Origin of the sequence: Haemophilus sp. HMSC061E01, from assembly GCF_001810345.1 — a bacterium.
Lineage (GTDB): Bacteria > Pseudomonadota > Gammaproteobacteria > Enterobacterales > Pasteurellaceae > Haemophilus_D.
Genome location: NZ_KV800998.1, coordinates 57,672 through 115,342, shown reverse-complemented (window position 1 = coordinate 115,342; position 57,671 = coordinate 57,672). Strand labels below are relative to the sequence as shown.

The window sequence follows — 57,671 nt, the reverse complement described above, 5'->3', positions numbered from 1 at the left end:
TAATCCCAAAAGGAGTATGACCAATGATTAACGCTTTTGCCATTAACGATTCCCGCTTGCTTCGTATTGATGACGAACCAGCCGATCTCAGCTCTGCCATTTGGTTAGATTTGCTGGAGCCGACAGGGGAAGAACGTGAAATGTTGCAAGAAGGCTTAGGACAAAGTCTCGCCTCATTCCTCGAATTGGAAGACATCGAAGCATCTGCACGTTTCTTTGAAGACGAAGACGGCTTACACTTGCACTCATTCTTTTATTGTGAAGATGAAGAAAACTACGCCGACCTCGCAAGCGTGGCATTTACTATTCGTGATGGTCGCCTATTTACCCTGCGTGATCGCGAATTGCCGGCATTCCGTTTATATCGTATGCGTTCTCGTAGCCAGCGCTTATTCGAATGTAATGCGTATGAAGTCTTACTCGACTTATTTGAAACCAAAATTGAGCAATTAGCGGATGTTATCGAAAACGTTTATGCAGATTTGGAAAAATTAAGTCGCGTGATTTTAAATGGCACGCAAGATGAAGCTTTCAATGAAGCCTTAAATACCCTAACAGAACAAGAAGATACCAGTTCTAAAGTGCGTTTGTGTTTGATGGATACACAACGTGCATTGGGTTTCTTGGTGCGTAAAACTCGCTTACCGCCAAATCAGTTAGAACAAGCACGAGAAATCTTACGAGATATCGAATCCTTGCAACCGCATAATGAATCATTGTTCCAAAAAGTAAACTTTTTAATGCAGGCGGCAATGGGTTATATTAATATCGAGCAGAATAAAATCATGAAATTCTTCTCGGTGGTGTCGGTGATGTTCCTACCGGCAACACTTGTGGCATCTACTTACGGGATGAACTTTGAATTTATGCCAGAGATCCATTTTAAATATGGTTACCCAATGGCTATTGGATTAATGATTGGTGCGGCGCTTACGCCTTATATCTATTTTAAACGGAAAGGTTGGTTATAATGGAAATTTCCCAAACTGCATTATTTTTAGGATCGATTATCGATCTGTATTGTTTAGTATTAATTTTACGCGTATGGCTCCCCTTAGCAAACGTGGATTATTACAATCCTATTTCTCAATTTACACTGAAATTTACCCAACCAGTTGTTGCACCATTACGTAAAGTTTTTCCTGTGGTGAAAAAAGTGGAAACGGCGGCACTGTTTTTAGTCTTCTTGCTTTGCGGACTAAAATCGATTCTCTTTGGCGGATTAAATCTCAGTTTCTTCTTACTATTGGGCATATTAGGACTAATTAAAAATATCGGTGTGGCAATTTTCTATGTGTTAATCGCCGGTGCAATTTTAAGTTGGTTTAATCGTGGCAATAACCCTGCATTCTACGCGTTATATCAACTTACTGAGCCATTATTGAAACCAATTAAACGTATTTTACCAACTGTGGGCATGATTGATTTTTCACCGATGGTTATCGCCATTGTTCTATTATTTTTGAATAATCTTTTTTACGACTACTTCCAGGTTTTATGGGCAATCGCCGCTTAAAGTGCGGTCAAAAATAATGTTATTTTTCGGGCTGGATTTTCCAGCCCTTATTGTAAATGTGGTAAGTGAATTTAGTTATGTCAGCAATCGAACAAACACCTGAAGGACTGCGTCTTAAAATCATTCTGCAACCCAAAGCCAGTAAAGATCAAATCGTGGGATTACATGATGATGAGCTCAAGATTACGATTACAGCTCCACCTGTTGATGGTCAAGCCAATGCTCACTTGCTGAAATTTTTGAGTAAAGCATTCAAAGTACCTAAAAGCTCAATAGTTCTTGAAAAAGGTGAATTAAACCGACATAAACAATGTTTGGATTCCTTCGCCTAAATTAATTCCATCTGAAATTCAAAATCTCTTATAAAATCAGCAAAAAAATCACCGCACTTTCTACCAATTTTTCCCGTTTTACGCTATCCTATACCACATTTTATAAAGCAAAATATGCCGCAAAGTGCGGTCAAAATTTAAGGTGATTTTCTATGCAACAACATTACCGTCCTGATTTGATTGAACCTGCCGTTCAACAATATTGGGCTGAAAATAAAGTCTTCAAAGCAATCAAAGATACGTCTAAAGAAAAATATTACTGTCTTTCAATGTTCCCTTACCCATCTGGTCGTTTACACATGGGCCATGTGCGTAACTACACCATCGGTGATGTGGTTTCTCGTTATCAACGTATGAACGGTAAAAATGTTTTACAACCGATTGGTTGGGATGCATTCGGTTTGCCAGCTGAAGGTGCTGCGATTAAAAACAAAACTGCACCCGCAAAATGGACTTACGAAAATATTGAATACATGAAAAAACAGCTCAAAATGTTGGGCTTTGGTTATGACTGGGATCGCGAAATTGCGACTTGCCGTCCAGAATACTACAAATGGGAACAATGGTTCTTCACCGAGCTTTATAAAAAAGGCTTAGTTTACAAAAAAACCTCAACCGTAAACTGGTGTCCAAACGATGAAACCGTATTGGCTAACGAACAGGTGCACGAAGGTTGCTGCTGGCGTTGTGACACTCCGGTTGAACAAAAAGAAATCCCACAATGGTTTATTAAAATTACTGATTATGCAGAACAATTATTAGGTGGATTAGATCAACTGCCACAATGGCCAGACATGGTAAAAACCATGCAACGTAACTGGATTGGCCGTTCTGAAGGGGTGGAAATTACGTTTGATGTGGCGGATACCGCAGAAAAAGTTTCAGTTTATACCACCCGTCCAGATACTTTCTATGGTGTGAGCTATTTAGGTATCGCGGCAGCGCACCCATTAGCAGAATTAGCGGCAGAAAAAAATCCTCAATTGGCTGAATTCATCCGTGAAGCGAAAAATGCCAAAGTGGCCGAAGCAGACCTTGCCACTATGGAGAAAAAAGGGATGGCAACTGGCTTATTCGCTATTCATCCATTAACTGGTGAAAAATTACCAATTTGGGTCGCGAACTTTGTGTTAATGCACTACGGTACTGGCGCAGTAATGGCGGTTCCAGCACACGACCAACGCGACTTTGAATTTGCTCAAAAATACAATTTGCCAATTAAACAGGTAATCGCACCGCTTGCAGATGAAGAAATTGATTTAACCAAACAAGCTTTCGTTGAACACGGTAAATTAGTGAACTCTGCTGAGTTTGATGGTTTGGATTTTGATGCTGCATTCAACGGTATTGCGGACAAATTAGAAAAATTAGGCGTAGGTAAACGCCAAGTTAATTATCGTTTACGTGACTGGGGCGTTTCCCGTCAACGTTATTGGGGTGCACCAATTCCAATGCTCACCTTAGCAAACGGTGAAACCGTACCGGCACCAATCGAAGATTTACCGATTATTCTGCCGGAAGATGTGGTCATGGATGGTGTGAAAAGCCCAATTAAAGCGGATCCAAACTGGGCAAAAACCACCTTCAACGGTGAACCTGCATTAAAAGAAACCGATACCTTTGATACCTTTATGGAATCGTCTTGGTACTACGCGCGTTACACCTCACCAAGCTATGCTGAAGGCATGTTGGATAAAGAGGAAGCGAATTACTGGTTACCGGTGGATCAATATATCGGTGGTATCGAGCACGCCACAATGCACTTGCTCTACTTCCGTTTCTTCCACAAATTATTGCGTGATGCAGGTTTCGTAACGAGCGATGAGCCAGCTCAAAAATTATTATGCCAAGGCATGGTATTAGCGGATGCGTTCTACTACACCAGCCCGACTAACGAGCGTATTTGGGTAAGCCCAACGCAAGTCACTCTTGAGCGTGATGAAAAAGGTCGTATCATCAAAGCCACCGATCCGGAAGGCCGTGAATTGGTGCATACCGGTATGACCAAAATGTCGAAATCCAAAAACAATGGTATCGACCCACAAGAGATGGTGGAAAAATACGGTGCAGATACTGTGCGTCTATTCATGATGTTCGCTTCTCCTGCAGAAATGACGCTTGAATGGCAAGAATCCGGCGTAGAAGGGGCAAAACGTTTCTTAGGTCGTGTATGGAATTTGGTGTATGAATACAGTCAAAATCCTGCAAAAACCGCTTTAGATGTGACCACACTTTCTGCAGACCAAAAAGCGCTTCGCCGTGATGTGCATAAAACGATCGCCAAAGTAAGCGATGATATTGGTCGCCGTCAGACTTTCAATACCGCTATCGCGGCAGTAATGGAGTTAATGAATAAATTAACCCGTGCGCCATTAGAAAGTGAACAAGATCGTGCTGTGATGGCAGAAGCATTAAGCGCAGTCGTGCGTATGCTTTATCCAATCACACCCCATATCTGCTTTGAATTATGGAAAGCCTTAGGCAACGAAAGTAACATTGATCATGCCGAATGGGTGAAAGCTGACGAAGCAGCGATGGTCGAAGATGAAAAACTTATCGTGGTTCAAGTCAACGGTAAAGTTCGTGGTAAAGTCACCGTTGCAGCTGATGCGGATGAAGAAACCGTGAAAACGGTTGCATTTGCAGATGAAAATGTGAAGAAATTTACTGACAATACACAAATCGTGAAAGTGATTTATGTACCTGGTAAATTGTTAAATGTGGTGGTTAAACCGCAATAATCCATAAAATAACCGCATTTTATTCCAAGAATTGCATAAACGGTTCTTAAATAAAATAAAGTGCGGTGAATTTTACAGGTAATTTTTATGATGAAATCAATCAAAACGATCTGCTTTGTTGGGGCAACAGCCTTGTTAACTGCTTGTGGTTGGCACTTCGATAATGGTGCAGCTGTTCCTGCGGAATTAAAAACAATGGCCCTTGAAAGTAGCGATCCATACAGTGAAATGTCTATGGCAATGCGTAAGCAACTGCTTAGCAACAACGTAAACCTTGTTCCTGCAAAACAAGGTGTGCCAGTGTTGCGTTTAAATAAACAGACTTCAAGCGACAAAGTCGCATCAGTCTTTAAACAAGGTCGAGAAGCAGAAAAAGTATTGACCCTTGATGTTGAAGCAAGTGTACGCTTGGCTAACGGAGAAACCTACCCAATCTCTGCAAAAATCAACCGCACTTTCTTTGATAACTCGCGTGCTGCATTAGCAAAATCAGCTGAGCGTGATGTGATTTGGAATGATATGCGCGAACAAGCGGCTCGCCAATTAATTAATAAAATGGCTGCCTTGCAACATCAAGTTCAAGGAAAATAATGAACCGCATTTTTCCTGAGCAACTGGCCTCTAACCTGAACAGCCATTTAGCGAAAGTCTATTTTTTGGTTGGGACAGATCCCCTGTTGCTCAGTGAAAGTGAAGATCTCATTCATCAAGCCGCCCTTCTTCAAGGTTTTGATGAAAAAAATCAAATCACCATAGATACTAATACTGACTGGTCTGCATTAATTGAGGCCAGCCAATCTATGGGGCTCTTTTTTAATAAGCAAATTTTCATTCTCAATTTACCCGAAAATCTGACCGCACTTTTGCCAAAAAACCTTCAGCAATTTATCAGTGGATTAAATGAAGATAGCTTGCTTGTCCTCACCTTGCCTAAATTGTCTAAAGCAGCCGAAAAACAAGAGTGGTTTATTCAGGCGAATCAATTTGAGCCACAAGCTGTTATCGTGAACTGCCAAACACCGAACTCAGAACAACTTTCTCGTTGGGTGAAGCATCGTACAAAAAATATGGGATTATCAGCTGATGAGGAAGCCGTTCAACTGCTTTGTTATAGCTATGAAAATAATCTACTGGCATTGAAACAAGCATTACAGCTTTTAGATTTGCTTTATCCTGATCACAAACTCACGTATAACCGCGTTAAATTAGTCGTAGAGCAATCTTCTGTCTTTACCCCTTTCCAATGGATTGATGCGTTATTATCAGGCAAGGCAAATCGCTCAAAGCGGATTTTGCGTGGTTTACAAGCTGAAGATGTGCAACCTGTTATTTTGTTGCGTACTTTACAGCGTGAACTACTCACGTTGCTAGAATTAACAAAACCACAACTACGCAATCCCTCTCTTAACACGAGTTTGCCTACACAGACACTCAAAGCGGATTTTGACCGTCTCAAAATTTGGCAGAGTCGTCGTCCTCTTTATACAGCGGCAATACAGCGACTCACCTATCAAAAACTCTTTGAAATTTTGCAAGAGTTGGCAGATATTGAGCGCACAACCAAGCAAGAATATGGTCAAGACGTGTGGGTAAAATTAGCAGACTTATCGGTTAAATTTTGCTTATAAAAAAATCTCGGCGTTAACCGAGATTTTTTATTATTGCGCAATTTTTAAATCTTGATACAGATAATTTCGATAGCTATTCACTAAATCCATATCCTTTGCATCTTCGAGCTTACCTTGGCTTAACTGACGCATAGCGATATTTGCTCGCATAAAGTCATCTTTCGGTGATAAACCTGCCACATCAAGTAATACGCCACCAACAAAGGCTAAATCTAAGAAATCTTGCTGTTGAACAAAGTCAGTTTTACGATTAGTTCTAACCACAAATTGAGTCACATAATCTGGATTTACAAAATTACCTTTTTTCGGTGGAAGCTGATTATCAAAAGCGACTTGGTGATCACCAAAATAACCGAATACATAAGGTGTTTCTCGTGCTTTTAAATAATCATTCAAGCCTTCGATTGCCTCATTAAGGCTAGCAATGCGATCAATATAATCATTTAAGCAAGAAATCGCTTTTCCCCCTAAACGCTTACTCGCCAAATTAAAATGATTTGGCATGTTCGTGTTGTAAGGGCCATGCTCTTTCATGGTTAGCACATAGACAAACATGGGCTGTTTCACATTTTCCAATGATGGATGCTGTTTCTGCAGAATCAGTTTGGTGTAATACATCATCTCTTCACTGCTAATATGCCAAAGATTTTTGCTGATTGATGCGGGATAGCCTAAATCTTGTGGTTGTAACATCAAGTCAAAACCAAAGTGCTCATAGGCAGGTTTTGCGTTGTAGTTACCTTTCGTAAAAGGCGATAATGCCACACAAAAATAGCCTTGCTCACGAAGATTTTTAATAAAACCCGTCTGTAAGTGTGGCACAACCGAATAAAACACCCCACTTGCTAAAGCACCAAAATCGGTTGAAGGCACCCCTGCAAGGAAAGCAAATTCAGATTTCCACGTTGCGCCACCCAGCGTATGTACACGCAATGGACTTACAAATGCGGTATCTTCCTGCTTATTAAACATTGAAAATGGCGGGATGGTTTCTGCATCAAAATCAAATTGATGGGGATTCAAGGTTGATTCTTGTAAACACACCACAATGTCAGGCTTTTCTGCACTTTCAGTTTTGCTCTCTGCCTTTTCACTTAAAAGTGCGGTCAGTTTTTCTTTAAATTTTTGGCTATCGCCTTCAAATTCTGGCACTTTAAAGAATACGCCACGACAAGACATTGGCAGGTTTAAGAAAACATCTCGACCATCATCTGGCAATGAATCTAGCCAGACTTTTGTCGCATCCGGATCTTTAGAATAATACCACATTAAACCAAAGCTTGTTGCTGCGAGTATTGCTGCAAATACGCGAAATCCAACAGATGCAGTTTCAACATCTGACCAGCCAAAGATAGCATACCCCAACAGACCTAATAGCCCCAACACGCCGAAAATGGCCCCTTTATAATGTAAGAGGGTTTCCCAATTTCGCCAGTCTGTTACAAGCCAAAAATCTGAAATGAGTAAAGGTTGTTTGTAGTAATGAATTTTCATTCGATGGAATAGCATCAACACCACAAAAAGTACGGACGCAAAATTCAATCCGCGTTGCCATTGACCGGTTATCGCAAACATTGAACTAAACAATAAGACGAATAATGCAATCGCAAAAAAATATGTCCAACGATAATGCGAATTGACGATAAAAATCACCGTCGCAATAAAAAATAAACTCAGAAAAATACTTGGAATCATAATAAATAAATTTGATTAAATGTTATTTAGCACTCTCAGCCACTAAACGCTGAATCAGCTTTAAATTGGCTGGGGGGAATTGCCCTGCATCAAGCTCACTTTGTTCAAGCCAAAAACCTTCCTGACCTTCTCGACCAAACGGCTCGCCAATCCATTCTGTGACCAAATAAAAACTAAAATCTAAAATTTTGGTTGGATATTCAAATTGAAAACGTTCGTACAGCTCAGCATTTAAAATATGAATGCCAATCTCTTCTTCCAATTCTCTTTTTAAGGCTTCTTCAGGGGTTTCACCTGCATCAACTTTGCCGCCAGGAAACTCTAATGCTTGCGCAAAATCTTGCCCTTCTAAGCGCTGGGTCAAATATAGCTGCCCAAATTCATTACGAATAATCCCTGCCGCAACTTGAATGATAGGCTTACTCATCGTTCTTCCTTATCTCAAAATTAGAAAGAGCGGTCATTTTTAGCGGTGTTTTAAACACGCAAAAATTTAACCGCTCTTTTCCTTAGCTAAGCATATCGAGCTTTACTGCCGTGACAATGCTTGTATTTTTTACCTGACCCACAAGGACAAGGCTCATTACGCCCAATATGACGATCAGAATAGTCCTCGCTTTGAGCTTGCTCTGTATTTTCATCTACAGCTTGATGTGTTAATGCTTCACGTTCAGCCATTTCCTGACGTGCACGTTCCGCTTCTTCAATCTCTTCCTGCGTACGTACTTTCACGCGAGTAAGTGTCGTAATCACATGGTGTTTTAAAGAATCCAACATTTCAGTAAACATACGGAAAGATTCTTTTTTGTACTCTTGTTTTGGATCTTTTTGTGCATAACCACGTAAATGGATACCTTGACGCAAATAGTCCATTGCCGCCAAGTGCTCTTTCCAAAGTTCATCAAGAGTTTGTAACATCACGCCTTTTTCGAAATGACGCATGGTTTCTTCACCTGCAAGCGCTTCTTTCGCTTTGTATTCATCTTCGGCTTCTTGAATAATGCGCTCACGCAAGTTTTCTTCGTGAAGATTGTTATTTTCTTCTAACCAATGTTCAATTGGTAACTCCAGGCCAAACTCTTGCGCTAAACGCTCTTCTAAGCCTTTAATATCCCATTGTTCTTCCAACGATTGTGGTGGAATATATTGGTCAATCACATCGTTAAATACATCGCTGCGGATAGCTTTGATAGTCTCTGAAATATCATCGTTATCGAGCAAGTAATTACGTTGTTCGTAAATCGCATGACGTTGATCATTAGCCACATCATCATATTCAAGCAAGTTTTTACGACCATCAAAATGGAAAGCTTCCACTTTCGCTTGTGCCGACGCGATCACTTTAGCAAGAAGCTTAGACTCCATCGCTTCACCTGGTTGGGTGAAGGCTTTACGCATCATATTTAATTTACCTTCATTCAGATAAATACGCATTAAGCCATCTTCCAAAGAAAGGTAGAAACGTGAAGAACCTGGGTCACCTTGACGACCTGAACGACCACGCAACTGGTTATCAATACGGCGTGATTCGTGACGTTCTGTCCCGATAATGTGTAAACCACCGGCTTGCATCACGATCTCGTGATTTTTCTCCCACTCAGCTTTAAGTGCCTCAATTTGCTCTGGAGTTGGGTTCTCTAATTTTGCAGCTTTTGCTTTCCAGTTACCACCGAGGATAATATCGGTACCACGACCCGCCATGTTGGTTGCAATGGTTACTGCACCTGGCGCCCCTGCTTCCGCAACAATTTCCGCTTCTTGTGCGTGGAATTTCGCATTCAATACGTTGTGTTTGATGCCTGCTTTATCTAACGCTTGAGAAAGCATTTCAGATTTTTCAACGGATACGGTACCGACAAGAACCGGTTGATTGCGAGCGACACAGTCTTTAATATCTTCAATAATTGCATTGAATTTGTATTCTTCATTTTCAAACATGACGTCCGTACGATCATCACGAATCATTGGACGATTGGTTGGGATAACGACAGTTTCCAAACCATAAATTTGTTGGAATTCAAAGGCTTCGGTATCTGCTGTACCTGTCATACCCGCTAATTTGTCATAAAGACGGAAGTAGTTTTGGTAAGAAATCGACGCAACAGTTTGGTTTTCGCTCTTAATCTCCACCCCTTCTTTTGCTTCGATTGCTTGGTGTAAACCATCAGACCAACGACGCCCCGCCATAGTACGGCCAGTATGTTCATCGACGATCACGATCTCGCCATCTTTCACGATATAGTCTACATCGCGCTCAAATAAGGTGTTCGCACGTAATGCCGCCATGACATGGTGTAACAATACAATACGTGCAGGCGAATAAAGTGAATCACCTTCTGGCATTAAACCTTGTTCAATTAACCAATTTTCAACTTTTTCTTGACCACGTTCAGTCAAATACGCTTGTTTGGTTTTAAGATCTAAAGTGTAATCGCCTTCACCGGTATATTCTTCCGTATCTTCTTTTTCTTGCTTAATTAAATTCGGAATTAATTTATTTACCGCAATATAAAGCTCAGAACTGTCTTCTGCTTGACCTGAAATAATCAATGGTGTACGCGCTTCATCGATTAAAATTGAGTCCACTTCATCCACTAAGGCATAGCCTAAATGACGTTGGAAACGCTCTTCTTTAGAATGCGCTAAGTTATCACGAAGGTAATCAAAACCTAATTCGCTGTTTGTCGCGTACGTAATATCTGCCGCATAAGCTTCACGTTTTGCTTCAGGCGGTAAACCAGGGATATTCACTCCAACAGTCATACCTAAGAATTCAAATAATGGGCGGTTAGTTTCCGCGTCACGACGTGCTAAGTAATCATTCACGGTTACAACGTGTACACCTTTACCTTCCAACGCCATCAAATAACAAGGCAAGGTTGCGGTTAAGGTTTTACCTTCACCCGTACGCATCTCTGCGATACAACGGTTTGTTAGCACCATACCACCGATTAATTGCACATCGAAATGGCGCATACCGAGTACACGTTTACCCGCTTCACGCACGGTAGCAAACGCTTCAGGTAAAAGTTGTTGTAAAGTTTCACCATTAGCTAAACGACTACGGAATTCTTCTGTTTTTGCTCTTAATTCATCATCACTTAATGCTTCAAAAGCGGGCTCCATTTTGTTGATTTTCGCAACTTGTTTTCTTAATCTGCGTAAAATACGTTCGTTACGGCTGCCAAAAATTTTTGTTAAAAAACTCATAATTTCTCTTTCAAATAAAAATAAAAAGGATCATCCGATTAAAAAATCGGCTCGTTCAAATATAAAGGAAAATTAAATGATAGCTGGACCGGCGCGAATAGGAGCAAAAACAGGAAACTCTGCCGCGATAAAGTGCGGTTGAATTTTTTCGTGTTTTTGATTGGAATGGGTTTTGTGATTTGTTGGCTGAGGTTGAACCTGCAATGCTTGACGAATTTCACGCACTGCAATCAACATATGTTGTTCAGATGATGTTTGGTAATTTTCGCCACTCATATTTGATGAAGGCGGCGCCTCCAATCCCTGAGCAACAGGTAAAGCAAAAATCGCAATCATGCTTAACAGCAACTGCGACCAGAAATTTGTTTTACCTTTGTTTGATTTCATCATCTTATTGTCTCTGACAAAATTTGTGTGTATTGTATCGGAAATTCAACGTAAAGTCATTATTGGGGTATTTTTGTGGAAAACAAGCATGAGCGTTATCAAAAAGCCATGAATATTATTGATGTGCTGGAAGGATCTCAATTTGCCAAAATCATGCAGAAAGGGTTAATGTTGAATGAACTGAACCAAAACATCAGCCGCCTTTTCCCACAAGAATTCAAAGGGCTCTTTCGGTTAGGTTCCATCACAGATGGGAAACTCTTTGTTGAAGTCAAAAGTGCAGTCGTTCGCCAAGGGATTTTATTTCGCCAAAGCGAATTACTCGCCGCAATTCAACCGACTTATCCCGAAGTAAAAGGCTTTGAGATTAAAATCAATCCCGAACTAACCTACTAAACTAACCTTTAAAGATAGCGATTAATTCTTTTACTTTAACTCGTTTTTCTGAGGATTGACTGATCGAGCGCTGTACTTTAACGCGTTTAAATTTTGCCCCTTTATAAATCTCACGCGTAAATTTCGTATCGTGGTTAGAAATCACAACAGAAATTTGCTTTTCTTTTTGCGCTTTTTTGGCGCATTCTGCTAAATTCTTTTGATGTTCAAGGCCAAAAGCATTCCCTGCATATCCAGTAAAATTAGTATCTTGCGGAAGCGGTGCATAAGGCGGATCACAATAGATCACGCTGTGTTTATCCGCTAATTCAAAGGTCTGTTGAAAATCAGCGCATAAAAAGACCGCACTTTGTGCTTTATGGGCGAAATAGCGCAATTCATCTTCAGGGAAATAATGGGTTTTATAAGCGCCAAAGGGCACATTAAACTCATTTTTACTGTTATAACGGCACAATCCATTAAATCCAAAACGGTTCAAATAAAGGAACAACACGGAGCGATCGAAAGGATCAGTTGATTGATTAAAAGCATCTCGTTGTGCGTAATAATACTCGGCTGTATTCGCATTTTCAGCGAAGAAAATTGGCTTACAAGCCTCAATATAGGCATCCACATTTTCTTTGACGATATTAAACAAGTTAATTAAATCAGGATTAATATCCGCCAAAATATAACGTTCAAAATGGGAATTTAAAAAAACAGCGCCCGCGCCAACAAAGGGTTCAATCAAACACTGTTTTCTTTTTGGGAAGACTCGGTTGAGATCGTCCGTTAAACGAAATTTACCGCCCGCCCATTTTAAAAACGGGCGGTGTTTAATTCGAGGTTTCGTTTTGTTATTTTTTGGACGCAACATGAGAGCAATGACAGTTAGTCATGTTGTGTGCAACGCTCAATCGCGTTTAGCACAAGAGATTTGTCAGTATCAGTTGCCACGTAAGCTTGTCCAAGCGCTTTTAACAACACAAGACGCAACTTGCCCGCCAGTACTTTTTTATCTCGCATCATATGCGGTAAATAATCTTCTGGCTGCATGGTATCAGGCGAGACGGTCGGTAAATTAGCGCGCGCTAAGAGTTTTTCTAAACGTGCAACATCTTCAAAAGAAAGATCGCCTAATTGTTCAGATAATACCGCTGCCATCATACTTCCAGCCGCAACGGCTTCACCGTGTAACCAGTTTCCGTAGCCTAAATGTGTTTCAATTGCATGACCAAAAGTATGACCGAGATTTAATAATGCACGATCACCTTTTTCAGTTTCATCGCGCGCGACAACATCGGCTTTGATTTGGCAGCAACGCGCAATACAATGCTGCAGTGAATGTTGATTTAACGCGACTAATTCATCAATATGTGCTTCAAGCCATTCAAAAAAGGCATAATCTAAAATAGCCCCATATTTAATGACTTCCGCCAGTCCCGCATTCACTTCACGTTTTGGCAAAGTATTGAGTGTAAGGGTATCAATGATCACCGTAGAAGGTTGATAAAACGCCCCAATCATATTTTTGCCTAACTCATGATTAACGGCAGTTTTGCCACCAACAGAAGAATCCACTTGGGCTAATAATGTGGTAGGAATTTGAATAAAACGCACACCACGCTGATAGCTTGCTGCTGCAAAACCTGCCACATCACCAATCACACCACCACCTAATGCAATAATGGTGGTATCTCGCCCATGATTATGCTTTAAAAGTGCGGTAAAAATGAGGTTTAAAGACTCTAACGTTTTATATTTTTCGCCATCAGGCAATAATACCGATTCAACCTGACAACCTATTTTTTCTAACGTTTCTGTAACGGGCTCAAGATAATATTGTGCGACGGTTGGATTAGTCACAATCATCACTTTATTCCCTTTCTTCAGCGGATAGCAGCTTTCATCTTTAAGCAACCCTTCGCCAATATAAATAGGATAACGACGTTCTTTTAATTCAACATTTACGCACAACATTTTAAATCCTTAGAGTGAACCGTTTAAGCCGTTTAGATTATCAATTAAATCAACAATTTGATTAACCATTACTTTGGCATTTTGCTCATCTGTTGGTAAGGTGATATCAGCAATTTCTTCGTATAACGGATTGCGTACTTTGGCTAAATCTTCCAACACTTGGCGTGGATCATCTGTCCCTTGTAATAAAGGACGTTTTTTATCACGTTGCGTACGTTGATATTGTTTATCTACTGAGGTTTCTAAATAAATCACAATACCACGAGCAGAAAGATAATTACGATTCTCTTTTGACATCACTGCTCCCCCACCAGTGGAGAGCACAACGCCTTGTAATTGGGTTAATTCATTGATAATGCGCTCTTCACGCTTACGAAAACCTTCTTCGCCTTCTAAATCAAAAATCCAGCTAATGTCCGCGCCCGCACGTTCCTCAATTACTGCATCTGAATCGACAAAATCCATATTCAGTTGCTGCGCAAGCTGACGGCCAATAGTGCTTTTACCTGCGCCCATCGGTCCTACTAAAAAAATATTACGTTTTTCAGCCATTGTTATTCTTCTAACTTACTTAAATAATGTTCAAATTAATCTTTCCTAATAAAAACTGGCCACCTGAAAAAATGGTAGCCCGAAAGATCACCCAAAAAATAATGAGGATTATCGCAATAAATCCCCCTATGTTTCAACCTTTAGCAGGAATTTATTTTAAAGAGAGGTCAGTTTTTTAGGGATTTTTATGAATGATAAAGTCAAATAGAGCATTGAGATAAAACATCCTAAAATTTAACCGCACTTTACAAACGAAAAAGGCTATTCAAACGAATAGCCTTTTCTTTTATCTGTTAGTTTATAGATAACCAAACAAACTTGTGAAAATGTAACCAAAGATACATGAAGTGATTACACCGATTAAGCCCGGTAAGATAAAGCTGTGGTTAATTACAAACTTACCAATATGGGTTGTACCTGAACGGTCGAATTGGATTGCCGCAAGGTCACTTGGGTAAGTAGGTAAAATGTAGTAACCATAACAAGCTGAAGCAAAGGCTAAGATAACAGCTGGATCAACACCGATACCTAAAGCAAGTGGAACGAATGCAACCAATGCTGCCGCTTGTGAGTTTACGAATTTAGAAATTAATAATAACATCACGGCGTAAGTCCAAGGATGCGCTTTTACCACATCACCTAGTGCAGCTTTCATCATTGGTGTGTGAACGGTAAACATGGTTTCCGCCATCCAAGAAATACCGAATACCGCCACTAACGCAATCATACCTGAACGGAAAATTTCATTTTTACTGATTTTACCTGCATCAGTTTTCGTAAAGATAACAATTAATGCACCCGCTAATAGCATGAAGATTTGAATAACGTGAACCATACTTAAATTCACTTTTTTCTTCGCGGTGTCTTTTAATACGATTGCAGCGTTATCGATAGTTTCAGTTTTATCACCCGCAGTGATCACAACATTGTTATCTTGAGCAGTAATTGTTTGAGCGACTTCACCTTTATCGTTATAAATTGCAACGTTATTGTAGGCTGTTTGTGCTTTCGCTTTGCTGTCTTTAACATCAAGTACTAATGTACCATCTTTTGCTAATGCAACAATTTTACCGTCTTTAACATTGAAAGATTTCACGGCTTTATCGGCAGAAACAATTTCAACCACTTGAGCTGGTGCTGATTTTTCGAAAGCTGGACGTAAATCTTTAAAGTAACCTAATACCGCTACCACTAAAATTGCACCAAAGAAGATCCACATCGCATTCCAGCTAGATTGTGGCAATTTTTTGTCTAATAATGATGTGCTATCACCATAAACATATTTTTTGAATTCTGGATCTTTTAATTTCTCTTGGAATTCTGGGTCTTTATCTAAATCTTTACCACGGAACCAGCTGAAAATACCAATAGCCAATACACCGCAAAGGGTTGAAGGCACGGTAATTTTTAATAAATCTAAATAACCATCAAAACCTGCTAATGGGGTCTTAGCATTCACTAAGAATGTGGTTAAAGTTACTACTGCCACAGAAACAGGTGATGCGATGATACCCATTTGAGAAGCAATTGAACTTGCCGCCATTGGACGTTCAGGACGAATATCATTTTTGATCGCGATATCATAGATGATTGGTAACATGGTATAAACCACGTGTCCTGTACCACATAAAATAGTTAAGAAACAAGTGACGAATGGTGCCAAAATACTGACATATTTCGGGTTACGACGAAGCATTTTCTCCGCAATTTGTAACATGACATCTAAACCACCACTGGCTTGTAATGTTGCCGATGTGACCACCACCGCAAGGATGGTTAACATCACATCGATAGCTGGCTTACCTGGTTCAATACCAAAGCCGAAAACAAGAACAATTAAGCCTACCCCACCGAGCATACCCAGTGCGATACCACCTTTTTTTGCCCCGTAAAACAAACAGATAAGAACAATAACAAGCTGAATAGCAAACTGGCTACCTTCACCTAGGTTCATTAGAAAATCCATAAGATACTCCGAATCATTTTATGGTTAATTAGAAAAAAATTTTGATCGAATACTAGCATCAAAATTAACTCATAATAAGTACTTTTAAGGTAAATCTTGTTTTAAATCAAAAAATAAAGGGACTAAATAATAAAAGCAAATCTGAGAAAGATTAAAAAAGGAAAGTGCGGTCAGAAATTTAAAAGATTTAGATATATTTTATTTAAAGATAAAGAATTTAGAAAAGAAATTTAAAGAAAAAAATTAGGCGACCTAAAAGATCGCCCAACTTAAAAATTACTGATTGTTTTGAACGTAGTCAATCGCAGATTGAACAGTTGTGATTTTTTCAGCTTCTTCATCAGGAATTTCGATATCGAATTCTTCTTCTAAAGCCATTACTAATTCAACTGTATCCAAAGAGTCCGCACCTAAATCTTCAACGAAAGAAGCTTCTGGTTTTACGTCTTCTTCTTTAACACCTAATTGTTCAACGATGATTTTTTTCACGCGTTCTTCAATACTCATTTGTTTTTCCTATTGTTGTTTTAACTCATTTAAGAGCGGTTAGTGTATGCATTTTTGATAAAGTTGCAACTATTTCTTCGGTGGTCGCACCACAAAAAAAACAGGCAATGTAAAAACACATACAGAGAAAAAGTTACATTGCGATTGGGATTTTATCATTAACTAAACTGCTTTGCTATATTTTATAGACAAAATCCCATATATATCTCCCCCAAAGGGTTAGCTCATATATAAGCCACCATTCACATGTAATGTGGTACCAGTAATATAAGCCGCATCGTCAGAAGCTAAAAACGCTACCGCTTTTGCGATATCTTTTGGTTCACCTAAACGGCCTGCCGGTACATTACCAAGAATACCTGCTTTTTGTTCTTCAGTAAGCACTTCAGTCATATCTGTTGCGATAAAGCCGGGTGCTACAACGTTTACGGTAATGCCACGTGATGCCACTTCTTTCGCTAAACCTTTAGAGAAACCAATCAAGCCTGCTTTTGCTGCACAATAGTTAGATTGACCTGGGTTACCCATTGAACCCACCACTGAACCGATAGTAATGATACGACCAAAACGTTTTTTCATCATGGAGCGTAACATTGCTTTAGAAAGATGGAATACAGAAGTTAAGTTAGTTTGCATAATATCGAACCATTCTTCATCTTTCATACGCATTAATAAGTTATCGCGTGTGATACCTGCGTTATTCACAAGAATATCAATATCACCAAATTGCTCTTTAATTTGTTCTAATACGGCATCAATACTTTCTTTGTCTGCCACATTTAATACTAAACCTTTACCTTTATCACCAAGGTAAGCAGAAATGGTATCAGCACCTTTTTCAGAGGTTGCGGTACCAATTACAAATGCACCTTTTGATGCTAATTCTTCTGCAATTGCGCGGCCAATACCACGTGTTGCACCTGTCACTAATGCGATTTTATTTTGCATTTTTAATCCCCTTTTATGCTAATAATGCTTCAACAGCATCTAATGATGCCACATCGTTTACTGATGTTGCTTGTAATTCTGCCACGATACGTTTTGTTAAACCGTTTAATACTTTACCTGGGCCGATTTCAACTAAAACCTCTACACCATCTTGTGCCATTTTCTCAACGGTTTCAGTCCAACGAACTGGGCTATATAATTGGCGAATAAGTGCGGTACGAATTTCTGCACTTTCTGTTTCCGCTTTAACATCTACGTTGTTTAATACTGGTGTTGCTGGCGCATTAAGCGTAATCCCTTCAAGTGTTACAGCTAATTGATCAGCAGCTGGTTTCATTAATGCACAATGTGAAGGAACACTTACCGCTAATGGTAAAGCACGTTTTGCGCCCTCTTCTTTACATAATGCAGCAGCACGTTCAACTGCCTCTTTCGCTCCAGCAATGACTACTTGACCTGGTGAGTTAAAGTTTACTGCAGAAACCACTTCACCTTGCTCTGCTTGTTTACATGCATTGATAATCGCTTCATTGTCTAAACCAATAATCGCATACATTGCACCAGTACCTTCTGGTACTGCTTGTTGCATTAATTTACCGCGCAATTCGACTAATTTAATCGCATCTTTAAAATCAATGACACCTGCACAAACTAATGCTGAATATTCACCTAAACTGTGGCCAGCCATCACGCTTGGTTGTAATTGTGGGTATTTTTCTTGCCATACACGGAAGATCGCAACGGATGCCGCTAATAATGCCGGCTGAGTTTGCCAAGTTTTATTCAATTCTTCTGCCGGACCTTGTTGAACCAAGTTCCATAAATCATAGCCAAGCGCTTCTGATGCTTGTTTAAACGTCTCAGTGACTACCGGATATTCGTTAGCAAGATCAGCTAACATACCAACAGCTTGAGAACCTTGTCCTGGAAAAACCATTGCGAATTTTTTCATGTTTTCTTCCTATTTCTTCATCGTTTAAATGTTGAAAGTGCGGTCAAATTTAACCGCACTTTTAAAATTCTGTCGGGATTCTAACAAAATAATTAGAATCGCACCAATGCTGAACCCCAAGTCCAACCACCGCCAAAAGCTTCGAGTAAAAGCAATTGACCGCGTTGAATTCGGCCATCACGCACCGCCTCATCTAAAGCTGTTGGTACAGTCGCCGCACTGGTATTGGCTGTACGATCAAGCGTTACCACCACTTGCGACATATCCATCTCTAATTTTTTTGCTGTCGCCGTGATAATACGTAAATTTGCTTGATGCGGCACAAGCCAGTCGATATCTGTTTTTTGGAGATTATTAGCAGAAAGGGTTTCTTCCACCACATTAGAAAGCTCGCGCACCGCTAATTTAAAGGTTTCATTACCTTGCATTTCAATATAGCCCGACTTCTCCACGCCACGTTCTGCTTGTGGAAGTTGCAATGCCGCATTGTTATCTGGCGATGCATGTAAATGCGTTGAAATAATGCCTTCTTGCTCTGATGCTTCTAAGATCACAGCACCCGCACCATCACCAAACAACACAACAGTACTACGATCAGTTTCGTCTAATTTACGCGAGTTAAGATCCGCACCAATAACAAGAGCTTTTTTCACGCTGCCTGAACGAATAAATTTATCCGCTACGCCTAAAGCATAAACAAAACCGGTACAAGCCGCTGCTAAATCAAAAGAAATCGCATCTTCAATGCCTAATAAACCTTGAACTTGACAAGCTGAACTTGGATAAGCGTGAGAACCACTGGTTGTCGCAACGATAATCAACTCAATTTCTTGAGGATCAAGATTGGCCATTTCAAGTGCTTTTTTAGCTGCTTCACATCCCATTGTTGCGACAGTTTCATCTGTTGCAGCAATACGACGTTCACGAATGCCAGAACGCGTCACGATCCATTCATCTGAAGTATCAACCATTTTTTCCAAATCCGCATTGGTACGAATATGGCTCGGCAAATAGCTACCGGTGGATAAAATTCTACTATTCATCATATCAAAACTTATTAATTAATAACGTTGTAAACCCGCCAAGATTTTTTGTGGAATTTGCAAACGAGCTTGTAAAGCTGCATCTGCAATTGCACGAGCAAATGCATCCACATTTGCGCCGCCATGACTTTTCACCACAACAGCCGTTAATCCGAGTAAAGATGCCCCATTATATTCATCTGGGTTAATGCGTTTCAAGCGATGATAAGCATCCTTAAAGAAAAAACGCAGAATAAATTTGGCAAATGATTTAAAAATAGGCTGTTTTTCTTTTCCTTTCAGAAGGGATAACAGATTCTTAGCTGCCCCTTCAAGGGTTTTTAATGCAATATTTCCCGAAAACCCATCACTCACGATCACATCAGCCACACCATTTAATAAAAAGTTACCTTCAATAAAGCCGGTATAATTAAGAGCGGTCGATTTTTCTAATAAATTCGCGGCTTCACGAATGGATTGATGTCCTTTAATTTCTTCCACTCCAATATTGAGTAAGGCAATACGTGGATAAACTAAGTTCAATCGGTTTTCGGCAAAGATCGAGCCCATGACGGCAAATTCATAAAGATTTTGAGCAGAGCATTCTACGTTTGCGCCTAAATCTAACATCACGGTTTTATCACCCGTCATCGACGGTAATAAGGATACCAACGCTGGGCGTTGAATTCCTTCTAAAGGCTGTAAGAGTACCTTTGACAATCCCATCAATGCGCCCGTATTTCCTGCGCTCACACAACCTTGTGCCTCTCCTTTCTGAACCATTTCAATCGCTAAACGCATCGACGTGCCTTTGCTATGACGCAATGCATGAGAAATACCTTGATTGTTATCAATAGTCTTAGTGCAATGATGAATTTGAATACGTTCTAAAAGAGAAGAAGGTGCATTTTCCAGTAAAGGGGAAATTTGTTGGCTATTGCCAAACAGCACTAAAGAGAGCATTGGATCTGCTTCCAACGCTGAAAGAGATGCGGGGATAGTAATACGGGGACCAATGTCCCCGCCCATCACATCTAACGCTAAGGTTAGACGGTTCAAGTGAATACCTTATAAGTAAAATTACTTATTGATCACTTTGCGACCACGGTAGTAACCGTCAGCAGTTACGTGGTGGCGTAAGTGAGTTTCACCGCTTGCTTTATCCACTGATACTGCAGCAGTAGTTAATGCATCGTGTGAACGACGCATATCACGACGTGAACGAGATTTTTTGTTTTGTTGAACAGCCATTGGCTATACTCCTAAATTTAATTTACTTTTGCTTTAAATTAGCTAATACAGCGAACGGGTTCGGTTTTTTTGCCAATTCTTCAGGCAATTCGCCAAAAACCTGTTCGTGCGCGGACACTTCACAGTGTTCAGATGAATGCATTGGAACAAGCGGTAGAGCTAAAATAAGTTCGTCTTCCACTGCACCAAGTAAATCTATTTCACCAAACTCATTAAATTCGATTGGCTCATAAATTTCCGGCAAGTCATCAGCCTGATCCCAATTAGCCACCGGACTATACATAAAATGACATTCCAATGTTTGTTTGAATGGTTCGCCACAACGTTGACAGTCTAATTCGACATCAACTTGTACTTGCCCTTTCATCACCACTAATTTTTGTGGATCAATATAAAACGATAATGTTACCTGTGCATCGCTGAGCACTTTCCCCGTAGATTCAGCTAAACGCACTAACTGACTAGCGGTATAATAACCATCATAATCAATTCTTTGTTGAGCGTCTTTAACCGGATCAACGGTTAGGGGTAGTTTTACCTTTTGCATAGGGTGCGAATATTACCTGTTGTCAATAAAATAGTCAAAGGAAATTCGCACTAATTATGAGAAAAGTTCAATCTCTATCTAAACTCTCTCAAGATTTACACCTTTGCAAAGTGCGGTCATTTTTTCCTGCGTTTTACTCGGCATGCTCACTCAAGAAGCCACCACTTTGATGCTTCCAAAGACGAGCATAAAGTCCATTTTGTTCGAGTAATTCTGCATGAGTCCCTTGCTCGACAATTTGTCCTTTATCTAACACGATTAAACGATCCATTGCCGCAATAGTGGATAAACGGTGAGCAATGGCAATAACCGTTTTATTTTCCATCATTTTGTCGAGGCTTTCTTGGATCGCCACTTCCACTTCTGAATCTAACGCACTGGTCGCTTCATCCAACAGTAAAATTGGCGCATCTTTTAACATGACACGCGCAATAGCAATACGTTGGCGTTGTCCACCCGACAGTTTCACCCCACGTTCACCAACATGAGCATCATAGCCTTTTCTACCTTGCGCATCGCTGAGATAAGGGATGAAATCTGCCGCTTCGGCACGTTTAGCCGCATTGATCATTTCTTCATCCGTCGCAGTTGGGCGACCATAAATAATGTTATCGCGAACAGAACGGTGTAAAAGCGAGGTATCTTGCGTCACTAAACCAATTTGGCTACGAAGGCTTTCTTGGCTTACATCTAAAACATTTTGATCATCAATGGTAATTGAACCTTCTTGCGCTTCGTAGAAACGTAAAAGTAAATTCACAATGGTTGATTTGCCCGCACCAGAACGACCAATTAGACCCACTTTTTCACCCGGTTTGATAGTGAGATTAAAATGGTTAAGTAACGGTTTATTTGGATCATAGGCAAACGAGATATCGTTAAATTTGATTTCGCCTTGTTTTACTTCTAACGCAACACAATTTGGCTTATCAACAATGGTGTGTGGTTTGGTTAGCGTTGCCATACCATCATTCACCGTCCCGATGTTTTCAAATAAGCGAGCAGATTCCCACATAATCCAACGAGAAAGTCCGTTCACACGTAATGCCATCGCGGTTGCAGTCGCCACTGCTCCCACTCCTACTTGACCGTTTTGCCATAACACCACACCTAAAATTGCAGTGCTTAACGTTAAGAAGATATTGGTTGCGTAAGTTAAGGTATCCAATGAACTTGCCAAACGCATTTGTGCATGCACGGTGACCATAAATTCTTCCATGGAACGTTTTGCATAATTGGCTTCTCTCGCATCATGTGAAAATAGTTTTACCGTTGCAATATTTGAGTAAGCATCCGTAATACGACCCGTCATTAGAGAGCGCGCATCGGCTTGTCGTTGTGCTGTTTTCGCTAAGCGTGGAATAAGCAAACGTAAAATAGTCACAAAGGCCACAATCCATAAGAAAAACGGCACTAAAAACCAGGTATCTAAAGCCGCAAGCACCAAACCTGACGTAATAAAATATACGGCAACATACACCAACATATCCGCAATGGTCATCACGGTATCACGCACCGCAAGGGCGGTTTGCATCACTTTCGCCGATACCCGACCTGCAAATTCATCCTGGTAGAAGCTTAAGCTTTGTCCCAGCATCAAACGGTGGAAATTCCAACGCAAGCGCATTGGAAACACCCCTTGTAGCGTTTGTAAGCGCACATTCACGCCCACGAATGACCAAATAATACTGAAAATGAGCAAGGCAGCCATACCCGCAAGCAGATGCCCTTTTTCTTGCCAAAGCGTGCTTGGTGTATAAGCGCCTAGCCAGTCCACCAACAATCCCATAAATTGGAAAAGTAAGGCTTCCATCACCCCAGTACCGACCGTCAATACCGCGAGTAAAAAGATCCAGCCTTTCATACCATCAATGCTTGACCAAATAAAACGGAACAAGCCTTTTTCAGGCGTCGTTGGATTGCTTTCCGGATAAGGATTTAAACGGTTTTCAAACCATGAAAATATTTTATTAAACATAACAATACCTTAAAAATACAAGGCGACAGAGCCGCCTAAAGTGCGGTCATTATAACGCAAGTTTTAAACGATGGGCTAAGTTTTGCGAAATTGGCTTGGTGAAAGCCCATAAATTGCTTTAAACGCCTTACTAAAATGTGCTTCTGATTGATACCCCACTTCAAGAGCGATCGCTAAAATGGTCTTTTGCGTATTTTTCAATAAAACAGCCGCCATTTCTAACCGCACTTGTGTGAGAAATTTTCCTGGGGGCATCCCTAATTGCTGTTGAAAGATCCGCATAAAGGTCGCACGAGACATGGAAGCCAACTCTGCTAATTGCTCAATATTCCAATCTAATTGAGGTGAGAACAGGAGCTTTTCAAGGACTTGATTCAGTCTTTTATCCTGCAACGCGGCTAATAAGCCTTGATTGAGCAAACCTATTTGCTGTGCATGACGCAAAATATAAATAAACAACACATTTGATAATGCATCAATCACAGATTTTGTGCCTTGCTCCGGTTTCTCGGCTTCTTGCAAAAAAAGTGAAACCAAGGGCTGCACAGGCGTATTTTGTAGCGAAAGATGCAAATAATCTGGTAATGAATCAATTAATAATGACGGTTTTTGATAATAAAACGTCCCACAAAACATCTTCAGATCGGGCGTACCGGCACCTATTTGATGGACATTAAAAAGTGCATTTGATTGCGCTCTCTGTAGGCTATTCTCTCTTTTTTGTTGAGAACTGCCCAAAAAGTGCGGTCGATTTTGAGGGAGAAAAAAGAGATCGCCTTTTTTTAAATGAAATTGTTTTCCCGCCAAGGTTACCCAACAGTCACCTTGCTCGATTAAATGAAATAAACCTTGATATTCCGCCGCATCTGGCTGATGTTCAACTTGCCAATCTCCTTGAAACAAGCAGCGAATATTAATTTCCCCTCGCACCTGTGCCAGCTGTGTTAATTTATCTAAATAATCCATTGTGAGATTTTCCGTCTAAAAGTTAAGACAATTTGACAAGTATCATACGCTAATCTGCTTATAATTCCTCTCGAAATTTGTACTAAATTTAAGGAGAAAAACAATGTTTGCAGATTGGAAAAATGATGTAGCACACGTTAAAAAATCATTCGGTGCATTAGGTAAAAAATACCCTAAAATGTTACAAGCTTACGGCGCATTAGGTGCGGCAGCGGCAGAAGGTAACGTATTAGATGCCAAAACCCGTGAATTAATTGCATTAGCGGTTGCCGTAACAACCCGTTGTGAAAGCTGCATTGGCGTACATGCTGATGAAGCGGTGAAAGCAGGTGCAACTGAAGAAGAAGTAGCAGCAGCATTAGCAATGTCTATCGCATTAAATGCCGGCGCAGCTTATACCTATTCTCTTCGTGCATTAGAAGCTTACAACGCACAAAAAGGCGAATAATTCGCAAGGAACTTTATGATTCTTTTAGCCCTCATTTGAGGGCTTTTTTTATCTCTAAAATTGACCGCACTTTAAAATAAATTCAATGCTCTCATCTGAGCCACTACTTGATCTACCTGAATTTCAGCCATTAAATTTTTGCCTTTTAATTTTGTCGCCCAAGGCAATTCACTTGAAGGTTTTCCTTGTTCTTTTTGCACATTTTCTTCATATACTGACACCACATTATCCAAATTATGATAAGGCGCGGTGCGCAATGGATTGTGATAGGCATACAATCCAATGACAGGTGTTCCTTGCGTGGTAGCGATATGAGCTGGACCAGAATCAGGCGAGATGACTAAATTTGCTTGATGAATTAATGCAGCAAGTTGTTTCAAACTGGTTTTTCCAGATGCATCAACCGGTTCAAAATCACAAAGTGCGATAATTTTTTTCACCATTTCTAATTCGCGTTTTGCTGGCGAGCTACAAAAAATCACATTCACATGATGTTGATGAGCAATATTTGCCACTTCCGCATAACGCTCTACCAACCAATCTTTCTCGGCTTTACTAGAACAAGGGGAAATAATCAGATTTTTACGTGTAGGATCAATGAACTGTTTGGCATATTCTCGATCTGAATCAGAAATTGCCAATTGCCAAGAAAGCATTTCTGCTGGTGGTACACCAAGATAATCTGCAAAAGCCATGAAGCCGTCTAGCACATGAGGCGTTTTCGGATCTTGAACTCGACGATTCACAAACAACCACTGTCCTTCTCGAGAACGTTTTTTGCCAAACCCAATTTTATATTTCGCTTGAATACCAAGAGAAATAATCGAAGCACGAAATGCTGTCTGCATATTCAAAAGCGCATCAAATTGATTGTTTTTCAAAAACATCCATAAATTCCACACGCCTTTCCAACCGCTCTTTTTATCGTAAGGGACAAGCTCCACGCCTTCAATACCAGAAAGCAAGCCCATTTCTGTTTTACCCACAATCCACGTTAATTTCGTTTGCGGCCAATGACGTTGAATATGCTGCACTACAGCAAGTGCATGACAAACATCGCCCACCGCAGACAAACGCAAAATACAAAGTGATTTAGGGGGAGAGGTAAAAAGTGGAGAATGGGACATTTGAGTTCCTCGCGCATTTAATTTCCGTCTATTTTAAAGTAGAATGAGGGCATTTTCTATTATTCGGTTCAACTAAAATGCTTGAATTCCAACAAGATAATCAATTCTTTCTTTTTAATCTCACGGAAAAACCAACTGAACCCGCTTCATTTTTTGAATCGGCTTTTTGGGAAAAACAACAATGTATTACCGGTTCTGCCAAAGGACGCGGCACAACCTACTTCCTCAATACAAAAGATCTGTTTGGTGTAAACACTGCCCTTCGTCATTATTATCGCGGTGGTTTATGGGGAAAATTCAACAAAGATCGCTATCGTTTTCAATCATTTAGTGAAACTCGCAGCGTGGCGGAATTTCAGCTGTTAAATCAACTCCATCAAGCAGGTGTAGCCGTACCCAAACCGATTGCTGCACGTGTTAAAAAAGGCAAACTAGGAATTTGCTACCAAGCGGATATCTTGAGTGAAAAGATCGAAAATGCCCAGGATCTGACCGCACTTTTACAAACACAGCAACTGCCGAATGACATCTGGCAAGCCATTGGTAAATTAATTCGTCAGCTGCATGATTTACAAATTTGCCATACGGATCTCAATGCCCATAATATTCTCGTTCAACAACTCGGAAATGAACAAAAATGTTGGCTCATTGATTTCGATAAGTGCAGTCAAAAATCAGGCGATTTTTGGAAACAAAGCAACCTAGAAAGATTACACCGCTCTTTTGTCAAAGAAGTCGGCAGAATGAATATTCAATTCAATGAAGAAAACTGGGCTGAGTTATTGAAAGGTTATAACACCCCAAACGCCTAAGAAAGGACAATAAAAAAGACCGCCTAATGCGATCTCAATAGATGGTCCCCCTTGCCGGACTTGAACCAGCGACCAAGCGATTATGAGTCGCCTGCTCTAACCGACTGAGCTAAAGGGGGAAAGTGCGGGTGATTATAGAGAAATAATCCGTTGAAGTCTATATACAAAAGGATGGTCGTTTGAAAATTGACCATCCTTTTTAGATCTATTATTGCAATACCGAAATATCCGCCACTTGTAAGAACAGGCCTTGTAACGTGTTTAAAATCGCTAAGCGGTTTTGGCGTAATGCTGGATCTTCAGCATTTACCATTACGTTATCAAAGAAACTGTCTACCGGTGCACGTAAGTTCGCTAATTTATCTAATACTGTGGTGTAATCGCCTTGTGCTATAAGCGGTTGTACTTCAGTGCGTAATGCAAGTACGGCTTCAGCAAGGGCTTTTTCTGCTGGCTCTACACAAGCGGTCAAATTGATCTCGCCAATTGCAGCATCCGCTTTCGCTAAGATATTGCTTACACGTTTGTTTGCTGCTGCTAACGCTTCCGCTGAATCTAAAGTACGGAAGTGTGAAACCGCACGCACGCGCGCATCAAAATCAGCAGGACGAGTTGGACGACGTGCCAATACTGCTTGAATCACATCCACCGCAATACCTTCATCTTGATACCATGCACGGAAACGACCGAGCATGAAGTCCACCACATCAGTAACCACGTTTTGATTCGTGAGTTTATCACCGAAAAGTGCGGTGGATTTTTTCACTAAATCTTCTAAATCTAGTGGTAAATTTTTCTCTACGATAATACGTAATGCACCTAATGCTGCACGACGTAATGCAAATGGGTCTGCGCTGCCTTTTGGTGCTTGGCCGATACCGAAGATACCCGTTAGGGTGTCAAATTTATCCGCTAAAGCAACCGCACTTGCAACGAGTGATTTTGGTAATTCATCCCCTGCAAAACGTGGCATATATTGTTCGTTTAATGCCACTGCGACTTCTTCATCTTCACCGTCATGACGAGCATAATGCATCCCCATTACACCTTGCGTATCGGTGAATTCAAATACCATGTTAGTCATTAAGTCACATTTTGATAGCAAACCTGCACGTTTTGCTTTCGCTTCATCTGCACCGATTTGTTTTGCAATTTCACCTGCTAGTTGCTCAATGCGGTCAGTTTTGTCTTTCAATGTACCGAGTTGCTGTTGGAACAACACGGTTTCTAAACGCGGTAAACGATCGACCAGTTTTTGTTTTAAGTCGGTTTTAAAGAAAAATTCCGCATCGGTTAAACGCGGGCGAACCACTTTTTCGTTTCCTTCGATAATCGCTGTTGGATCTTCAGGGTTGATGTTCGACACAAAAATAAAGTGCGGTAATAATTTGCCGTCTTTGTCATAAATCGGGAAATATTTTTGGTCGCCTTTCATGGTGTAAACCAAAGCTTCCGCAGGCACGGCTAGGAAACGTTCTTCAAATTTTGCCGCTAATACATTTGGATATTCCACCAACGAAGTCACTTCTTCAAGTAGGCTTTCTTCAATGTCAGCCACACCACCAAGTGCGGTCGCTTTTGCTTGAGATTTTGCCAAAATTTCTGCTTTACGTTCGTTGAAATCTGCGACTACAGAACCTTTTTCACGCAATAATTGTGGATATTGGTCTGCATGTTGAATTTCAAATTCTTTCTCGCCTAAGAAACGGTGACCACGGATGGTGCGAGCACTTGCCACACCTAAAATTTCGCCTTCGATTAACTCATCACCTAACAACATAGTCACAGTGTGTACCGGACGAATAAATTGCACGGTTTTGTCTGCCCAACGCATTGGTTTTGGAATTGGCAATTTTGCCAACGCATTTGCAACGATGCTGTTAAGCAAGTTTTTGGTCGGTTGACCTTCAATTTTTGCACGGTGAACTAACCATTCGCCTTTATCAGTCGCAATGCGCTCTGCTTGTTCAACGGTAATACCACAACCACGCGCCCAGCCTTCTGCCGCTTTGGTTGGTTTACCTTCCGCATCAAACGCAGCTGATACTGCAGGTCCGCGTTTTTCAATTTCTTTGCTCGGTTGTTGTGTGGCTAAGTTCAACACTTTCACCGCCAAACGACGCGGCGCTGCAAACCATTCGATTTTGTCGAAGGTTAAACCTGCTTGGTTCAATTCCGCCTCAACGTTATCAGCAAAAGAGGTCGCTAATGTTTTGAGAGCTTTTGGTGGCAGCTCTTCAGTGCCGATTTCTACTAGGAAGTTTTGGGTTGTCATTTTGGAGTCTCTATGTAAACATAATTTATATCATTATAAATATTAAGGCTTTAAACCAAATACTAATGCAAATGGTACCCAAACTGGCATTGTTAAAATAAATAACAATTGACCGTTACCAGTTTCAAAAAAAGGTCTTTTGTCAGTTACTACTATTGGTAGTGGGGTATCTAATTTATATTCATCAGTTAAATTATTTAAACCATAAAAAGTCTCAGCATCAGCCAAGAATGTTACTTTTATATATTGTTTTTCATAAGCTTCAGCTTGATATACTTTTTTTAATTTGATTAAGTCATCATCACTTAATAGATTTTTATCAATAAAAAGTGAGTATATAAGCTCATTAGAACTTTGCGTTAGTATTTGCAGGTTTAAAGCTTGTTTAGATACTTTATAATGGTAACTATCATAAAATTCTTTAAATTGTTGTATTGTTTTCTTATCTTTGCTCTTTAAATGATACAGTTTTTCATTTATCTGAACATGAATAGAATTATCAAAAAAACGTATATGTGTTATTTGTTTTTGAACAACGGAATTACTATTCGTACAACCTATTATTAACAATACGCAAATAAAAATTATTGAATATGGTTTCTTAATCATCTTTTATATTTCTCTGTTTTCACTTCTGCCAAATCTCCCCTACCCCTCTTTGCTAAAGAGGGGATTGGATCTTTGCAGAGTTAAATATCTATGTTCTACTTTAATGTTTTTGAAAGCAGATAATTTAATCTCTATTGAAATTAAAATGTAAATGAGTCAGTTACTATCAATTTACTCAAGAAATCCCCCTCTTTAGCAAAGAGGGGTAGGGGAGATTTGACAGAGGTTAATCCAACCTCATACTCAATCAGCCCTTACATTCTCTAAAAACAAATAAATCTGCTCAACTACCGCTTCAATTTCACGCATTACTTCATCATTGCTAAATCGCATCACCGTAAAACCAAGTGAATTTAATTCTGCATCTCGCAATGCGTCTTTTTCCTGATAATCAGGTTCATAGTGCTGACTACCGTCCAATTCGATAATCAGCTTTGCTTTCGCACAATAAAAATCAACGATATAACTTAAAAGTGGCTTTTGTCGATTAAATCGAAATCCTAATAATTGATCTCGATTGATGCGTTGCCATAATTTTCTTTCCGCATCCGTTTGACCCCCTCGCAATTTCTGAGAATTCTCTTTTAAGTATTTTTCATAGGGTTGCATGAACGCTATTTCTTACCGTTCTTAATACTCTCACTCAACACCTGTTGAAAACGCTCGTAATCACAAAAGCCATTTTCATCTTTCTTACAGCCTTTGAGGGTTAATGCTGTTTGGTTTGGAGGTGTCGCTAAACTTAGTGGCGTGATGTTAATCAGTTGTTCAGTGGTTTGATACACATAATCCAACTTAAATTTGAGCTTGCCACTTGGTTTATGCTTCCACACTTCAAATAGCAACTTGCCACCGATTGGGATATTTTCCAATGAATCATTCAATTCATAAGGCTCAACACCCAATGCCGCAAGCAGAGCGACGATATTAGAATCGTGTCCAACCAATAAGTTAATTTTGTTTTCACTATTTAGCTGTTGCTGAATAAATGCTAACAACTGATATGAGGCATTTTGTGCCAGCGCTTCGTTGTTTTTAAATAACGTGCGGTAATATTCGTTTTTAATTTCGTTAATTGCACGCCATTTTTCTTGGCTATCCACGCGGCCGTTGGCGATTTCTGAATCAGGCTTACCCACATAATGCGCGAGCAATAATGCACTGACAATTTTCTTTCCTGTGCTGATAGAACCAGTAATTTTGACCGACTTGCCGTCTTTAATACTGTATTCACCGACTTTTCCACCTAAATCACATTCGCCTTTTTGCAAGCAGTTTGGTGAGTTTTTATAATCGATGATTTCACTCAATAGCGCATAATTTGGCGCTAATTTTTGCTGTAAAGCGGTTAAATCAACGTTATTTTTTGCAGATTCAATCAAGGCTTGACTTGGATTATGCGCCTGTGTGTTAAAAATTGGATCTTTTTCTGAACCAATTTTACCGTGATGTTGCAGTTGAACATTACAACCTGCAAATGCACCAGAAACAATCGCCTGACCTGTTGCAACTGTGCGTTGTACTGCATTCGCATAAGCGAAAATACCTTCACCTGATTCACAACGTTCAGTTGTTAATAACCCTTTATCCGTGAGCCATTGCCCTAAATATTGGCCGAAATAGGTTTCTAATACAGTCCCTTTTGCCGTGAGATAACCTGATGGCACATCCCATTTCGCCCACTCATACGGGGAATATTTTGCCATTTCTTGTGGATCTTTTTCCACTGGCGAGCGTAATCCATGACGGCTGAAAATTAAGACTTTCTCAAGCTCATAATCTGAATTCTGTGTATTTTGGTGATTTTCTGTTGCCAACACGCTAGTTGCTAAAGCAGAACCAAGCAAAAGTGCGGTGAATTTTAGGGTTATTTTTTTCATATTCGAGATTTAATCATTTAATGTTGAAATTGAGCTATAAAAATTCAAGGCATATTTGGTGCCGTAAACTAACACCATAAATACTGCAACAATATTGACTACCGCAAAAAAGATTAGTTGTTTACTGTTGCTCTCCACCCAGAGCATTTTAAATAATGCGAGCGTACCAATATTTTCATCAAGTTCGCTCTCTCCGCCTAGTGTTCTTAAGGTTTTCAGCATCTTGCGTACAAAAGCGACGGTATTTATTGCCATGACGCTGAGTGCAATAAATCCTGAAGCCAAACTTAAAAACAGCACGAGCACATTACTCCACGCCCAATGTGTCCAATTCAGCTCAGAATACATAAATAATGCGAGTGATAAAAACAACACAGCGGGTGTTAAATTTCGCAAAAACATTAAATAGTCATCACCAATTCTAAATAAAAATTGCAAAAAACTGACTTTCTTCATTACTTTAAAAAATCTCTTTTAATTTGGATTCATCTAAAATAACACGGTCATCATCTAACAATAATGCCGGAAAGCCCGCATAGCCTTGTGCTTTTGCATCATCAAATGCGGCATGACGATCACGCAAACGCAACCATTGTTTCAAGTTTGGAATGGAAGATAATACTTCCACTGCCTCATAATCCACGCCCAAGCGTTTTAACTCTGCCACAAATGGCGCAGTATCAGGGCAATCTGCTGCATAATAAAGGATAGGTTTCATTATTCACCTCCTTGTTCTGCTGCCGCAGTTGGATTTAATTTCGGGTCAGCAATTTTCGTTAAACGGTTACGATCGCGATGTTCAAATGGTGCATCATAATTTGGAATAATCATGGTTGTGGTTTGATCATATGACCAAGTGCCATCATTATGGAATTTCACCGTCATTTCAAAACTTTCCGTGGTAAATGAACGCTCCAAGAACGGATTCGAAATGATGCCGTTTGTGAGTGAACCACGTACCGCTTTTACCGTAAACTCTTTCGCATCAGCCGGTGCATTACCGACCGCAATAAACGTTTGGCCACGTGGAATGCTGCCCGTTAATAAAATATTGCCTGTTTCAGGCTCCCATAACCAATAACCCACTTGGTCGTGGAAGGTTTCTACTTCACCTGGTTGTATAATATGGGCGTGGTAGCGCAATCCATAGTACAGTTGCGGACCATTGGTTTGCGCATCTGTTGGATGAGCTTCATAATGTTCGATATAAGGATCTTTTTCTGGCCCTTCTGCTTTCGGGTTGATATCCACACCACGCTTACCTTCCCAAACACCCGCTAATCTAGCCAATGGGCCTAAATTCGCGAGCGTATTAGGATCAGTTTCTGCTTCAGTATAAATATCATCTGGGTATTGAAAATCTTTCATCATTTTCTCCTTATATTGTTGGGTTGATGCTTAAAGTGCGGTTGTTTTTTCTCCTTATTTTTTACAACCAGGGAAACCTAAGGCTTCACGGCTAGCATAGTATGCTTCCGCCACACCTTTAGTTAATGCACGAATACGTAAAATATAGCGTTGACGCTCTGTAACCGAAATCGCTTTACGTGCATCTAACAAGTTGAAGCTGTGTGCTGCTTTTAAAATGCGTTCGTAAGCCGGTAATGGTAACGGACGTTCTAATTCTAATAAGCTTTTCGCTTCTTTTTCGTATTGATCAAAGCAGTAGAATAAGAAATCGGTATCCGCGTATTCAAAGTTGTAAGTTGATTGCTCGACTTCATTTTGATGGAATACATCACCGTAAGTGGTTTTACCAAGCGGGCCATCAGACCAAACTAAGTCATACACCGAATCCACGCCTTGAATGTACATAGCTAAACGCTCTAAACCGTAAGTTACTTCACCTGTTACCGGTTTACATTCTAAGCCACCTACTTGTTGGAAATAGGTAAATTGGGTGACTTCCATACCGTTTAACCATACTTCCCAACCTAAACCCCATGCACCTAAAGTTGGGTTTTCCCAGTTATCTTCCACGAAACGGATATCGTTTTGTGTTGGATCAAAACCGAGCATTTCAAGGGAACCTAAATAGAGTTCTTGAATGTTATCTGGAGACGGTTTAATCACCACTTGGAATTGGTAGTAATGTTGTAAACGGTTTGGGTTTTCGCCATAACGACCATCGGTCGGACGACGTGAAGGTTGCACATAAGCAAATGCCATCGGCTCTGGACCTAATGCGCGTAATGCAGTCATGGGGTGAGAAGTACCTGCGCCCACTTCCATATCAAAAGGTTGCACAACGGTACAGCCTTGATTTGCCCAATATTCTTGCAAGGCTAAAATCATACCTTGGAATGTTTTTACGTTGAATTTTGTACTCATAATTTATTTAATAACAATGTGATGAAAAATACAGGCATTATACTTGAAACTATAGGGCGGATAAAGGCGAAAAAGTGCAGTCAGAAAAATCCTTAAATTTTTTATTTCTCTTAAATTTCATTCATTTTCATGATGAGTTATTTTCATCATAATAGGTTTGCTTGCCAAGCCTCAAATGTGTAAACTGCTGGCGCTTTTATACAGACCTTTATCCTAGGGATTTTAAAATGAAAAAAAATGTGATTACTTCAGCGATTTTATTAGCGATTCCAGCATTAGCTGCGGCTGAAGACGTGGCAAAATTAGATGTGATTAACGTCTATTCTGCATCAGCCACCCCAACTAGCCTTCATCAAACAGCCTCATCTGTTACCGTTTTAACTGAAAAAGATTTTGCACAGCGTGGTGCAACTTATGTCAGTGATGTGTTGAAAACTGTGCCAAGTTTAGCCGTGAGCAAGTCGGGTGGTCGTGGCACATTAACCAATGTGTTTTTACGCGGTGCGGATGCAAACCACACTGCAGTGATTATTGATGGCGTGAAAGTGAACCCAGTTTCTGGTTATGGCTTTGATTTCGGTGGCTTAGCATTAAGCAATATTGACCGCATCGAAGTATTGCGCGGGGAGCAATCAGCTCTTTGGGGAAGTGATGCGATGGGTGGTGTGATTTATATCACCACGAAGAAAGGCTTAGAAAAAGGTAAAACCTTCAACGTCGATTACGATTTTGGCACAGGCTCTAATCGTACGGTAGATGGTTCATTAACCCTTTCAGGCTCAAATAACGGTTTCTATTATGCTTTACACGGCGACAGCCACCATACCAAAGGTATTTCAGCACTCAGCAAAAACCGATTTAACTATACCGCGCAAGATGGCACAGCGGTAAGTACCGGTGGTTCAAGCGAACGCGATAAATTCCACCGTGATAATGCTTCTCTTCGTTTCGGCTATGACGATAACCAAAAAGGTTTTGATTTCTTAACCTCTCACAGTAGCCAAACTGCTAACTTTGATAACAGTGCAACGGATGAAAAAGGCCACTACACTCGCACACGTGATACCTTATTCAAATTAAGCGGTTTCTTAGGTAATGATGATCAATTGCTTAAACATAAGGTTGGTGTAAGCCATCTCAAAACTGACAGCGATACCATTGGCTACACATCGGCTTACGATGCGAAAAAACTCAATGCGAACTATCAATTAGATGTCAATTTCGATCGTGAAGGCACACTCACACAAGGTTTAAGCTTCTTAACTGACTATCAAAAAACAGATTTCAACTCGTCTTATTTCAATAATGCAGGTAATAAGAAACTTGTTGAGAAAAGCTTAGCGGCTGAATATCGCTTATTGCACGATGCAGATCATAGTTTGAATATTAGTGGTCGTTACACTGATAGCTCTGAATATGAAAACTCATGGACTGGCCGTATCGCAGGCGCTTACCGTTTACACAATAACGTGAAAGCACACGCAAGTTTCGGTTCAGCGATTCAAAACCCGACGATCACTGAATATTACGGTTACAATGCGCGCTACATCGGCAACCCGAATTTACAACCTGAGAAAAGTTTAGGGGGCGATGTAGGCTTCTTATTTGAAACGGATGATAACCGTCATAGCCTTGATGTGACCTATTTCGCTCGTAATGTGAAAAATGCCATTAGCAGCGAAGTAATCAACTTCACCACTTATGCAAGCCGTGCCGTAAACCTTGAAGGTAAGAGCAAAGTGAAAGGTGTTGAAGTGGCTTATAACGGTAAAATCACCGATGCATTAACAGCTTATGCGAACTATACCTACACACAAACCCGAGATAGCAAAGGTGCTGAATTAGCACGTCGTCCAAAACATTTAGCGAATGCGGGCTTAGCATACCAAATCACTGAAAAGTTAGGTGCTGATGTGAATGTGTCTTATACCGGCAAACGCATGGATACCTACTATTCACCAACCTACAGCACGCATAAAGTAAAATTGCCATCTTACACCTTGGCAAACTTAGGCGTAAATTATAAAGTGACGGATAGCTTGACGATTTATGCAAACCTTAACAACGTATTCAATAAAAAATACGAAAACGTACTGGGCTACGGCCAAGAAGGACGTAATGTTTACGTTGGGTTAAAAGGATCGTTCTAATTCTTCCTTACCTATAAGGGCGTGCTTAGCACGCCTTTTTACATTCTTGATGGCGTAGCGTATCATTATCTATATGCAAAAAACTCGCTTAATTTTAATCGCACTTTTTCTTCCGTTTACCGCTCAGGCTTCGGAACAATTTGTCTCACTTACGCTTTGCAGTGACAGACTGCTTATCGAACTGGCTGAGCCTTCGCAAATTGCTGCACAGTCACCTTATTCGAAAAATCCGTTGATGATGTTAGACAAAATCAATACCAACAAACCTGTGCTGGAACCGCAATTAACGGAATTATTGCCCTATTTAGATAAAACTATTCTGATTAATGAAACTTTTTATCCCCAATTAGTCGCAGAGCTGAAAAAACTCGGTGTGAAGATTATCCCGATAAACGACAGCCCACAAACGCCAGATGAATTATTTGCGCTGATTCTAGAATTAGGCAAACAACTGGGTAATGAGCAAAAGGCGGCAGATTTAGTAACAAAACTCAAATCGCAAAACGTTCACTTAAATCGACCGCTTACCAATACGCTGATTTTATCGGAAACAGGTGTGGTAGAGAGTTACTATCCGCAATATCCTGTGCTGTTAAATTTACTCGGATTAACGCCACTAAAAACACCACTGACCGCACAAAATTTCTCGTTAGAAAAAGTGATTTTAAGTCAGCCAAATGTACTGATTTCTCTGACCGACAAACAAGGTTACAATGCACAAGCCGAATTGCTGCAACACCCTATGTTGCAAGATTTTTTCAAAAACCAACCGCTTGTCAGCATCCCAATGAAATATACTTATTGCTTTGATCACGGTGTGTGGCAAGGGGCGGAGAAGATTTATCAACAGTTAAAATAATGTAGCTGACAAATCTCCCCTAACCCCTCTTTGCTAAAGAGGGGGATTTCATTATTAAATTAACCCTAGATGGCATATTTATATGTCTTTATGTATAAATGATTAGAATAAAACATCAGAATTATAAATCTTGACACTATAATCCCACCCTCTCTACTAAAGAGAGAAATTGCATGATTAGATTAGCCCAAGATAATGTATTTACAGCTTTTATGTATAAATGATTAAAATAAAACATCAGAATTATAAATCCCGACACTATAATCCCCCTCTTTAGCAAAGAGGGGCTAGGGGAGATTTGACAAAATCAAATTAACAAATGATATTTGGATTACATAGGAAATTGTTCATTGACCAAAACACTAAAATTAAATACCGCACTTTTCTTCGCGTTGCTGTTGATTAGCGGCTTTGCAATTTATCATCAGCTCGGCGACTTTGCCCATCTCAAAAATGCGGATGGTGTGCTCACCGATATGCGTTCGATGGTGCTGTGGGATATTCGTTTTCCACGCATTGGTTTAGCTTTATTGACGGGCGCTAGCCTAGCGATAGCGGGCAATGCGATGCAAGGTATTTTCCAAAATCCATTAGCAAGTCCGGGCTTACTCGGCAGTAGCTCTGGAGCAACAGCTGCTAGTGTATTTATCCTCTATTATTTTGCCGTGCCATTTTCACTGCTCTTAGCGGGTGGTGTGATTGGTGCGCTTTTAAGCTTTTTCATCGTGTATTTGATCGCTAAAAACTACGGCACCACGATGATGATTCTAAGCGGTTTAGCGGTTAATATGTTGCTTGGTTCAGCAATTGCATTACTGCTTTCCAATGCGGAAAGCCCATGGGCATTAGCTGAACTTTATCGTTGGCTACAAGGCTCGTTGATGTGGGCTAAATTAGATACCCTGCTTATTTCACTCCCCATTGTTCTGGCGGGGATTTTCTGTTTATACCACACTCGCCGATACTTAGATTTACTCACCTTTGGTGAGGAAACAGCGAGCACTATGGGAGTAGATCCGAAACGTAGCTTTTTCATCAGCACCTTTGGTGTGGCTTTATTAGTGGGGGCGACCATTCCACAAACCGGTACCATTGGCTTTATCGGCTTAATCGCGCCACACTTCGCCCGTATTTTACTGAAAGCTCGCCCATCACAGCTTTATCTCACCAGTGCATTAATTGGGGCATTATTGCTGTTATTGGCCGATTTAGCGATTTTATATATCCCACTGTTCTCACATATTTACATCGGAACATTAACTGCGCTTATCGGCGCGCCTTGCTTGATTTGGATGTTATTAACGCAACAGAGAAAAATCTATGATTAGAATTGAAAAACTCACCCAATCCTATTGCTTAAATGACATCAACTGTACGCTTCCATCAGGTAAATTGATTGGCATTATGGGCGCCAATGGTGCGGGGAAATCTACATTATTAAAAACCATTGCAGGCATCTTGCCCTTAAAACAAGGAGAAGTTTGGTTCGATAATCAGCCATTAAGCAACATGAATACGACTGAAAAAAGCCAACACATTGCTTATCTTGCACAAAATACGCAAATTCATTGGGATTTATCCGTTTATGATGTGATTGCGTTAGGCTTGGCAGCTCCGTTACCAAAAGAAAAAGAGCGGTCAAAAATTCAAGCGTTTTCAAAAAAATTTGCAGTAACTCATTTACTCGATAAGCCATTTCAACAACTTTCTGGAGGCGAAAAAGCACGAGTACAACTTGCTCGTTGCAGTATTAAAGAATCCCCTGTTTTATTGGTGGACGAGCCGATTGCGCCACTCGACCCTTATTATCAAATTGATATGATGGAACAGCTTAAATCACTCACACCACAACACACATGCATCGTCGCAATTCATCACCTTTCATTGGCTTATCAATTTTGTGATGAAATTATTCTATTAGAACAAGGCAAATTGTTAGCAGTTGGTGAAACGCAAGCCGTATTAAATGCGGAAAATTTGGCGAAAGCCTTTCATATTCGGGCTGAAATTGATCCTCTGAAAAAGACTATCTCAAAAATTGAAAAGCAATAAAATAAAAGCACTTAGCGATTCACTAAGTGCTTTTTTTATAGAAATGAATTACGGTTGAATTTCTGAATCAACAAAGAAATAAGCGATTTCTCGTTTGGCGCTTTCAACACTGTCAGAACCATGAACAGAATTTTCACGCTGGCTTAACGCGAAGTCTTTACGGATAGTACCTTCTGCCGCCTCAGCGGGATTCGTTGAACCAATCAAAGTGCGGTAATCTTTTACGGCATTTTCTTTTTCCAATACAGAAACCACTATCGGGCCAGAGAGCATATACTCCACCAACGGGTCAAAAAATGGTTTACCTTGATGTTCCGCATAGAAACCTTCCGCTTGCTCTTTGGTTAATTGCACCATTTTAAGCGCAACAACACGGAATCCCTGTGATTCAAAACGCCCTAAAATAGCACCAATTAAATTACGCTTTACTGCATCGGGTTTGATAATTGAAAAAGTACGTTCTGTCATAAAATCCTACTTAACTTGCTTTCGTTACTAATAAATTTGCTAAAGTTTTCACACCAATTCCGGTTGCACCAACCGCCCATAAATCACTACCTGATTTACGATAAGTGGCCGAACAATCAATATGTAACCAACGTTGTTGATAGTTTTTCACAAAATACGATAAAAATGCCGTTGCAGTACTTGCGCCCGCGACAACCGGCGCTGTACCTGTATTTGCAATATCCGCAAAAGAAGAGGTAATTTGGCTACGATGAAATTCTTCGAAAGGTAAACGCCAGAACGGTTCATTTTCTTCTTTGGCAGCTTGAAATAGGCTATTTACCAACGCATCATCCATAGAAAGCACGCTGTGGTAATCATTACCGACTGCCACTTTCGCTGCACCGGTTAAGGTTGCACAATCAACAATAAATTGTGGATTTTGACTATCGCCTTCAATTAAGCCATCCGCCAATACTAAACGGCCTTCCGCATCAGTATTTAGAATTTCAGCTGTAACACCATTTTTATATGTGATGATATCACCTAATTTAAACGCATTACCGCTCACCAAGTTTTCTGCGCAGCATAGATAAAGTTTAACTCGTTGATTTAAACCGTGCGCAATGGCAAATCCTAATGCACCTGTTAATAATGCTGCGCCACCCATATCGGTACGCATGGTACTCATACCATCACTTGGTTTGATGCTGTAACCACCACTATCAAAAGTAATACCTTTACCAACCAAGCACGCTAATACAGGCGCATTTGGGTCATTAGTCGGATTAAAATCTAATTGCAACATAGCGGGCGGATTAATAGAACCACGACCCACAGTAAAGATCCCATGGTAACCTTGCTCTTTTAATGCTTCACCAGAAATGATTTGAAAACTGACCGCACTTTTATCGGCATAATTTTCGGCTTGTTTAGAAATAAACTCAGCCGCGCGTTCTGCTAATTTAATTGGAGTAAGAGTTTGTGCCGGTTCATTAATAATGCCACGTACAAAATCACCACATTCAATACGCGCTAATAACTCATCTTGCGGCTCATCATCTAAGTGAGGAAACTCAATCGAATAATCTTGCTTCGCTGTGTAAAAACCTTGATAAAATGCCCAGCAATTTTCTAATTCCCATGCATCACCCACAAGTTCAACGTCTTTAATGCCTTGTCCACGTAATTTACGTGCGGCTTTTTGCACTAAAACAAGGTTCGATTTTTCATCATCTTTAAGATGAATAACGGCTTGATCTTGATTAAAACTTAAAATGGCATTTTTGCCCCAACTCTCCGAAGCGGGAGCTATCGATAATGTAATTTGCATGTGGTTCTTCTCCTTTATTTATCTATTATTCTCTAGGTACCATTTTACCGTTTGACGAAGTCCTTGTTCAAAGGTTATTTGCGGTTGCCAACCTAATTCTGCATGAATTTTAGAACAATCCAATGAATATCGTACATCGTGACCTGGTCGGTCTTTTACAAAAGTAATTAAACCTTCGTAATACTTAATGTGATTAGGCTTATTTGGCAACAGTTCTTCGAGTAACTCACAAATCATTTTAACTACTTCAAGGTTTGTTCTTTCACAATTTCCGCCAATATTATAGCTTTCCCCGACTCGACCTTTTGTTAAAACTAAATATAAGGCTTGAACATGATCTTCCACAAATAACCAATCACGAATCTGCTGCCCATCACCATAAATTGGCAAAGGCTTGCCCATCACAGCACTTGAAATCATTAAAGGGATAAGCTTTTCAGCGTGTTGATAAGCTCCATAGTTATTGGAACTGTTTGTGATAATCACCGGCAAACCATAAGTGCGATGCCAAGCGTGCACCAAATGGTCACTCGCCGCTTTTGAGGCTGAATAAGGGCTACTCGGATGATAAGGAGACTGTTCAGTAAAGGCAGGATCAGAAAGGGATAAATCCCCATACACTTCATCTGTAGAAATGTGGTGAAATCGAAAGGTCGTTTTTTTAGCTTCGTCTAAGGTATACCAATAATTCTTAGCAACCTCTAACAATGTATAAGTACCCACAATATTGGTTTGAATAAAATCAGCCGATCCCGTAATAGAACGGTCAACATGACTTTCTGCCGCCAAATGCATCACCGCATCTGGCTGATATTTTTCAAAAATGCTTTCTATCACCTTAAGATCACAGATATCAACTTTTTCAAAAGCATACCGAGTACTATTTTCTATGTCTTTTAAGGATGATTGATTTGCAGCATAAGTCAGCTTATCAACATTGATAACAGAATCTTGAGTATGATTAATGATGTATCGAATGAGGGCGGAACCGATGAAGCCAGAACCACCGGTGACGAGAATTTGCTTCATCAATAGGCCCCTGTTTTCTTACAAACTACTTTAGCCGTTTTAAGTAAGATCACAATATCATTCCATAAAGACCAGTTTTTAGCATACCAGGTATCGAAATAAACTCGCGTATCATAGCTCACGTTATTCCGCCCACTTACCTGCCATAAACCCGTCATTCCAGGTTTAGCCATAAGGTAATAATCAACGTCCTCTTGATAATAAGACAATTCTTCTTTCACTATAGGACGAGGTCCAACTAAACTCATCTCACCTTTAAGTACATTCCAAAGCTGTGGTAGTTCATCTAAACTTCTCGCTCTTAACCATTTTCCAATTGGTGTAATGCGTGGATCATCTTTAAGTTTGAAGTCTTTTTCCCATTCTAATCTAGCATTTTCATCCGTTGCTAAAATCTTTTCTAACACTTCATCTGAATTATTCACCATTGTTCGAAACTTCAAACATTTGAATTTCTTTTTGTACTGACCAATTCTTGGATGCTCGTATATGAAATTACCGCCATCCCTTGTAATTATAAAATATAAAGGAATACAAAATGGTAACAATAAAAGCAAGAGAAAAGATGAGCCTAAGATATCAAAGGTTCTTTTAACAATCTTAGATGAACGTTTTGCTAAATTATTATTTACTCTAAAAAGCACCATTTCCTGGCTAAATAAAAAAGACATATCCGTGCCATAAAGTGGAATACCTCGGAAATCAGGAATTACTGAAATAGAACGGCATCCTTTACGAATTAAATAACGCAACCAGAAATCTTGCTTAATCTTATTTTCTTCATCAATTGCTAAAATAAACTGGGTAAATTCTGGGGAGACTAATTTCATGAGTAACTCAGGGTTATGACGCATAACGGGAATACCCTCAATAAACTCTGAATGGTAATCTTCTGTTGTCACAAATAATTTTATGTCAAATCCTAAATACGATTCGTTATTTAAAGCGTTAAATACCTCTTTAGCATTTTTCCCATTGCCAATAATGATGGTTTCTTTTAGATACATTCCGCTTTTTATTAAAAGATTTTTTACAAAAATTCGGGAGAAAGGAAGTCCAACAAAGATACAAATCCAAGTTACAGACCAGAAATAACGGGAAACATATAGACGAGAAAAGGCAACAATCGCCAATTCAATAATGAAAAGAATCAATAAGGTACGGATAATTTCTTTTAATTCAAACCAAAACGGTTTGCGGTAAGTATAGTGCCGTAATCGTATCCAAAACCACAACACACCAACGAAAGATACACAGGCGTGAATCAATACATAGGTATTAAATTCTTCCAAAGGAAAATAAAAACGGCCGCCACGGGCGATATCTAACACTTCATAAGCAATAAATAATGAACTAAAAAGTGTTAAAAAATCAGTAGCTAACAAAATAAATTTACACCACGTAATTTTATGCATAGTGAAATCCTTATCTTAAAAATTTCCGTTTTAATAAATTAATCGCTTTTTTTAACAAATTCTCGCCTTCCAAATTAACCACCGGAATTTCACAAAACTTTAACTGATGATAAACCAACCAAACATTGAATAGACGCTCAGCAATAAAACCAAATACTCTTTTTTGGTAGCTATCATACTGGGTTATATCTATTCGCTTTTCTAATTCAAACAAAATAGGGAAAAGCCACTTACAGTATTCTGATGCTTTCTCTGATGACATGACAAACATATTATAAATATGAATCTTTCGGCCTTGCATAATTGCATCAAAGCTCGTTATGTACTCAGGATGCAATTCAGAAATAATTTCTCTTGTACAATTCAGATCCTTAACATGATGGGCATGTTGGTAGTGAGAATAAATTGATTCAATAAAATAATTTCGTTTTTTCGGTAAAATCGCATCATATTTTTCTAGAAGAGATAGCAACTCTCTTTCTGATGCAATATGCTGTTTCTTCAAACATAACTTTTTACCTGCAAAATAACGGCGATAGTGTACTAACCCAACATATTGGTTATTTTTAAAGATACCATTTTGCCAAGCCCAATAAAGTCCTGTTAATTCACAAAAACTACTATTTTTTTCAGCTATATTCACACCAACACTATCTTGGTAAAACCTTTCATTTTTTAGATCACTTGTAGTCTTCCCTCCCACAAAAAGTGGGCAATAGCATGCAGAATCTGGAAACTCATAGTCTTTATGCGTAATCACTAATACAGTAAGCTTTTGCATGTTATTTTAAGTAATCCTTATGATGAGAAAAATCACCAGTAAGCCCGTGCCACATTGCACGCCAAGCAAATAGCAAACGAGAAAGGCTTGGTTGAGTAAATGCATAAAACCAGGTCGTTTTAACAAAAAAAGCTAGTGCATAAATAAACCCTTTATGCTTGGCAAAAGTAGCAATTGTATTACGACAAAAACAATATTGTTTTAAATCTGAATGTGCATTATTAAACCGTAATTTACCAAAAAGCATTAGTTCTGATATAGAGCTTGCTATAGGATGATAAAATAATGCATCGAGCACTGTCAAAATATTGGCACTGTATGCCTCTGCACGCATAGTATATTCTCTCTCATCTCCCCAAATAAAGTACTCTTTTATAGGAAATCCCATTTGTTGGACGAGATCTCTTCCGATTAATGTACCATTAAAAGGCAATACTGTATCCTTAATTTGATTATCTATTTTTAAAGACTGAGGAATATCAGAGTAATGATCGAGTACTTGCAAACTATTTGGTAAACGTAAGCTAAAACTTAGTTTCTCTTTGCCTTCACAATCAATCACTACCGGACCTATATAACAATTCTCAGTAGTGTAAGGTAAAAGTTTTTCCAAACATGTTTCAGCTGGAAATCCATCATCATCCATCAACCAAATATAATCAAAACCTTGTTCAAACGCATACTTGATTCCTTCATGAAATCCACCTGCCCCTCCCATATTTTCAGGCAAAGTAATTAAAGTAAAAAAATCACTATTTGTCCAATTATGCTCACCTAAAAAATCAGCTGTGCCATCAGTACTGGCATTATCAATCACCACAATATGAGTTAAAGGATGTGTTTGGGCTTTCAGTGCATTTAAACAATTTAATAATAATGCTTTGCGGTTAAACGTTACAACCACCGCACAAATTGATTTTTCAGTATGCATAATCAACTCAATTTTATTTAAACAAAAGCCATACACGAAATCGTATATGGCTTGATGATAGACTCGCTATACTTTAGTCCATATTTACATAAAAAGGTTTAAGTGCGGTCTGTTTTTCTAATGATTCTTTTACAACATCAGCTGTTTCTAAGGCTTCTTTAATCGTCACATCCATATCTAAATAACGATAAGTACCTAAACGCCCTACGAAAGTCACTTGCGTTTCTTTGTTTGCCTTTTCAACATATTGTTGCAAGAGTGCTTTATCTTTCACTAAACGAATCGGGTAATACGGAATATCATTTTCACCACATAGACGGCTAAATTCACGATAACAAATTGTTTTCTCATGTTGTTCCCATGGTGCAAAGTGTTTATGTTCTGAAATACGAGTATAGGGTACTTCTTCATCACCATAGTTAATTACCGCATTACCTTGGAAATCACCTTCATCACGGAAAGCCTCGAAATCTAAGGTACGATAACCTAAGCGACCCAATTCAAATCCAAAATACGCATCTAACGGACCTGACCAGAAAATATGATCAAATTCTGCTTTCATCGATTCAGCAAATGGTGTATTTAAACGCACTTCAATATTTTCATGATCTAAAATCGCTTCCACAATTTGTGTATACCCCTCTTTCGGCATACCTTGGAATTTATGTGCGAAGTAGTTATCGTCATAGTTAAAACGCACAGGTAAGCGTTTTAAAATGCTTGCAGGTAACTCTTTTGGCTCAACACCCCATTGTTTTTTAGTGTAACCATAGAAAAACGCTTTATACAAATCCTTACCGACAAAGCGCATCGCTTGCTCTTCAAAGGTTTGCGGATCAGTAATAGACAAGTCTGCTTGTGCTTCAATTAACGCTTTTGCCTCTTTTGGTGAGCAAGTTTTACCAAAGAATTGGTTGATCGTGTGTAAATTAATTGGTAAAGAATAAACCGCACCTTGGCTAATCGTTTTTACACGATTAACAAATGGCATAAACTCACCAAAGTTGTTCACATAATTCCATACTCGCTCATTATCAGTATGGAAAATATGTGGACCATAAACATGCACCATTACATTTGTTTCAGCATCACGTTCAGAGTGACAGTTACCTGCTACATGGCTACGAGAATCGATAACAACCGTTTTATAACCTTTCTCTGCTAATTCGCGAGCGATAACGGCATTGGAGAAACCTGCGCCGACTAATAAGAATTTTTTCATAAATACTTACCTTTTATTTATCTTGCTTGAATTGTTTTTTCCAAAACTCTTTACTAGTTAATTCGTCATAAGAACTCTGAGAATCTTTTGATAAAGCACCATATCTAGCATAGAGTTTAAATAACGCTTTAGTATATCTGAATAAATACGAGAAAAATTTAACCTTACTATGTTCTAACATAAAACCTTTTCTGCTAGGCCAATGAATATACAAAACCTTAGGATAACGATAAATCTCTCTTAAGTTTCCTCCAAAACCCTTATTTTGCCATACATATCCTTTTTTAAATAAAACTTTAGGTAATAAATGCCCATTCAATGTAGACCATCTTATCAAGCGGAGGATTCTATTTTCATTAGGATTACCTGTTTTAGCAAAAGATATCTCATCAACCGTTATATCTCTCGGTTTTTCATTAACGACCAAACTCAAAATTTCTTTACGTTTTGTAGACATATCAACATTATTCCGCCAAAAATCACTACCTTTTAATACATCTTCCATAGCATAAATAACTGCTAATGCTGTTTCATAATTATATGTTAAAAGATTTTTCAAACACATTCTGGCGGTCGTTCTTGCAATACCTTTGGCCCCCTGAGGAATTAGACCTTGTAAATGCTGCATAATATGATTACGAGCATCTAGATAATATGGCAATGGACCATTTTTCAAAGAAAAATCCTCCTGCCATGTAGAAATACCATTTAAGGTAACTGTGTTAAATTTATGTTTTAAGCCAAACCCAATATCATCGCCACGAACGAAATATGGGAATGCATAATTCTTAATATCCTTTATAGGAAAAGCAAAAAACCACCATCCACCGTAATCAATGTGCTCTTCTTCTTCATTAACTAATAAATCATGAATATATCTTAAATCCAGGCCACACTTATTAGGACGACACAAACCATCAAATCTAGCTCCATTCTCATGCTGTCTAAACGATTCTGCCTCACGTAACATTGCTCCAGCTACACATTGCGTACTTTGAGTGGAATACTCTAAAAACGATAACGTTCTCTTGATGCTTTCAACTTCACATGATGCATCATCATCCATAAATAAACAATGTGTATAACCTTCAGTTTCTTGTAAATTTATAAGACCACGAGTAAATCCACCTGCCCCCCCTAAATTTTCATTAGGAATAATGGTTACACCATCTATCTTTGGTAAGTTTTGGCTATTATCAACAATAAACAAAGCGATTTTATTTTTATACTCTTCGTTTTGAAGAAGATTGGATTTTAAACGCTCTACTGCTGGCAATACAAATTGTTGTCTATTAAAATGAGTAATAACAATGCCTAACTTCACTACTTGAAAAATAGGAGAAGTGGTTGAATATGAAAATGCAGCTAATTCAGAGTCATCTAGAGCAACGATACTAAAAGATAAGATTCCATCTTCTAAAGAATTCCAAAACTCTAATGGAATATTTACAGTTTTGAAATCATCACTGGTAAGATAATTTTCACCTAGCACCTTAGAACTATAGTGCAATCTATCTAATTGCCAAAGCAACTTAATTTTACCTTTAAAAGTGAGGTTTAAACTCAAATCATTTACTTCAGTATGGCGTTTCCATTTTCCTACACTAATACTATTAAAATATGTATTAGTATCAACTCGCCCCATTTTATTTATGAAGATTCTTGATTTATTAAAATCAATCAATGCTCTATCTAATCTAAAATATAACTCTATCTCTGTACATAATGTTAAGTCAGGATATACACAGCCTTGAATAATTTTCATCATAATCACTTCCAAAATGCTCTTCTATTTCTAATTAAAAATGACTGTTTCCAATAAGATTTATTAAGTTCATCATAATATGTATTAGTTTTAAATAAACGATCTTTTAATTTAAGTTTTTTAGCTAATGATAAACGACCATCATTATCTCCCGCAGCCTCTGAATGAGTGATATCAGCTAAAGTCTCAATTTCTACTTTTGAAGGAGCAAGAATTAAACGCATAAAATTATCAGCTAAAAATATACTATTAAAACAGCTGACAGGAAGACTTTTAATTAAAGGACTAATATATTCAAAAAATTGAGTAATTCCATCTTGAATTTGTATCGCACTTGACAAATAAGCTCTTTCTGCATCTGTAACATCCTCTCTTATAGGTACAATACAACCAGAAGAGTCCTTCATATATCCTTTTGTTGAACCAGTATTATCCGCCATAGCTAGTTCTAATAATTCAACCCCACCAGACAACAGTGTTTGCATTGCATTTTCTGGCTTCCCATCATTTACAAGCCACCCCATCATATTATTAAACTCTGACTTGTTTAATAAAGCATTATCAAATGTAGACAAATAAAAACCACATATTTCCTTATTCACCCACTCCGAAGATAGTGCCCTAGCTAAGACTGTTTGAATATTACCTGCCCATCCAACATCAATAAAAGCTATTTTATCTGAATCAGATATCATAGAAGAAAAATAATCAATATATTCATTCCTATATGTAGAACTAGATTTTAAGATCTTTTCATATAACTTATTTATTAACCAATGGATCTTTTGAAATTCATCATCATTTGGAATATATGATGATGAGGGAAAACCAACTTCTTTTAATTCAGATAAATAAGACTCCTCTTTTAAATTAAATAAGGATAATATCTTGGCTATACTTTTCTTATTTTTCCCTCCAAAGAAACTCCAAATACGGTGCATAGGCCAATCAGTGATGCCTATTTTATAAGCGGTAGCTCTAGAAACATACATATATTCTTGTTTAAATGGATAAGAGTTCTGAAAATATTTCTTATATAATTTTTGAATAAGATGGGCATCTCTAGCTAGAAAAATTAGTTTTTCTATACTCTTATCTTTTGCTAATTTAACAAACCAGGATATATACCCCAATAATAGCGGTCCAAAATACTTAAATCCTATAGACTCTAAAGGCGAATCAGAATTATAGAAATCCTTAGCCTGCGGTAGCTCTAAAAACTTGCAAATTGATACACCCACCACATCTTTAGTTAGCCAATGGTCAATATTACTATAATCATTACAAGACCAATCAGCTAAACTAGTGTTAATGTTATTTTCTTTCGCTTTATTAATATCTGAATGTTGATTATCACCAAAATGAAGCCAGCTCTTATTATTAGGTATTTTTAATTTATCTCTAACTAACTTATAAAGTTCACCAGTGTGCTTAGATACTCCTTCTTCTCCTGAAGAAAATACAGCGATATCATCAGATATGCTATAACCACAGTTAAGCAACATTTCTTTTAGAATATTAGAAGGCCAATACATATCGCTTATAATAATAATCTTAGCTCCTGATGCTATGGCCTCTTTAAAAATCAGATCTGCTCTTTTTGTTTTAAATAGAACTAACTTTTCTATCATCAACTCAATATCTATAAGCTCATCTTCTTCATTCTCAGAAAAATGTAGCATATTTCTTAATTCCGCATATACATCGTGAATTAAAATCTCAGGCTCTCCACCAAATCTAATAACTTTATTATATCTAGCAGTCTCCTCAGCTTTAACCCTTAATACAGTGAAATTATCAACTAAATCTGGCCAATTTACCCATTTTTTCTGTGTTGACAAAAATGACTCCATCAAAGAAAAAACATCTTGTGGCTTAGCTAATCTACGGCTAAGAAGTGTATCAAATATATCAAAACTAATAACATCATAATTTTTCATAAACCACCTAACTAAACAATAAATTACACATAAAATTATTTAATCCAACATTTTGAATTCGATATAATTCGTGAAACTTTATTCTAAGATAATTATTGTATTTACTTTGCTCTCTATGAGTAAAATTATCTTCACTATAAGATGATACTTCTCTTATATGTTTGAATACCATCGCCTCTTCTAAAATAAAAATATCAAAATTTAACCCAAAATGAATAATGAAAGGCCAAAAAAATGCTGGATTTTTTAAATCATGCATAAAAACTAGATCTTTAAAAGAATTATAATCAAAAATAAAAGAAGAAATCTCTAATACATCCCTATATCTTAAAGTATCTAAAGGTAATAAACCATTTTTTAAATGATGATTTAAAGGCTCTGTCCTAGAGATTCTAATTCGGTTATTTTCCACATATTCAAAAACTTTATTCACATGGGTTGTTATAGCTTTTGCAGAACGGCAAATTTTTTTATTAACTAGAACAGATATTAATCTACTATAAAACTCTGGAGATAATGAATCATCATCATCTAAAATAGATATATATTTAACTTCTTCTTTATCCAGATAATTAAATAATTCAGAAGCATCTGATGTATAATATATAGCTCTATCAGCATCAAAAACCTCATCGTAAGAAAAAGAATCATCACCAACATTTAACACACAGACAATCTTATTAGAAAACGTTTGATTAAAAATAGAATCACATATTCTTTTAAAAAAACGATCTCGCCCAGAAAAAGTTCTAATAACAATAGCAGTTTTATTTGACACAAAAACCTCCTAATCTTTTCAGATTACTGTAAAATTAAATAACCAGTACATAAAACTTAAAATTAATTATTTAAATAATGAAAAAACATACTCAAACATTTATAGCTAATCTATATACAATGGAATTACATCTTCCGCTTTACCTATTGCCTTCACCACACCTTTATCAAGCCAAATAACATTGTGGCAAAGCTCTTTGACTTGGTCGATAGAATGAGAAACAAATAAAAGCGTTGTACCGCCAGCTAACATTTTTTCCATACGTTGCTTACATTTTTCTTGAAATGCCGCATCGCCTACAGCTAAAACTTCATCAACGATTAAGATTTCTGGCTTCACTATCGTTGCCACTGCAAAGCCCAACCGTGCAGCCATACCAGATGAAAAGTTTTTAAGCGGCACATCCACAAAATCTTGCAGTTCTGCAAACTCAATAATTTCATCAAAATGCTGCTCCATAAAGGCTTTCTTGTGCCCAAGTAAAGCACCATTGAGATAGATATTCTCTCTTGCAGTCAGCTCACCATCAAAACCAGCCCCTAACTCAATTAATGGCGCAATATTACCGTGCACCTCTACAGTACCTTTATAGGGTTTTAAAATACCACAAATTAACTTTAAAAGAGTCGACTTACCAGAACCATTGGTACCAATTAACCCCCAAGACTCACCTTTCTTCACTTCAAGATTAACGTCTTTTAATGCTAAAAACTCTTGGAACATCAGTTCGCCCTTTAGCATCTTAATCACATATTCTTTTAAGCCATTATATTGTTCGGTTGCTTTATTAAAACGCACCGTAGCATTAGTGACTTTAATTACTGTTTCTTTATTCATTAGATATATAAAATAAACTCGTCTTGTTTTTTATTAAAATACCAAGCCCCAAGGACAAGAACCAAAATAGCTGTACCAAAACCGATTAGAATCGAATCAGTCTGTGGAAATTTTGCATGTAAGACAATATCTCTGAATTGCTCAATATATCCATACATTGGATTAGCATTTTTGTATAACTCTTGGTATTCCTCAGGAATAATTGATACAGGATAGAACAATGGAGTAAGGTACATCCACATTGAAATAAATACCCCCCACAGATATTGAACATCGCGGAAAAAGACGGTTATTGCAGCAAGCCATAAACCTAATCCAAGACTAAAGATTAATACTTCAAGAATAATTACAGGGAAAAATAAGAGATTCCAAGAGAATTCAGCATTAGTAAAAACCATAACCAGGAATAATGCACCAAGAGAGAAAAGCAAATTCACTAATGAACTTCCTACTCTAGAAACTGTAAAAATATATTTAGGTACATAGGTTTTTTTGAGTAATGATGCGTTTCCGATAATAGAGCCAACGGACATATTTGTTGCTTCAGTCATAAAACTAAAAAGAAACTGTCCTGAAATCATATAAAGTGGGAAGTTAGGGATGTCAAAGCGAAATAAATTAGAAAAAATAACAACAAGAACCATCATTAGCATTAACGGGTTCAAAATACTCCATAGATACCCCAAATAACTGCGGCGATACTTAAGTTTTACATCTCTTATGATAAGTTGTTTTAAAAGCTCATCGAATGCATAAAATCGACGAAACTTTCCTATAAATTTATTTAGCATAACCTAGTCCTATCTATAACCAGAACTTGATTATACACGAATTAAATACAATATACACATATAAAAAGTGCGGTCAAAATGACCGCACTTTTCTTGCTCTAAACTAGGTATCTACTGTTTCTTATGCATAATACATCTCAAACTCAACTGGGTGTGGTGTCATATTTAAACGTTCCACATCTTTACGTTTAACGCTAATAAATGCTTCGATAAAGTCTTTAGCAAATACGCCACCTTGAGTTAAGAATTCATAGTCTTTTTCTAATGAATTCAAGGCTTCTTCTAGCGAGCTTGCAACTGCTGGAATATCTTTTAATTCTTCTGGTGGAAGATCATAAAGATTTTTATCCATTGCATCGCCTGGATGAATTTTGTTCACCACTCCATCAAGACCTGCCATCAATAATGCAGCGAACGCAAGATATGGGTTTGCCAATGGATCTGGGAAACGCGCTTCAATACGGATTGCTTTCGGGCTGGTTACTGCTGGGATACGGATTGACGCAGAACGATTACTTGCAGAATAAGCCAACAATACTGGCGCTTCAAAACCAGGCACTAAACGTTTGTATGAGTTAGTGCTTGGGTTAGTGAAAGCATTTAAGGCTTTAGCATGCTTAATGATGCCGCCGATGTAATAAAGTGCGGTTTCAGAAAGGCCGGCATATTTATCGCCTTGGAAAATGTTTTTACCATCTTTGCTTAATGACATATTACAGTGCATGCCTGAACCATTATCACCCGTAATTGGTTTTGGCATAAAGCAAGCGGTTTTACCGTGTTCTAATGCAACATTTTGTACCACATATTTATAGATTTGAGTTTCATCTGCTTTTAAAGTTAAGCTATTGAATTTCGTTGCAATTTCGTTTTGGCCCGCGGTTGCCACTTCATGGTGGTGAGCTTCGATGACTAAGCCCATTTCTTCTAAAATCAAACACATTTCAGAACGAATATCGTGTGCCGTATCAATTGGTGCCACCGCACAATAACCACCTTTTTTCAATGGACGATAAGCATTGTTACCACCTTCATATTTTTTGTTGGTGTTCCAAGCGGCTTCAATATCATCAATGGCGAAAGAAGCGCGGTTCATTGACACATCAAAACGTACATCATCAAATAAGAAGAACTCTGGCTCAGGACCAAAGAATGCTTGATCAGCAATACCGGTTGAACGCATATAGTTTTCTGCACGAATAGCAATTGAACGCGGATCACGATCATAGCTTTGCATGGTTGTTGGCTCATAAACGCTACAACGAATTGAAAGTGTTGGGATCTGCGCAAATGGATCGACTACTGCAGTTTCAGCGATTGGCATTAAAAGCATATCGGCTTTGTTAATGGTTTTCCAACCTTCAACAGAAGAGCCATCGAACATTTTGCCATCTTCAAACATATCTTCATCGACAAGGCTAACCGGGATAGAAACGCCGTGTTCTTTACCTTTGATGTCGGTGAAACGAAGTAGCGCGAACTTAATATCGTTCTCTTCGATCAGTTTGAATACGTTGGCAATTGCATTTGCATTTGGCATAGGGAGTCCTCTATTTTGCTATGTATATAATCTTTATAAAAATTAAAAGAGCATTATAACGCAACCGCTTACTTTTTTCATGGGATTTATTTTAAACACTGGCATAGCAGAGTAACGAAATATCGTGTATAATTTTTGCCCTTTCGAGATTCTCGTAGGGTGAGTTTGACTCACCAATTTAAACTACTTGGACTATTCGGTGGCATAAAAATCCACCCTACAAAACTTAAACTTTAAGAACGTAATAAATGAAAAACGACATTGATATTAATAAATTGCGCAATATCGCAATTATCGCTCACGTTGACCATGGTAAAACCACCCTCGTTGACAAACTTCTTCAACAATCCGGTACATTTGAATCAACTCGTGGTGATGTTGATGAGCGCGTAATGGACTCAAACGATCTTGAAAAAGAACGTGGTATTACCATTCTTGCAAAAAATACCGCAATTAACTGGAATGGTTATCGCATTAACATCGTAGATACCCCAGGACACGCCGACTTCGGTGGTGAAGTAGAACGTGTGCTTTCTATGGTGGATTCTGTACTTTTAGTGGTAGATGCCTTTGATGGTCCGATGCCACAAACACGTTTCGTGACACAAAAAGCCTTTGCTCATGGTTTAAAACCAATTGTAGTTATCAACAAAGTTGACCGTCCAGGCGCACGTCCTGATTGGGTGGTGGATCAAGTCTTTGATTTATTCGTTAACCTTGGTGCAACCGATGAGCAATTAGACTTCCCTATTATCTATGCTTCTGCATTAAATGGTGTGGCAGGGCTTGAACACGAAGATTTAGCGGAAGATATGACCCCATTATTTGAAGCGATTGTTCAACACGTTGAACCGCCAAAAGTGGAACTTGATGCCCCATTCCAAATGCAAATCTCCCAATTAGACTATAACAGCTATGTGGGTGTTATCGGTATCGGCCGTATCAAACGTGGTGCTATCAAACCAAATCAACCTGTGACTATCATTGATGGCGAAGGTAAAACTCGTCAAGGCCGTGTGGGTCAAGTATTAGGCCACCTTGGTTTACAACGTTATGAAGAAGATGTTGCTTACGCAGGTGATATCATCGCGATTACTGGTTTAGGTGAATTAAATATCTCGGATACCATTTGTGATATAAACGCGGTTGAAGCCTTACCTTCATTAACCGTTGATGAACCAACCGTAACCATGTTCTTCTGTGTAAATACTTCACCGTTTGCAGGTCAAGAAGGTAAATATGTGACTTCTCGTCAAATTCTTGAACGTTTAAACAAAGAGTTAGTTCACAACGTCGCATTACGCGTAGAAGAAACGCCAAACCCAGATGAATTTCGTGTTTCTGGTCGTGGTGAATTACACCTTTCTGTATTAATTGAAAATATGCGTCGCGAAGGTTATGAACTTGCGGTTTCTCGTCCTAAAGTAATCTACCGTGAAATCAACGGCAAAAAACAAGAGCCTTACGAGCAAGTGACTATCGACGTAGAAGAACAACACCAAGGTTCAGTTATGGAAGCATTAGGTATCCGTAAAGGTGAAGTTCGCGATATGATGCCGGATGGCAAAGGTCGTGTACGTTTAGAATACATCATCCCTAGCCGTGGCTTGATCGGTTTCCGTGGTGAATTCATGACTATGACATCTGGTACTGGTTTACTTTACTCTAGTTTCGACCACTACGATGACATCAAACCAGGTGAAATCGGCCAACGTAAAAACGGTGTATTAATTTCTAACGCAACGGGTAAAGCACTTGCTTATGCACTATTTGGTTTACAAGAACGTGGTAAATTAATGATCGAAGCCAACGTAGAAGTTTACGAAGGTCAAATCATCGGTATTCACAGCCGTACAAACGACTTAACTGTTAACTGTTTACAAGGTAAAAAACTCACCAACATGCGTGCGTCAGGTAAAGATGATGCCATCGTCTTAACCACACCGGTGAAATTCTCCCTTGAACAAGCCATCGAGTTTATCGATGACGACGAGTTAGTGGAAGTGACACCAGAATCGATCCGTATCCGTAAAAAACTCTTAACGGAAAATGATCGTAAACGTGCAAACCGTACCACAACCAGTACGAGTACTCACTAATTAAAAACGTGCGGAAATTTGACCGCACTTTTAAACAAACAAAAGGCGAACATCTCATGTTCGCCTTTTTTATTTCATGATTAAAACTAGCCTAACCTTACTTTCTCGCCACCGAATTCATCGAGTAAGTTTTCGGTCAGTTTAGATAAAATGCCCGTCATTAATACAAAATCAGCATCAAAACGTTGCGCATAATCTTCTTTTAAAATATCCGCATTTTTCTCACGCACTGCATCAGCAAATTTTAAACGTTTGAGCGTGCAATCTTCATTAAATACAAACGTCAGCGTATCTTCCCACTCCAATGCGAGTTTGCTCACCACTTTTTTGCCATCTTGTAAAAGTGCGAGAATCTCTTCATTTTCTAAAGGCTGTTTCTTACAACGGATCACGCTGTCTTCTTGGCTTCCTCGCAGTTCAGCCTCTTCTAATGCCACCAACCAATGCGGGATTTTTTCCTGCACAATCCAATCCGTTAAAATGGTCGAAGGTTCATTTGCAAATGCCAACGGTACAACGGGTAACGAACCAAGTGATTTACGTAATAACGCCAAGGCATCTTCTGCTCGTTTACTCGATGCCGCATCGACATGCACAAGGTTGTTCTCTGTATCAATCCATACAGAAGTTTGCTGATTTTTAGTGAATGCACGTGGCAATAAATTCATCACCACATCATCTTTTAACGTTTGTTTTTCCGTTTTCTTCAATTTACGGTTTTCTTTTTGCTCTAGGCTTTCAATGCGTTCATCTAATTCACGTTTTACCACATTCGCCGGCAACATTTTTTCTTCTTTTTTCGCAACTAACAAAATGTGTTTACCGACAGAAAAATGCAATAATTCGCTGTCTTTCAAGGGATTCGTCCAACCGAATTTACTTTGATCTTGTGAGCCACAAGGATGAAATTCACAATCTGACAACTGGCGTTGTAATTCATTAAGATCCCAATCTAAGGGCTTCGTCAGCCTATATGACATTAAATTTTTAAACCACATCGTAACACTTCCTTCATAATAGGGTAAAATATGCAACATTGTAGCCCATAAACTCACGGGAAAAAATGATGCAACAGAAATTAATTGCCTTCATCGGCGGTGGCAATATGGCACAAGCGATTGTGTTAGGCCTATTAAAACAAGGTTATCCAGCCGACCAAATTATTGTTAATGATCCTAATGAAGAGAAACGTGCCTTTTTTGCTCAATATGGCATCGCCGTTTCGACAGACAACGAGCAATCCATCATACAATCTCAAGTTGTGTTATTTGCCGTTAAGCCACAAGTTCTTGCTGATGTTTGTAAGCCATTAAGTGCGGTTGATTTCTCTGATAAATTAATTATTTCTATTGCAGCAGGAATTTCGACTGCCCGATTAGCTGAACTCATTCCAACAGCAAAATCCATTGTACGCGTGATGCCAAATACCCCTGCATTAGTGGGTGAAGGTATGGCTGGCTTATTTGCTGATAAAAACACACCTGAAATTGACCGCACTTTTGCGGAAGATTTACTTTCAGCTGTAGGGAAAACCACTTGGGTGACAAATGAAGCTCAAATGCATGCTGTCACCGCTGCATCTGGCAGTAGCCCAGCCTACTTCTTCCAATTTTTAGAAGCCATGCAACAAGGCCTAATGGAAATGGGATTAGATGAAAAGCAATCGC

General features: G+C 38.9%; 54 protein-coding genes, 1 tRNA gene and 1 pseudogene (1 of these 56 only partly in view). 15 read left to right on the top strand and 41 right to left on the bottom strand.

Translation table 11 applies throughout. The annotated features are described in order from the left end of the window. Positions 1 to 23: 23 nt before the first annotated feature. The 6 genes and pseudogenes from corA to holA all read left to right on the top strand — a co-directional run bounded on the left by corA (position 24) and on the right by holA (position 6,217). Positions 24 to 971: a magnesium/cobalt transporter CorA gene (gene corA, locus HMPREF2732_RS00990; RefSeq protein ID WP_070590257.1), complete on the top strand. Its 948-nt coding sequence runs from the start codon at positions 24 to 26 to the stop codon at positions 969 to 971. Continuing rightward, entirely contained in the window at positions 971 to 1,516 is a 546-nt protein-coding gene (locus tag HMPREF2732_RS00985; protein WP_070590251.1) for a YggT family protein, read from the top strand. The genes corA and HMPREF2732_RS00985 overlap by 1 nt, the downstream gene beginning before the upstream one ends. Before the next feature lie 77 nt (positions 1,517 to 1,593). After that, positions 1,594 to 1,882: pseudogene (yggU, locus tag HMPREF2732_RS00980) on the top strand (DUF167 family protein YggU). Positions 1,883 to 2,000: 118 nt separating this feature from the next. Next, complete coding sequence (leuS, locus tag HMPREF2732_RS00975; RefSeq protein ID WP_070590247.1) at positions 2,001 to 4,589, top strand: leucine--tRNA ligase; 2,589 nt, start codon at positions 2,001 to 2,003, stop codon at positions 4,587 to 4,589. 87 nt (positions 4,590 to 4,676) lie between these two features. Beyond that, the gene (lptE, locus tag HMPREF2732_RS00970; RefSeq protein ID WP_049364850.1) at positions 4,677 to 5,180 is read left to right on the top strand and encodes an LPS-assembly lipoprotein LptE; all 504 of its coding nucleotides are present in this window, start codon (positions 4,677 to 4,679) and stop codon (positions 5,178 to 5,180) included. After that, the gene (gene holA / locus HMPREF2732_RS00965; RefSeq protein WP_070590239.1) at positions 5,180 to 6,217 is read left to right on the top strand and encodes a DNA polymerase III subunit delta; all 1,038 of its coding nucleotides are present in this window, start codon (positions 5,180 to 5,182) and stop codon (positions 6,215 to 6,217) included. The genes lptE and holA overlap by 1 nt, the downstream gene beginning before the upstream one ends. 30 nt (positions 6,218 to 6,247) lie before the next feature. Here the strand turns inward: holA and HMPREF2732_RS00960 are convergent, their stop codons facing one another. The 4 genes from HMPREF2732_RS00960 to secM all read right to left on the bottom strand — a co-directional run bounded on the left by HMPREF2732_RS00960 (position 6,248) and on the right by secM (position 11,512). Further along, positions 6,248 to 7,912 carry a sulfatase-like hydrolase/transferase gene (locus tag HMPREF2732_RS00960; protein ID WP_070590236.1) on the bottom strand — a complete coding sequence of 555 codons (1,665 nt, stop codon included), beginning with the start codon at positions 7,910 to 7,912 and terminating at the stop codon, positions 6,248 to 6,250. 22 nt (positions 7,913 to 7,934) lie between these two features. After that, positions 7,935 to 8,339, bottom strand: a complete 405-nt coding sequence (mutT, locus tag HMPREF2732_RS00955; protein WP_070590233.1) for an 8-oxo-dGTP diphosphatase MutT — start codon at positions 8,337 to 8,339, stop codon at positions 7,935 to 7,937. 86 nt (positions 8,340 to 8,425) lie between these two features. Continuing rightward, on the bottom strand, positions 8,426 to 11,122 hold the full coding sequence (gene secA, locus HMPREF2732_RS00950; RefSeq protein ID WP_070590230.1) for a preprotein translocase subunit SecA: 2,697 nt from the start codon (positions 11,120 to 11,122) through the stop codon (positions 8,426 to 8,428). 72 nt (positions 11,123 to 11,194) lie between these two features. Next, the gene (gene secM, locus HMPREF2732_RS00945) at positions 11,195 to 11,512 is read right to left on the bottom strand and encodes a secA translation cis-regulator SecM (protein ID WP_005698080.1); all 318 of its coding nucleotides are present in this window, start codon (positions 11,510 to 11,512) and stop codon (positions 11,195 to 11,197) included. Between the two features lie 72 nt (positions 11,513 to 11,584). Between secM and HMPREF2732_RS00940 the strand changes: the two genes are divergently transcribed. Continuing rightward, a complete protein-coding gene (locus HMPREF2732_RS00940; RefSeq protein ID WP_070590223.1) occupies positions 11,585 to 11,905 on the top strand; it encodes a DciA family protein in 321 nt (106 codons plus the stop codon). A gap of 1 nt (position 11,906) precedes the next feature. Here HMPREF2732_RS00940 and HMPREF2732_RS00935 read toward each other — a convergent pair whose 3' ends face one another. The 13 genes from HMPREF2732_RS00935 to HMPREF2732_RS00875 all read right to left on the bottom strand — a co-directional run bounded on the left by HMPREF2732_RS00935 (position 11,907) and on the right by HMPREF2732_RS00875 (position 24,553). Beyond that, positions 11,907 to 12,761, bottom strand: coding sequence for a Dam family site-specific DNA-(adenine-N6)-methyltransferase (locus tag HMPREF2732_RS00935; protein ID WP_070590219.1), 855 nt, complete (start codon positions 12,759 to 12,761; stop codon positions 11,907 to 11,909). 14 nt (positions 12,762 to 12,775) lie between these two features. Then, on the bottom strand, positions 12,776 to 13,864 hold the full coding sequence (gene aroB, locus HMPREF2732_RS00930; protein WP_070590214.1) for a 3-dehydroquinate synthase: 1,089 nt from the start codon (positions 13,862 to 13,864) through the stop codon (positions 12,776 to 12,778). Positions 13,865 to 13,873: 9 nt separating this feature from the next. Beyond that, positions 13,874 to 14,416 (bottom strand): shikimate kinase AroK, encoded by a 543-nt coding sequence (gene aroK / locus HMPREF2732_RS00925; RefSeq protein WP_049379871.1) that lies wholly within the window; start codon positions 14,414 to 14,416, stop codon positions 13,874 to 13,876. A 298-nt stretch (positions 14,417 to 14,714) separates the two neighbouring features. Further along, positions 14,715 to 16,382, bottom strand: a complete 1,668-nt coding sequence (locus HMPREF2732_RS00920) for an anaerobic C4-dicarboxylate transporter (protein WP_070590210.1) — start codon at positions 16,380 to 16,382, stop codon at positions 14,715 to 14,717. Between the two features lie 276 nt (positions 16,383 to 16,658). Next, positions 16,659 to 16,889 carry an acyl carrier protein gene (acpP, locus tag HMPREF2732_RS00915; RefSeq protein WP_005544465.1) on the bottom strand — a complete coding sequence of 77 codons (231 nt, stop codon included), beginning with the start codon at positions 16,887 to 16,889 and terminating at the stop codon, positions 16,659 to 16,661. A 219-nt stretch (positions 16,890 to 17,108) separates the two neighbouring features. Then, on the bottom strand, positions 17,109 to 17,837 hold the full coding sequence (fabG, locus tag HMPREF2732_RS00910; RefSeq protein ID WP_005695317.1) for a 3-oxoacyl-ACP reductase FabG: 729 nt from the start codon (positions 17,835 to 17,837) through the stop codon (positions 17,109 to 17,111). Between the two features lie 13 nt (positions 17,838 to 17,850). Beyond that, positions 17,851 to 18,789, bottom strand: a complete 939-nt coding sequence (gene fabD, locus HMPREF2732_RS00905; RefSeq protein WP_049383911.1) for an ACP S-malonyltransferase — start codon at positions 18,787 to 18,789, stop codon at positions 17,851 to 17,853. A gap of 92 nt (positions 18,790 to 18,881) precedes the next feature. Further along, complete coding sequence (locus tag HMPREF2732_RS00900) at positions 18,882 to 19,832, bottom strand: beta-ketoacyl-ACP synthase III (RefSeq protein WP_070590666.1); 951 nt, start codon at positions 19,830 to 19,832, stop codon at positions 18,882 to 18,884. A gap of 18 nt (positions 19,833 to 19,850) precedes the next feature. Further along, complete coding sequence (gene plsX, locus HMPREF2732_RS00895) at positions 19,851 to 20,870, bottom strand: phosphate acyltransferase PlsX (protein ID WP_070590205.1); 1,020 nt, start codon at positions 20,868 to 20,870, stop codon at positions 19,851 to 19,853. A 21-nt stretch (positions 20,871 to 20,891) separates the two neighbouring features. Beyond that, on the bottom strand, positions 20,892 to 21,062 hold the full coding sequence (gene rpmF, locus HMPREF2732_RS00890; protein WP_005544470.1) for a 50S ribosomal protein L32: 171 nt from the start codon (positions 21,060 to 21,062) through the stop codon (positions 20,892 to 20,894). Positions 21,063 to 21,084: 22 nt separating this feature from the next. Next, positions 21,085 to 21,609, bottom strand: a complete 525-nt coding sequence (gene yceD / locus HMPREF2732_RS00885; protein WP_049357999.1) for a 23S rRNA accumulation protein YceD — start codon at positions 21,607 to 21,609, stop codon at positions 21,085 to 21,087. A 133-nt stretch (positions 21,610 to 21,742) separates the two neighbouring features. Further along, complete coding sequence (locus HMPREF2732_RS00880; RefSeq protein ID WP_070590201.1) at positions 21,743 to 23,587, bottom strand: ABC transporter ATP-binding protein; 1,845 nt, start codon at positions 23,585 to 23,587, stop codon at positions 21,743 to 21,745. Between the two features lie 75 nt (positions 23,588 to 23,662). Continuing rightward, positions 23,663 to 24,553, bottom strand: a complete 891-nt coding sequence (locus HMPREF2732_RS00875; protein WP_070590198.1) for a cupin domain-containing protein — start codon at positions 24,551 to 24,553, stop codon at positions 23,663 to 23,665. 103 nt (positions 24,554 to 24,656) lie between these two features. Between HMPREF2732_RS00875 and HMPREF2732_RS00870 the strand changes: the two genes are divergently transcribed. After that, positions 24,657 to 25,001 carry a carboxymuconolactone decarboxylase family protein gene (locus tag HMPREF2732_RS00870; RefSeq protein WP_005698020.1) on the top strand — a complete coding sequence of 115 codons (345 nt, stop codon included), beginning with the start codon at positions 24,657 to 24,659 and terminating at the stop codon, positions 24,999 to 25,001. Positions 25,002 to 25,072: 71 nt separating this feature from the next. Here HMPREF2732_RS00870 and HMPREF2732_RS00865 read toward each other — a convergent pair whose 3' ends face one another. After that, positions 25,073 to 26,128 (bottom strand): glycosyltransferase family 9 protein, encoded by a 1,056-nt coding sequence (locus tag HMPREF2732_RS00865; RefSeq protein WP_049383914.1) that lies wholly within the window; start codon positions 26,126 to 26,128, stop codon positions 25,073 to 25,075. Between the two features lie 77 nt (positions 26,129 to 26,205). Here HMPREF2732_RS00865 and HMPREF2732_RS00860 point away from each other — a divergent pair, with 77 nt between their 5' ends. After that, positions 26,206 to 26,940: a 3-deoxy-D-manno-octulosonic acid kinase gene (locus HMPREF2732_RS00860; RefSeq protein ID WP_049383915.1), complete on the top strand. Its 735-nt coding sequence runs from the start codon at positions 26,206 to 26,208 to the stop codon at positions 26,938 to 26,940. A gap of 42 nt (positions 26,941 to 26,982) precedes the next feature. Here HMPREF2732_RS00860 and HMPREF2732_RS00855 read toward each other — a convergent pair. The 9 genes from HMPREF2732_RS00855 to glyQ all read right to left on the bottom strand — a co-directional run bounded on the left by HMPREF2732_RS00855 (position 26,983) and on the right by glyQ (position 34,035). Continuing rightward, a tRNA-Ile gene (locus tag HMPREF2732_RS00855) sits at positions 26,983 to 27,059 on the bottom strand. 89 nt (positions 27,060 to 27,148) lie between these two features. Then, the gene (glyS, locus tag HMPREF2732_RS00850) at positions 27,149 to 29,215 is read right to left on the bottom strand and encodes a glycine--tRNA ligase subunit beta (protein WP_070590194.1); all 2,067 of its coding nucleotides are present in this window, start codon (positions 29,213 to 29,215) and stop codon (positions 27,149 to 27,151) included. A 42-nt stretch (positions 29,216 to 29,257) separates the two neighbouring features. Next, positions 29,258 to 29,824, bottom strand: a complete 567-nt coding sequence (locus HMPREF2732_RS00845; protein WP_070590191.1) for a hypothetical protein — start codon at positions 29,822 to 29,824, stop codon at positions 29,258 to 29,260. Positions 29,825 to 30,067: 243 nt separating this feature from the next. Beyond that, on the bottom strand, positions 30,068 to 30,433 hold the full coding sequence (locus HMPREF2732_RS00840; RefSeq protein WP_070590188.1) for an endonuclease domain-containing protein: 366 nt from the start codon (positions 30,431 to 30,433) through the stop codon (positions 30,068 to 30,070). Positions 30,434 to 30,438: 5 nt separating this feature from the next. Beyond that, positions 30,439 to 31,704, bottom strand: a complete 1,266-nt coding sequence (locus tag HMPREF2732_RS00835; protein ID WP_070590184.1) for a histidine-type phosphatase — start codon at positions 31,702 to 31,704, stop codon at positions 30,439 to 30,441. Between the two features lie 9 nt (positions 31,705 to 31,713). Beyond that, positions 31,714 to 32,160 (bottom strand): hypothetical protein, encoded by a 447-nt coding sequence (locus HMPREF2732_RS00830; RefSeq protein ID WP_049384805.1) that lies wholly within the window; start codon positions 32,158 to 32,160, stop codon positions 31,714 to 31,716. A gap of 4 nt (positions 32,161 to 32,164) precedes the next feature. Continuing rightward, positions 32,165 to 32,422, bottom strand: coding sequence for a hypothetical protein (locus tag HMPREF2732_RS00825; RefSeq protein WP_049380690.1), 258 nt, complete (start codon positions 32,420 to 32,422; stop codon positions 32,165 to 32,167). After that, positions 32,422 to 33,072 (bottom strand): FABP family protein, encoded by a 651-nt coding sequence (locus tag HMPREF2732_RS00820; RefSeq protein ID WP_049384806.1) that lies wholly within the window; start codon positions 33,070 to 33,072, stop codon positions 32,422 to 32,424. The genes HMPREF2732_RS00825 and HMPREF2732_RS00820 overlap by 1 nt, the downstream gene beginning before the upstream one ends. Before the next feature lie 54 nt (positions 33,073 to 33,126). Continuing rightward, positions 33,127 to 34,035 (bottom strand): glycine--tRNA ligase subunit alpha, encoded by a 909-nt coding sequence (gene glyQ, locus HMPREF2732_RS00815; protein WP_005695296.1) that lies wholly within the window; start codon positions 34,033 to 34,035, stop codon positions 33,127 to 33,129. A 227-nt stretch (positions 34,036 to 34,262) separates the two neighbouring features. Here glyQ and HMPREF2732_RS00810 point away from each other — a divergent pair, with 227 nt between their 5' ends. From HMPREF2732_RS00810 to HMPREF2732_RS00795, 4 genes are all read left to right on the top strand, one after another. Continuing rightward, positions 34,263 to 36,185 carry a TonB-dependent receptor plug domain-containing protein gene (locus HMPREF2732_RS00810; protein ID WP_070590181.1) on the top strand — a complete coding sequence of 641 codons (1,923 nt, stop codon included), beginning with the start codon at positions 34,263 to 34,265 and terminating at the stop codon, positions 36,183 to 36,185. A 73-nt stretch (positions 36,186 to 36,258) separates the two neighbouring features. After that, positions 36,259 to 37,044: a substrate-binding domain-containing protein gene (locus HMPREF2732_RS00805; RefSeq protein WP_070590176.1), complete on the top strand. Its 786-nt coding sequence runs from the start codon at positions 36,259 to 36,261 to the stop codon at positions 37,042 to 37,044. Positions 37,045 to 37,394: 350 nt separating this feature from the next. Continuing rightward, complete coding sequence (locus tag HMPREF2732_RS00800; protein ID WP_070590172.1) at positions 37,395 to 38,372, top strand: FecCD family ABC transporter permease; 978 nt, start codon at positions 37,395 to 37,397, stop codon at positions 38,370 to 38,372. Then, on the top strand, positions 38,365 to 39,096 hold the full coding sequence (locus HMPREF2732_RS00795) for an ABC transporter ATP-binding protein (protein ID WP_070590170.1): 732 nt from the start codon (positions 38,365 to 38,367) through the stop codon (positions 39,094 to 39,096). Before HMPREF2732_RS00800 ends, HMPREF2732_RS00795 begins: the two co-directional genes overlap by 8 nt. Positions 39,097 to 39,144: 48 nt before the next feature. Here HMPREF2732_RS00795 and ndk read toward each other — a convergent pair whose 3' ends face one another. The 13 genes from ndk to glnA form a co-directional block, all read right to left on the bottom strand. After that, complete coding sequence (gene ndk, locus HMPREF2732_RS00790; protein ID WP_049367312.1) at positions 39,145 to 39,564, bottom strand: nucleoside-diphosphate kinase; 420 nt, start codon at positions 39,562 to 39,564, stop codon at positions 39,145 to 39,147. A 10-nt stretch (positions 39,565 to 39,574) separates the two neighbouring features. Beyond that, positions 39,575 to 40,876 carry an aminopeptidase PepB gene (pepB, locus tag HMPREF2732_RS00785; protein ID WP_070590165.1) on the bottom strand — a complete coding sequence of 434 codons (1,302 nt, stop codon included), beginning with the start codon at positions 40,874 to 40,876 and terminating at the stop codon, positions 39,575 to 39,577. An 18-nt stretch (positions 40,877 to 40,894) separates the two neighbouring features. After that, entirely contained in the window at positions 40,895 to 41,905 is a 1,011-nt protein-coding gene (rfbB, locus tag HMPREF2732_RS00780) for a dTDP-glucose 4,6-dehydratase (protein WP_070590162.1), read from the bottom strand. After that, entirely contained in the window at positions 41,905 to 43,320 is a 1,416-nt protein-coding gene (wbaP, locus tag HMPREF2732_RS00775) for an undecaprenyl-phosphate galactose phosphotransferase WbaP (RefSeq protein WP_070590155.1), read from the bottom strand. Before wbaP ends, rfbB begins: the two co-directional genes overlap by 1 nt. Before the next feature lie 10 nt (positions 43,321 to 43,330). Continuing rightward, the gene (locus tag HMPREF2732_RS00770) at positions 43,331 to 44,101 is read right to left on the bottom strand and encodes a DUF4422 domain-containing protein (protein ID WP_070590152.1); all 771 of its coding nucleotides are present in this window, start codon (positions 44,099 to 44,101) and stop codon (positions 43,331 to 43,333) included. 1 nt (position 44,102) lies between these two features. Continuing rightward, positions 44,103 to 45,032, bottom strand: a complete 930-nt coding sequence (locus tag HMPREF2732_RS00765; protein WP_070590148.1) for a glycosyltransferase family 2 protein — start codon at positions 45,030 to 45,032, stop codon at positions 44,103 to 44,105. Between the two features lie 73 nt (positions 45,033 to 45,105). Then, positions 45,106 to 46,254 carry a UDP-galactopyranose mutase gene (glf, locus tag HMPREF2732_RS00760; protein ID WP_049357969.1) on the bottom strand — a complete coding sequence of 383 codons (1,149 nt, stop codon included), beginning with the start codon at positions 46,252 to 46,254 and terminating at the stop codon, positions 45,106 to 45,108. Positions 46,255 to 46,267: 13 nt separating this feature from the next. Next, the gene (locus HMPREF2732_RS00755) at positions 46,268 to 48,022 is read right to left on the bottom strand and encodes a glycosyltransferase family protein (protein ID WP_261673755.1); all 1,755 of its coding nucleotides are present in this window, start codon (positions 48,020 to 48,022) and stop codon (positions 46,268 to 46,270) included. Positions 48,023 to 48,024: 2 nt separating this feature from the next. Then, on the bottom strand, positions 48,025 to 49,959 hold the full coding sequence (locus HMPREF2732_RS00750; RefSeq protein WP_049357968.1) for a hypothetical protein: 1,935 nt from the start codon (positions 49,957 to 49,959) through the stop codon (positions 48,025 to 48,027). 7 nt (positions 49,960 to 49,966) lie between these two features. Next, positions 49,967 to 50,737, bottom strand: a complete 771-nt coding sequence (locus tag HMPREF2732_RS00745; protein WP_070590145.1) for a hypothetical protein — start codon at positions 50,735 to 50,737, stop codon at positions 49,967 to 49,969. A 105-nt stretch (positions 50,738 to 50,842) separates the two neighbouring features. Continuing rightward, positions 50,843 to 51,574: an ABC transporter ATP-binding protein gene (locus tag HMPREF2732_RS00740; protein ID WP_049357965.1), complete on the bottom strand. Its 732-nt coding sequence runs from the start codon at positions 51,572 to 51,574 to the stop codon at positions 50,843 to 50,845. Next, entirely contained in the window at positions 51,574 to 52,365 is a 792-nt protein-coding gene (locus tag HMPREF2732_RS00735) for an ABC transporter permease (protein WP_070590142.1), read from the bottom strand. The genes HMPREF2732_RS00740 and HMPREF2732_RS00735 overlap by 1 nt, the downstream gene beginning before the upstream one ends. Before the next feature lie 121 nt (positions 52,366 to 52,486). Next, positions 52,487 to 53,905: a glutamate--ammonia ligase gene (glnA, locus tag HMPREF2732_RS00730; RefSeq protein ID WP_070590136.1), complete on the bottom strand. Its 1,419-nt coding sequence runs from the start codon at positions 53,903 to 53,905 to the stop codon at positions 52,487 to 52,489. A 248-nt stretch (positions 53,906 to 54,153) separates the two neighbouring features. On the opposite strand from glnA, the gene typA reads away from it, so the two are divergent. After that, positions 54,154 to 56,004, top strand: coding sequence for a translational GTPase TypA (typA, locus tag HMPREF2732_RS00725; protein WP_070590133.1), 1,851 nt, complete (start codon positions 54,154 to 54,156; stop codon positions 56,002 to 56,004). Between the two features lie 86 nt (positions 56,005 to 56,090). Here typA and rdgC read toward each other — a convergent pair whose 3' ends face one another. After that, entirely contained in the window at positions 56,091 to 57,002 is a 912-nt protein-coding gene (gene rdgC / locus HMPREF2732_RS00720; RefSeq protein ID WP_070590129.1) for a recombination-associated protein RdgC, read from the bottom strand. Between the two features lie 68 nt (positions 57,003 to 57,070). On the opposite strand from rdgC, the gene proC reads away from it, so the two are divergent. Continuing rightward, a protein-coding gene (gene proC / locus HMPREF2732_RS00715; RefSeq protein ID WP_070590125.1) for a pyrroline-5-carboxylate reductase crosses the window boundary here: on the top strand, positions 57,071 to 57,671 show its 5' portion. 215 nt of this gene lie beyond the right edge of the window; the window shows 601 of its 816 coding nt (coding positions 1-601); it begins with the start codon at positions 57,071 to 57,073; the stop codon falls past the right edge of the window.

What these genes read in the sequence shown, in the direction of transcription:
- HMPREF2732_RS00765 (WP_070590148.1), bottom strand. Translation starts at nt 45,032, where the DNA reads ATGCATACTGAAAAATCAATTTGTGCGGTGGTTGTAACGTTTAACCGC.
- rdgC (WP_070590129.1), bottom strand. Translation starts at nt 57,002, where the DNA reads ATGTGGTTTAAAAATTTAATGTCATATAGGCTGACGAAGCCCTTAGAT.
- leuS (WP_070590247.1), top strand. Translation starts at nt 2,001, where the DNA reads ATGCAACAACATTACCGTCCTGATTTGATTGAACCTGCCGTTCAACAA.
- acpP (WP_005544465.1), bottom strand. Translation starts at nt 16,889, where the DNA reads ATGAGTATTGAAGAACGCGTGAAAAAAATCATCGTTGAACAATTAGGT.
- glnA (WP_070590136.1), bottom strand. Translation starts at nt 53,905, where the DNA reads ATGCCAAATGCAAATGCAATTGCCAACGTATTCAAACTGATCGAAGAG.
- HMPREF2732_RS00865 (WP_049383914.1), bottom strand. Translation starts at nt 26,128, where the DNA reads ATGTCCCATTCTCCACTTTTTACCTCTCCCCCTAAATCACTTTGTATT.
- fabG (WP_005695317.1), bottom strand. Translation starts at nt 17,837, where the DNA reads ATGCAAAATAAAATCGCATTAGTGACAGGTGCAACACGTGGTATTGGC.
- glf (WP_049357969.1), bottom strand. Translation starts at nt 46,254, where the DNA reads ATGAAAAAATTCTTATTAGTCGGCGCAGGTTTCTCCAATGCCGTTATC.
- pepB (WP_070590165.1), bottom strand. Translation starts at nt 40,876, where the DNA reads ATGCAAATTACATTATCGATAGCTCCCGCTTCGGAGAGTTGGGGCAAA.
- rpmF (WP_005544470.1), bottom strand. Translation starts at nt 21,062, where the DNA reads ATGGCTGTTCAACAAAACAAAAAATCTCGTTCACGTCGTGATATGCGT.
- mutT (WP_070590233.1), bottom strand. Translation starts at nt 8,339, where the DNA reads ATGAGTAAGCCTATCATTCAAGTTGCGGCAGGGATTATTCGTAATGAA.
- HMPREF2732_RS00920 (WP_070590210.1), bottom strand. Translation starts at nt 16,382, where the DNA reads ATGGATTTTCTAATGAACCTAGGTGAAGGTAGCCAGTTTGCTATTCAG.
- HMPREF2732_RS00960 (WP_070590236.1), bottom strand. Translation starts at nt 7,912, where the DNA reads ATGATTCCAAGTATTTTTCTGAGTTTATTTTTTATTGCGACGGTGATT.
- HMPREF2732_RS00985 (WP_070590251.1), top strand. Translation starts at nt 971, where the DNA reads ATGGAAATTTCCCAAACTGCATTATTTTTAGGATCGATTATCGATCTG.
- yceD (WP_049357999.1), bottom strand. Translation starts at nt 21,609, where the DNA reads ATGCAAAAGGTAAAACTACCCCTAACCGTTGATCCGGTTAAAGACGCT.
- aroB (WP_070590214.1), bottom strand. Translation starts at nt 13,864, where the DNA reads ATGTTGTGCGTAAATGTTGAATTAAAAGAACGTCGTTATCCTATTTAT.
- typA (WP_070590133.1), top strand. Translation starts at nt 54,154, where the DNA reads ATGAAAAACGACATTGATATTAATAAATTGCGCAATATCGCAATTATC.
- lptE (WP_049364850.1), top strand. Translation starts at nt 4,677, where the DNA reads ATGATGAAATCAATCAAAACGATCTGCTTTGTTGGGGCAACAGCCTTG.
- fabD (WP_049383911.1), bottom strand. Translation starts at nt 18,789, where the DNA reads ATGAAAAAATTCGCAATGGTTTTTCCAGGACAAGGTTCTCAAGCTGTT.
- HMPREF2732_RS00840 (WP_070590188.1), bottom strand. Translation starts at nt 30,433, where the DNA reads ATGCAACCCTATGAAAAATACTTAAAAGAGAATTCTCAGAAATTGCGA.
- HMPREF2732_RS00835 (WP_070590184.1), bottom strand. Translation starts at nt 31,704, where the DNA reads ATGAAAAAAATAACCCTAAAATTCACCGCACTTTTGCTTGGTTCTGCT.
- HMPREF2732_RS00805 (WP_070590176.1), top strand. Translation starts at nt 36,259, where the DNA reads ATGCAAAAAACTCGCTTAATTTTAATCGCACTTTTTCTTCCGTTTACC.
- HMPREF2732_RS00860 (WP_049383915.1), top strand. Translation starts at nt 26,206, where the DNA reads ATGCTTGAATTCCAACAAGATAATCAATTCTTTCTTTTTAATCTCACG.
- secA (WP_070590230.1), bottom strand. Translation starts at nt 11,122, where the DNA reads ATGAGTTTTTTAACAAAAATTTTTGGCAGCCGTAACGAACGTATTTTA.
- HMPREF2732_RS00820 (WP_049384806.1), bottom strand. Translation starts at nt 33,072, where the DNA reads ATGAAAGATTTTCAATACCCAGATGATATTTATACTGAAGCAGAAACT.
- HMPREF2732_RS00740 (WP_049357965.1), bottom strand. Translation starts at nt 51,574, where the DNA reads ATGAATAAAGAAACAGTAATTAAAGTCACTAATGCTACGGTGCGTTTT.
- wbaP (WP_070590155.1), bottom strand. Translation starts at nt 43,320, where the DNA reads ATGCATAAAATTACGTGGTGTAAATTTATTTTGTTAGCTACTGATTTT.
- HMPREF2732_RS00750 (WP_049357968.1), bottom strand. Translation starts at nt 49,959, where the DNA reads ATGAAAAATTATGATGTTATTAGTTTTGATATATTTGATACACTTCTT.
- glyS (WP_070590194.1), bottom strand. Translation starts at nt 29,215, where the DNA reads ATGACAACCCAAAACTTCCTAGTAGAAATCGGCACTGAAGAGCTGCCA.
- secM (WP_005698080.1), bottom strand. Translation starts at nt 11,512, where the DNA reads ATGATGAAATCAAACAAAGGTAAAACAAATTTCTGGTCGCAGTTGCTG.
- HMPREF2732_RS00875 (WP_070590198.1), bottom strand. Translation starts at nt 24,553, where the DNA reads ATGGATTATTTAGATAAATTAACACAGCTGGCACAGGTGCGAGGGGAA.
- HMPREF2732_RS00735 (WP_070590142.1), bottom strand. Translation starts at nt 52,365, where the DNA reads ATGCTAAATAAATTTATAGGAAAGTTTCGTCGATTTTATGCATTCGAT.
- HMPREF2732_RS00935 (WP_070590219.1), bottom strand. Translation starts at nt 12,761, where the DNA reads ATGTTGCGTCCAAAAAATAACAAAACGAAACCTCGAATTAAACACCGC.
- HMPREF2732_RS00900 (WP_070590666.1), bottom strand. Translation starts at nt 19,832, where the DNA reads ATGAATAGTAGAATTTTATCCACCGGTAGCTATTTGCCGAGCCATATT.
- rfbB (WP_070590162.1), bottom strand. Translation starts at nt 41,905, where the DNA reads ATGAAGCAAATTCTCGTCACCGGTGGTTCTGGCTTCATCGGTTCCGCC.
- aroK (WP_049379871.1), bottom strand. Translation starts at nt 14,416, where the DNA reads ATGGCTGAAAAACGTAATATTTTTTTAGTAGGACCGATGGGCGCAGGT.
- HMPREF2732_RS00825 (WP_049380690.1), bottom strand. Translation starts at nt 32,422, where the DNA reads ATGAAACCTATCCTTTATTATGCAGCAGATTGCCCTGATACTGCGCCA.
- HMPREF2732_RS00830 (WP_049384805.1), bottom strand. Translation starts at nt 32,160, where the DNA reads ATGAAGAAAGTCAGTTTTTTGCAATTTTTATTTAGAATTGGTGATGAC.
- HMPREF2732_RS00880 (WP_070590201.1), bottom strand. Translation starts at nt 23,587, where the DNA reads ATGTTTAATAAAATATTTTCATGGTTTGAAAACCGTTTAAATCCTTAT.
- HMPREF2732_RS00870 (WP_005698020.1), top strand. Translation starts at nt 24,657, where the DNA reads ATGTTTGCAGATTGGAAAAATGATGTAGCACACGTTAAAAAATCATTC.
- glyQ (WP_005695296.1), bottom strand. Translation starts at nt 34,035, where the DNA reads ATGAGTACAAAATTCAACGTAAAAACATTCCAAGGTATGATTTTAGCC.
- ndk (WP_049367312.1), bottom strand. Translation starts at nt 39,564, where the DNA reads ATGACAGAACGTACTTTTTCAATTATCAAACCCGATGCAGTAAAGCGT.
- HMPREF2732_RS00795 (WP_070590170.1), top strand. Translation starts at nt 38,365, where the DNA reads ATGATTAGAATTGAAAAACTCACCCAATCCTATTGCTTAAATGACATC.
- corA (WP_070590257.1), top strand. Translation starts at nt 24, where the DNA reads ATGATTAACGCTTTTGCCATTAACGATTCCCGCTTGCTTCGTATTGAT.
- HMPREF2732_RS00810 (WP_070590181.1), top strand. Translation starts at nt 34,263, where the DNA reads ATGAAAAAAAATGTGATTACTTCAGCGATTTTATTAGCGATTCCAGCA.
- HMPREF2732_RS00770 (WP_070590152.1), bottom strand. Translation starts at nt 44,101, where the DNA reads ATGCAAAAGCTTACTGTATTAGTGATTACGCATAAAGACTATGAGTTT.
- HMPREF2732_RS00755 (WP_261673755.1), bottom strand. Translation starts at nt 48,022, where the DNA reads ATGATGAAAATTATTCAAGGCTGTGTATATCCTGACTTAACATTATGT.
- holA (WP_070590239.1), top strand. Translation starts at nt 5,180, where the DNA reads ATGAACCGCATTTTTCCTGAGCAACTGGCCTCTAACCTGAACAGCCAT.
- HMPREF2732_RS00845 (WP_070590191.1), bottom strand. Translation starts at nt 29,824, where the DNA reads ATGATTAAGAAACCATATTCAATAATTTTTATTTGCGTATTGTTAATA.